The sequence below is a fragment of the Alkalilimnicola sp. S0819 genome (assembly GCF_009295635.1).
GTDB lineage: Bacteria > Pseudomonadota > Gammaproteobacteria > Nitrococcales > WHIW01 > S0819.
The window spans coordinates 1-56183 of record NZ_WHIW01000004.1; the positions used below are offsets into that span (position 1 = coordinate 1).

General features: G+C 67.1%; 54 protein-coding genes and 1 tRNA gene (1 of these 55 running past the window's edge). 8 read left to right on the forward strand and 47 right to left on the reverse strand.

All coding sequences use genetic code 11. The features are described from left to right. Positions 1-106: 106 nt before the first annotated feature. A complete protein-coding gene (locus tag GBG68_RS04320; RefSeq protein WP_152145529.1) occupies positions 107-1072 on the reverse strand; it encodes an IS5 family transposase in 966 nt (321 codons plus the stop codon). Between the two features lie 149 nt (positions 1073-1221). Here GBG68_RS04320 and GBG68_RS04325 point away from each other — a divergent pair, with 149 nt between their 5' ends. The 3 genes from GBG68_RS04325 (at position 1222) to GBG68_RS04335 (ending at position 3173) form a co-directional block, all read left to right on the forward strand. After that, a complete protein-coding gene (locus GBG68_RS04325; RefSeq protein ID WP_152145531.1) occupies positions 1222-2001 on the forward strand; it encodes a sterol desaturase family protein in 780 nt (259 codons plus the stop codon). Positions 2002-2429: 428 nt separating this feature from the next. Continuing rightward, entirely contained in the window at positions 2430-2858 is a 429-nt protein-coding gene (locus GBG68_RS04330) for a carboxymuconolactone decarboxylase family protein (RefSeq protein ID WP_152145533.1), read from the forward strand. Between the two features lie 120 nt (positions 2859-2978). Then, positions 2979-3173 (forward strand): hypothetical protein, encoded by a 195-nt coding sequence (locus tag GBG68_RS04335; protein ID WP_152145535.1) that lies wholly within the window; start codon positions 2979-2981, stop codon positions 3171-3173. Between the two features lie 17 nt (positions 3174-3190). Here GBG68_RS04335 and GBG68_RS04340 read toward each other — a convergent pair whose 3' ends face one another. Beyond that, complete coding sequence (locus GBG68_RS04340; RefSeq protein ID WP_226801668.1) at positions 3191-4240, reverse strand: helix-turn-helix domain-containing protein; 1050 nt, start codon at positions 4238-4240, stop codon at positions 3191-3193. A gap of 250 nt (positions 4241-4490) precedes the next feature. Between GBG68_RS04340 and GBG68_RS04345 the strand changes: the two genes are divergently transcribed. After that, positions 4491-4670, forward strand: coding sequence for a hypothetical protein (locus GBG68_RS04345; protein ID WP_152145539.1), 180 nt, complete (start codon positions 4491-4493; stop codon positions 4668-4670). 93 nt (positions 4671-4763) lie between these two features. Further along, positions 4764-5255, forward strand: a complete 492-nt coding sequence (locus GBG68_RS04350) for a toxin-activating lysine-acyltransferase (protein ID WP_152145541.1) — start codon at positions 4764-4766, stop codon at positions 5253-5255. A gap of 447 nt (positions 5256-5702) precedes the next feature. Here GBG68_RS04350 and GBG68_RS14100 read toward each other — a convergent pair whose 3' ends face one another. From GBG68_RS14100 to GBG68_RS04365, 4 genes are all read right to left on the reverse strand, one after another. Next, the gene (locus tag GBG68_RS14100; protein ID WP_193222217.1) at positions 5703-5852 is read right to left on the reverse strand and encodes a hypothetical protein; all 150 of its coding nucleotides are present in this window, start codon (positions 5850-5852) and stop codon (positions 5703-5705) included. Between the two features lie 35 nt (positions 5853-5887). Continuing rightward, positions 5888-7255, reverse strand: a complete 1368-nt coding sequence (gene dbpA, locus GBG68_RS04355) for an ATP-dependent RNA helicase DbpA (RefSeq protein ID WP_152145543.1) — start codon at positions 7253-7255, stop codon at positions 5888-5890. Between the two features lie 196 nt (positions 7256-7451). Then, positions 7452-9221 carry an ABC transporter transmembrane domain-containing protein gene (locus GBG68_RS04360; protein WP_152145545.1) on the reverse strand — a complete coding sequence of 590 codons (1770 nt, stop codon included), beginning with the start codon at positions 9219-9221 and terminating at the stop codon, positions 7452-7454. 177 nt (positions 9222-9398) lie between these two features. After that, positions 9399-9474 (reverse strand) — tRNA-Glu (locus GBG68_RS04365). A gap of 136 nt (positions 9475-9610) precedes the next feature. On the opposite strand from GBG68_RS04365, the gene GBG68_RS04370 reads away from it, so the two are divergent. From GBG68_RS04370 to GBG68_RS04380, 3 genes are read left to right on the forward strand one after another with little or no spacing between them, the layout of a single operon-like run. Then, complete coding sequence (locus tag GBG68_RS04370; protein WP_152145547.1) at positions 9611-11464, forward strand: AAA family ATPase; 1854 nt, start codon at positions 9611-9613, stop codon at positions 11462-11464. 10 nt (positions 11465-11474) lie between these two features. Further along, positions 11475-12608, forward strand: coding sequence for a flagellar hook-length control protein FliK (locus GBG68_RS04375; protein WP_152145549.1), 1134 nt, complete (start codon positions 11475-11477; stop codon positions 12606-12608). Further along, positions 12595-12897 (forward strand): EscU/YscU/HrcU family type III secretion system export apparatus switch protein, encoded by a 303-nt coding sequence (locus GBG68_RS04380; RefSeq protein WP_152145551.1) that lies wholly within the window; start codon positions 12595-12597, stop codon positions 12895-12897. The genes GBG68_RS04375 and GBG68_RS04380 overlap by 14 nt, the downstream gene beginning before the upstream one ends. A 3-nt stretch (positions 12898-12900) precedes the next feature. On the opposite strand, the gene GBG68_RS04385 is transcribed toward GBG68_RS04380, so the two are convergent. The 41 genes from GBG68_RS04385 to flgK all read right to left on the reverse strand — a co-directional run. Continuing rightward, complete coding sequence (locus GBG68_RS04385; protein ID WP_152145553.1) at positions 12901-13293, reverse strand: DUF2802 domain-containing protein; 393 nt, start codon at positions 13291-13293, stop codon at positions 12901-12903. Continuing rightward, positions 13290-13475 carry a hypothetical protein gene (locus tag GBG68_RS04390; protein WP_152145555.1) on the reverse strand — a complete coding sequence of 62 codons (186 nt, stop codon included), beginning with the start codon at positions 13473-13475 and terminating at the stop codon, positions 13290-13292. The genes GBG68_RS04385 and GBG68_RS04390 overlap by 4 nt, the downstream gene beginning before the upstream one ends. A 24-nt stretch (positions 13476-13499) precedes the next feature. Continuing rightward, the gene (locus tag GBG68_RS04395; protein WP_152145558.1) at positions 13500-13976 is read right to left on the reverse strand and encodes a chemotaxis protein CheW; all 477 of its coding nucleotides are present in this window, start codon (positions 13974-13976) and stop codon (positions 13500-13502) included. Between the two features lie 119 nt (positions 13977-14095). Further along, the gene (locus tag GBG68_RS04400; RefSeq protein ID WP_152145560.1) at positions 14096-14878 is read right to left on the reverse strand and encodes a chemotaxis protein CheW; all 783 of its coding nucleotides are present in this window, start codon (positions 14876-14878) and stop codon (positions 14096-14098) included. Further along, a complete protein-coding gene (locus tag GBG68_RS04405) occupies positions 14875-15669 on the reverse strand; it encodes a ParA family protein (protein ID WP_152145562.1) in 795 nt (264 codons plus the stop codon). The genes GBG68_RS04400 and GBG68_RS04405 overlap by 4 nt, the downstream gene beginning before the upstream one ends. Before the next feature lie 5 nt (positions 15670-15674). Then, positions 15675-16787 (reverse strand): protein-glutamate methylesterase/protein-glutamine glutaminase, encoded by a 1113-nt coding sequence (locus tag GBG68_RS04410; RefSeq protein WP_152145564.1) that lies wholly within the window; start codon positions 16785-16787, stop codon positions 15675-15677. 30 nt (positions 16788-16817) lie between these two features. Then, positions 16818-18944, reverse strand: a complete 2127-nt coding sequence (locus GBG68_RS04415; protein WP_152145566.1) for a chemotaxis protein CheA — start codon at positions 18942-18944, stop codon at positions 16818-16820. 10 nt (positions 18945-18954) lie between these two features. Beyond that, positions 18955-19725, reverse strand: a complete 771-nt coding sequence (locus GBG68_RS04420; protein ID WP_152145568.1) for a protein phosphatase CheZ — start codon at positions 19723-19725, stop codon at positions 18955-18957. 3 nt (positions 19726-19728) lie between these two features. Continuing rightward, complete coding sequence (cheY, locus tag GBG68_RS04425) at positions 19729-20115, reverse strand: chemotaxis response regulator CheY (protein ID WP_152145943.1); 387 nt, start codon at positions 20113-20115, stop codon at positions 19729-19731. A 25-nt stretch (positions 20116-20140) separates the two neighbouring features. Next, positions 20141-20857, reverse strand: coding sequence for an RNA polymerase sigma factor FliA (locus GBG68_RS04430; RefSeq protein WP_152145570.1), 717 nt, complete (start codon positions 20855-20857; stop codon positions 20141-20143). Next, the gene (locus GBG68_RS04435) at positions 20857-21693 is read right to left on the reverse strand and encodes a MinD/ParA family protein (protein WP_152145572.1); all 837 of its coding nucleotides are present in this window, start codon (positions 21691-21693) and stop codon (positions 20857-20859) included. The genes GBG68_RS04430 and GBG68_RS04435 overlap by 1 nt, the downstream gene beginning before the upstream one ends. Positions 21694-21730: 37 nt before the next feature. Next, on the reverse strand, positions 21731-23092 hold the full coding sequence (gene flhF / locus GBG68_RS04440) for a flagellar biosynthesis protein FlhF (RefSeq protein ID WP_152145574.1): 1362 nt from the start codon (positions 23090-23092) through the stop codon (positions 21731-21733). 24 nt (positions 23093-23116) lie between these two features. Continuing rightward, positions 23117-25234 (reverse strand): flagellar biosynthesis protein FlhA, encoded by a 2118-nt coding sequence (flhA, locus tag GBG68_RS04445; RefSeq protein ID WP_226801639.1) that lies wholly within the window; start codon positions 25232-25234, stop codon positions 23117-23119. Continuing rightward, complete coding sequence (flhB, locus tag GBG68_RS04450) at positions 25231-26394, reverse strand: flagellar biosynthesis protein FlhB (protein ID WP_152145576.1); 1164 nt, start codon at positions 26392-26394, stop codon at positions 25231-25233. Before flhB ends, flhA begins: the two co-directional genes overlap by 4 nt. Positions 26395-27084: 690 nt before the next feature. After that, entirely contained in the window at positions 27085-28461 is a 1377-nt protein-coding gene (locus GBG68_RS04455) for an efflux transporter outer membrane subunit (RefSeq protein ID WP_152145578.1), read from the reverse strand. Then, entirely contained in the window at positions 28461-31613 is a 3153-nt protein-coding gene (locus GBG68_RS04460) for an efflux RND transporter permease subunit (protein WP_152145581.1), read from the reverse strand. The genes GBG68_RS04455 and GBG68_RS04460 overlap by 1 nt, the downstream gene beginning before the upstream one ends. Before the next feature lie 3 nt (positions 31614-31616). After that, complete coding sequence (locus GBG68_RS04465; RefSeq protein WP_152145583.1) at positions 31617-32804, reverse strand: efflux RND transporter periplasmic adaptor subunit; 1188 nt, start codon at positions 32802-32804, stop codon at positions 31617-31619. Between the two features lie 243 nt (positions 32805-33047). After that, positions 33048-33824: a flagellar biosynthetic protein FliR gene (gene fliR / locus GBG68_RS04470; protein WP_152145585.1), complete on the reverse strand. Its 777-nt coding sequence runs from the start codon at positions 33822-33824 to the stop codon at positions 33048-33050. A gap of 4 nt (positions 33825-33828) precedes the next feature. Further along, the gene (gene fliQ / locus GBG68_RS04475) at positions 33829-34101 is read right to left on the reverse strand and encodes a flagellar biosynthesis protein FliQ (protein WP_152145587.1); all 273 of its coding nucleotides are present in this window, start codon (positions 34099-34101) and stop codon (positions 33829-33831) included. Between the two features lie 10 nt (positions 34102-34111). Beyond that, positions 34112-34849 carry a flagellar type III secretion system pore protein FliP gene (fliP, locus tag GBG68_RS04480; RefSeq protein WP_152145588.1) on the reverse strand — a complete coding sequence of 246 codons (738 nt, stop codon included), beginning with the start codon at positions 34847-34849 and terminating at the stop codon, positions 34112-34114. Next, complete coding sequence (gene fliO, locus GBG68_RS04485; RefSeq protein WP_226801641.1) at positions 34846-35334, reverse strand: flagellar biosynthetic protein FliO; 489 nt, start codon at positions 35332-35334, stop codon at positions 34846-34848. The genes fliP and fliO overlap by 4 nt, the downstream gene beginning before the upstream one ends. 13 nt (positions 35335-35347) lie before the next feature. Continuing rightward, on the reverse strand, positions 35348-35824 hold the full coding sequence (fliN, locus tag GBG68_RS04490) for a flagellar motor switch protein FliN (RefSeq protein WP_152145590.1): 477 nt from the start codon (positions 35822-35824) through the stop codon (positions 35348-35350). After that, a complete protein-coding gene (fliM, locus tag GBG68_RS04495; RefSeq protein ID WP_152145592.1) occupies positions 35821-36831 on the reverse strand; it encodes a flagellar motor switch protein FliM in 1011 nt (336 codons plus the stop codon). The genes fliN and fliM overlap by 4 nt, the downstream gene beginning before the upstream one ends. 2 nt (positions 36832-36833) lie before the next feature. Further along, on the reverse strand, positions 36834-37373 hold the full coding sequence (gene fliL, locus GBG68_RS04500; protein WP_152145594.1) for a flagellar basal body-associated protein FliL: 540 nt from the start codon (positions 37371-37373) through the stop codon (positions 36834-36836). A 112-nt stretch (positions 37374-37485) separates the two neighbouring features. Continuing rightward, a complete protein-coding gene (locus GBG68_RS04505; RefSeq protein ID WP_152145596.1) occupies positions 37486-38451 on the reverse strand; it encodes a flagellar hook-length control protein FliK in 966 nt (321 codons plus the stop codon). A gap of 69 nt (positions 38452-38520) precedes the next feature. After that, positions 38521-38967 (reverse strand): flagellar export protein FliJ, encoded by a 447-nt coding sequence (gene fliJ, locus GBG68_RS04510; RefSeq protein ID WP_152145598.1) that lies wholly within the window; start codon positions 38965-38967, stop codon positions 38521-38523. 73 nt (positions 38968-39040) lie between these two features. Next, the gene (gene fliI / locus GBG68_RS04515) at positions 39041-40378 is read right to left on the reverse strand and encodes a flagellar protein export ATPase FliI (RefSeq protein WP_152145600.1); all 1338 of its coding nucleotides are present in this window, start codon (positions 40376-40378) and stop codon (positions 39041-39043) included. Beyond that, the gene (locus GBG68_RS04520) at positions 40375-41064 is read right to left on the reverse strand and encodes a flagellar assembly protein FliH (RefSeq protein WP_193222219.1); all 690 of its coding nucleotides are present in this window, start codon (positions 41062-41064) and stop codon (positions 40375-40377) included. Before GBG68_RS04520 ends, fliI begins: the two co-directional genes overlap by 4 nt. A gap of 21 nt (positions 41065-41085) precedes the next feature. After that, positions 41086-42105 carry a flagellar motor switch protein FliG gene (fliG, locus tag GBG68_RS04525; protein WP_152145604.1) on the reverse strand — a complete coding sequence of 340 codons (1020 nt, stop codon included), beginning with the start codon at positions 42103-42105 and terminating at the stop codon, positions 41086-41088. Then, the gene (gene fliF / locus GBG68_RS04530; RefSeq protein ID WP_152145606.1) at positions 42105-43784 is read right to left on the reverse strand and encodes a flagellar basal-body MS-ring/collar protein FliF; all 1680 of its coding nucleotides are present in this window, start codon (positions 43782-43784) and stop codon (positions 42105-42107) included. Before fliF ends, fliG begins: the two co-directional genes overlap by 1 nt. Positions 43785-43800: 16 nt before the next feature. After that, positions 43801-44115 carry a flagellar hook-basal body complex protein FliE gene (gene fliE, locus GBG68_RS04535; protein ID WP_152145608.1) on the reverse strand — a complete coding sequence of 105 codons (315 nt, stop codon included), beginning with the start codon at positions 44113-44115 and terminating at the stop codon, positions 43801-43803. A 95-nt stretch (positions 44116-44210) separates the two neighbouring features. Further along, complete coding sequence (locus GBG68_RS04540; RefSeq protein ID WP_152145610.1) at positions 44211-45857, reverse strand: sigma-54 dependent transcriptional regulator; 1647 nt, start codon at positions 45855-45857, stop codon at positions 44211-44213. A 262-nt stretch (positions 45858-46119) separates the two neighbouring features. Next, the gene (locus GBG68_RS04545; protein WP_152145612.1) at positions 46120-46440 is read right to left on the reverse strand and encodes a flagellar protein FliT; all 321 of its coding nucleotides are present in this window, start codon (positions 46438-46440) and stop codon (positions 46120-46122) included. A 10-nt stretch (positions 46441-46450) separates the two neighbouring features. Then, a complete protein-coding gene (fliS, locus tag GBG68_RS04550; protein ID WP_152145946.1) occupies positions 46451-46876 on the reverse strand; it encodes a flagellar export chaperone FliS in 426 nt (141 codons plus the stop codon). A 487-nt stretch (positions 46877-47363) separates the two neighbouring features. Beyond that, the gene (fliD, locus tag GBG68_RS04555; RefSeq protein WP_193222220.1) at positions 47364-49436 is read right to left on the reverse strand and encodes a flagellar filament capping protein FliD; all 2073 of its coding nucleotides are present in this window, start codon (positions 49434-49436) and stop codon (positions 47364-47366) included. A gap of 53 nt (positions 49437-49489) precedes the next feature. Next, positions 49490-49879: a flagellar protein FlaG gene (locus GBG68_RS04560; RefSeq protein ID WP_152145616.1), complete on the reverse strand. Its 390-nt coding sequence runs from the start codon at positions 49877-49879 to the stop codon at positions 49490-49492. A 66-nt stretch (positions 49880-49945) separates the two neighbouring features. Further along, entirely contained in the window at positions 49946-52105 is a 2160-nt protein-coding gene (locus tag GBG68_RS04565) for a flagellin (protein WP_152145618.1), read from the reverse strand. Between the two features lie 469 nt (positions 52106-52574). Continuing rightward, positions 52575-52898, reverse strand: coding sequence for a HigA family addiction module antitoxin (locus GBG68_RS04570; protein WP_226801671.1), 324 nt, complete (start codon positions 52896-52898; stop codon positions 52575-52577). Positions 52899-52954: 56 nt separating this feature from the next. Continuing rightward, positions 52955-53236: a type II toxin-antitoxin system RelE/ParE family toxin gene (locus GBG68_RS04575; RefSeq protein WP_152145622.1), complete on the reverse strand. Its 282-nt coding sequence runs from the start codon at positions 53234-53236 to the stop codon at positions 52955-52957. A gap of 143 nt (positions 53237-53379) precedes the next feature. After that, complete coding sequence (gene flgL / locus GBG68_RS04580) at positions 53380-54849, reverse strand: flagellar hook-associated protein FlgL (protein ID WP_152145624.1); 1470 nt, start codon at positions 54847-54849, stop codon at positions 53380-53382. A 5-nt stretch (positions 54850-54854) separates the two neighbouring features. Next, positions 54855-56183, reverse strand: partial view of a flagellar hook-associated protein FlgK gene (gene flgK, locus GBG68_RS04585; RefSeq protein WP_152145626.1) — the 3' portion only. The gene runs 780 nt beyond the window's last position; only the last 1329 of its 2109 coding nucleotides appear in the window; the start codon falls outside the window, past its right edge; it ends in the stop codon at positions 54855-54857.

The window sequence follows — 56183 nt, forward strand, 5'->3', positions numbered from 1 at the left end:
CTCAAAACATGACCGCTCGGGCCGTTTTTGGCCCTGAATACGGTGTTTTTACGCCATTTCGGCCCCGATCCGCCCCTTTTGGGCGGATTCCGGGCGCAACAGCCCGTCAGCCGGGCATCAATTGGCGCTTCACGCGCACCAGATTGGCCAGCCCGAACAGGGTGTAGAGCTGCGCCTCGTTCTTGGCGAGCCCCCGGTAGCGCACCTTGCGGTGACCAAACAGGTTCTTGACCACATGAAACGGATGTTCCACCACCGCACGGATACCAGCCTTCACTCGCTCCATGGCCTGGAGGGTGCGGCCCATGGCGGTATTCGGCAGCCCTTTGCGCTGCTTGCGCTTCATGGCAATACGCCAGTTCACCTCTCGCCCCTGGTGCTCCTTGCGCTTGCCCGCGCCCTGGTAACCGGAGTCGCCGAATACGTCCGACTCCTCGCCATGCAGCAAGTGATGCGTCTGAGTGACATCAGCCACGTTGGCGGCTGTACCCACCAACGAATGCACCAGCCCCGAATGCGCATCGGCGCCGATGTGCGCCTTCATTCCGAAGTAGTACTGGTTGCCCTTCTTGGTCTGGTGCATGTCCGGATCGCGCGCTCTTTCCCGGTTCTTGGTCGAGGGCGGCGCGGCGAGGATCGTGGCATCGACGATGGTGCCCTCGCGCAGCATCATCCCCTGCGATGCCAGGTGGGCGTTGATGGTCTCGAAGATCCGGCGCGTCAGACCGTGGCGCTCCAGCAGACGGCGGAACTTGAGCAAGGTGGTGGCATCCGGTGCCGACTCCCGCGACAAGTCGATGCCCACGAAGCGGCGAATCGCCTGGCTGTCGTAGATCGCATCCTCGATCCCCTCGTCCGAGAACCCAAAGCATTGCTGGGCCACATACATCCGCAGCATCCGCCCAAGCCCGATGGGTTGCCGGCCGCGCCGACCCTCCTTGGGGTAGAAGGGCTCGAGCTCCGCCTCCAGCACCGACCATGGGGTGATCAGTTCGATCTCCCGCAGAAACCGGTCACGGCGCGTGACCTTCTTCTTGGCATCGTATTCAAGATCAGAGAAGCTCGACTGCATCGGCGGCGTACTCACTCTCAACCGGGGATGGGCGCCATTGTCTCAAGCCGCTGCCAGCGACGGAACGGCTGCAGGCGAATAAATCAGCGCTTCCCTAACAAGGCGCTCCTTCGGACGTTCAGCTTGATCGCTAGACACCGAGAAGAAAAATGGCATACCTAGTAACGATATTCCTTATTGGCGCGGCGTTTCTGCTCGCAGAACGATTGCAACCTGGTCGGGCGCTGCCGAAGGTCCGAGCTTGGTACCTGCGAGTCATCCTTCTGAACGCATGCCAACTTGGCGTGGTGATCCTTGCTGCTTACACCTGGAATCGCTGGTTCCTGAACTGGTCAGTATTTGAAACAGCCGACGCTCTTCCGCCGGTCGCCGAGGGCTTCGTTGCCTGGTTCGTCGGCACCTTTGTTTTCTATTGGTGGCACCGGCTTCGCCACGCCAGCGATTTTTGCTGGCGCGTGTTCCATCAGATTCATCACAGCGCATCACGCATCGAAACGTTAACCTCTTTCTACAAGCACCCGCTGGAAATAGCCGTCAACTCAGTTCTGACAGCGGCGATCTTGTATGTACTGATGGGCGCCTCCCTCGAGGCCGCCGCTTGGTACAACATATTCGCGGCGGCGGGCGAGATGTTCTATCACAGCAACCTGAAGACCCCTCGCTGGTTCGGCTATTTCATTCAAAGACCGGAGCACCACTCCATCCACCACCAACTGGACGTGCACGATTTCAACTACGGCGACATAACATGGTGGGACAGAATGTTTGGTACGTTCCGTGACACTGACGAGTTCACGCCGGCTTGTGGGTTCCCGAGAGGAAACGAGCGCTTCCTTGGCTCCATGCTAATGTTCCGTGACGAATATGACCGACGAGATGAGCAAACAACCAAAGATCCATGCGTAGCGCTGGGCAAAACGGAAACATGAGTCCAACAAAAAGTGTATGGACTCCTCCCGCAAGTAGGCAGCGCTGAGCTTTTTTCGTCTCAGGCTCAAAGAGTGCTTGCGGTCGTACATTCGGCCTGTTCGCGGGTCCTTATCGCCCTGGCCTTCATGAAATCCGCGCCTGCAGCGCCCATCGCTGAAACGGCCTTTGTGGCCACCATTATTTCCGGCTTCTCTGCAGGCGGGGGAGCTTACGCTCACGCCTGTCGCCACTGCGTTGCTTGACGTCCTCTCCACCCTTCAGGGCAGAGGCGCGGCCCTCACCGCCACCTGATCCCATTCAAACTCGCGTCTCAGCACTTGCGGGGCGCGCCTCGAATGGACCAGTTTCAACAACTGTTGCCGGCTGGCCTTTGCGCCGAATCCCCATCACAATCGGCCCACATATTAACGTCACCAAGGAGGCTGTCTTGGCCAGCGATCGTTACCAACAAGGTATGGTGAAGCTCAAAGAGCTGACCACTCCGGACGCCGACAATCCCACCGGGCACATGGAAGTGGGCGAAACTTTCAAGGACATCGCCCCGGATTTATCCCGGATGGTGGTGGAGTTCGCCTTCGGCGACATCTACTCCCGCCCCGGGCTGGAAAACAAGCAAAAAGTGTTGGTCACGATTTCCGCGCTGGTCGCCCAGGGCACCCCGCAGATCGGCATGCACGTGGTTACCGGTCTGAAAGTCGGCCTTACTCCCGATGAAATCGCCGGCTGTATCGTCCACCTGATCCCCTACGTCGGTTTTCCCCGCGCCTTGAACGCGCTGAAAGCGGCACAAGACGTTTTTGCCGAACAAGGCGTGGCCATCAGTGAGGAGATGGCTAAAAAGCTGAAGGATCGGTAACTGCTTCGTCCGGAATGACAAGCATGGGGTCTGGAAGCAGCATACCGCCAACTCTCGACCTCGCAGGTGCGGTCGGCGGAACGGGACAGGCGTTGAGGCGGTTGGCTCTTGGTAGATGGGATGCCGCGCCTCAAGCCGATCCACAAGGGACTGAAAATGCCGTCGGTCGACTTCGACCAGCAGATCACCCCGGGCACCTTGAACCGCCACGTCTTTCAAGGTGCCCGGGGTGGTTCAGAGCTTGTCGATCAGCTCGTCGTCGATCGTGGTTTTCCTGCGTCCGTATTACATGACGCAACCAGGCAACAAGTTTGACGAAGAGCACCCAACGATCAAATCGAAAGCTCTCTAATCCAGCGCTCGTAGTTGTGCAAACTTTCGTCTTTCACCCCGCACACATGCATTGTCATTCTCGTCACGCGCGCCTCCTTCGGCGTGCAGCCATATTGCCGCTTGAACGCCCGGTTATAGGCGGTGTCCGACGCGAACCCCCAACGATAGGCAATCTCGCTAATATACTTTGCGCCATTGCCGGGATCGAGCAGATCCAGAAGCGAGCGACGCAGCCGCCGTTGCCGAATATAACCGGCAATACCGTGCTGATGCTCGAACAGCCGGTATAGCCGCGACCGTGACAGGTTGAATGCCGATGCCACCTGGGCCACGTCCAGCGTCGGATCGGCAAGATGCATCTCGATATGGTCGCGCACCATCTTCAACACCGCAAGATCGACCGCCTTGTCGTCCGGATCGGGCCGGGCAGTGTGGGGCCCGAGGTTCAGCGTGCTTGAGATCAGGCCGATCAGCGGCCCCGACGCCGCCTCGCCCTCGGCCACGGTCATATCGAAGCGGCTGGCATCCAACGTCTTTATATAGCCATAGAGCAGACGCGCCAGGGGGGTGTCGCCGGGAATAACCCGGCGGTGATGGGCGTCGGGCTGCACGAGTTGGGGGGCCAGGATGTCGCGCGGAACGAAAGCTGTCACATGCCGGAAATCGTAGTCCACTGCGCTCAGAGGGGCGGCCGCGTCGATGATGTAGATGTCGCCGGGGCGGACGATGCGCGTATGGCCGCAGTCCTCCACTTCGCACCAGCCTTCCAGAAACACCTGCACCAGATAGTGATCAAGGCCGTCGCCAAGGATCTTTTGTGACGACCGCTCGAACGACTGAGTGACGGAATCGACGCGCCCAAGAAAGACCGTGCCAAGAAGGGCGGCATCGACTTTCGCGTAAAACCGGGTCGGCGTTGCACAGGGGTCGAGGGCCGGATCGAAGATCACGCCGATGCTGTCCCGCCAAGCATCGAACCTTGCCTCGGGCCTGTGCAAACGCGAGTCGAAACCGGCATTGGGAAGAGGTTGGTCAATGTGGTCAATCATATCGGACAACGGGTTTTCTCAGTGTGGGCGCTTGTCCGATGCTAATCGAAAGTTCACCCATGCCAACGGCTTATATGGTTTTCGGGCCGATCCTCGGACATCGGGGCAAGATTGCGGGACGAATGGTATGAGCGCCGATACACGGAAAGTCGAGCGCCTTTGCTAGTCTTGGTCTAGTCCAGGTCAAGGCGTCGATCTCTTTTCAAACCAGGGCGCCACCCTGGACCAACCCAATCCAAGGAGAAAGAATATGTCTGCAACGGAAGTATGGTCTACTACGGTATCTGTCGAGCCGAGCACTATTGCCCCGGACGCGATAGCCCCGAGTCAGACCGTGGCGCAAACGTTCGACGTGGCGGCTGTAACGGATCTGACCACCAAGGCGGTTGATCTGGCACAAACCGTATCGAGCTTACCGCTGATCGGCTGAAGACCGGAACCGACGGTTCACGCGGCGCACGGCAATTCCGCTTCCTGCCGTGCGCCGCGAAATGCTCACGCAGCGACCGGGAGACAATCGGCAATGATCGCGAACGCAATCGACCCGATGGCGGCGCTTGGCCAGATCCTCTGGCTCTGCGCGCAGACGACCAATTTTGGCAACTCGCCGGTCCGGCCACTGCTCAACGGGGTCTGGTATTCGATTGAGGCTGGCCAGTTTCGCATTTACCGGTCGGCCGAGGGCCAGCCCTTGGCTTGCGTCACATGGGGTTGGCTGCACAAAGAGCATGAAGCGGACGTCATCGCTGCCTATAAGGCTATGGACCACGGCGTCGTTCCCCTGAAGGAGGAGTGGCTTGGCGGCGACCTTTTATGGCTCTCCACCTTTGTCGCTCCGTTCGGCCACGCCAAAGATGTGGCTCTGGATCTGCGGCACAACGTATTTCCCAATGTCCGTTCCGCTCGGGCGGTGCGGATCGACAAACACGGCAAACCCCGGTCCTTCGCCGTATTCCGCAACGGCAGGGCGAAAGCGGCCACATCGGGAGCAGTACCTGCTGTTGACCGGATTTGAATCGACCGGCGAGAAACGAACGCGAAGACACCAATAACCTGCTCACCGCGTCCGCCGGCCAACTAGATTAAACGCGTACCGACAAGACGCTCCACGCGCCGGATCGAGGGCAGAACGCGTTGCCGCATTCTGGCGAAATCGGCGCGCCGAGTACGGCCGATATCCCGAAGATCGCGATAGGCAGCGCGACGGGCACCGAAGAGAAAGAGCAGCGCCGCCCGGATCGGGTGCGCTTGGGACACGGTCATTTCGCGACATTTTGTTTGCGTGAGCATGAATCTGTCTCATGGGAGGAGGCTGCCTGGGCGCCATCCGGCCAGTTGCACCGGAAGCGTTCCCGCTCCCGGCGCGTGGTATCGCCCAGCCTGCCTGCTGAAACGGACTATCGCTCGTCACCTCCGGGCCGCGCGGCGCGAGCCACGCCAGAACCGGGGGCGAGTCCTACACTTACTCGGGCGGGTTGTCCGGCGCCTCGGCCGGCCCTTCATCACTCGCGGCCTGCTTTCGCTCAAGCTTCTTCTGAGCCTTGAGCGCCTGCTTCTTCTTCTTTTCGAGTTCCTTCTTGCGCTTTTCGAACTGGAAGTTGGGTTTTGCCATCGTTTAGGTGTTTCCTCATGGTGATGAATACGGATTCAGTGCAATAACTCGACCCGAAAGCGCCGTCCTTTGATCCGGCCCTCTCGCAACCGAACCAGTGCCCGGCCCGCGCAATCGGCGTGCAGGGCAACGAAGCTGAGCTTGTCGGTGATTTCGATGCGGCCGACCTGCTCGGCACGCAAGCCGGCCTCGCCGGTGAGCGCCCCCAGGATGTCGCCGGGGCGGATCTTGTCCTTGCGCCCGCCCCCGATGCTCAGGGTCTTGAGCGCCGGCTCGGCGGTTTCCGCCCCCGCTTCGGTCACTTCAGGGCGCCGATACGGGATGGGCGTTCCGGTGTACTGTTCGATCTCCTTGATCCGCTCGGCGTCCCCCGGGCCGTGCAGGGTTACCGCCAGGCCCTGGGCGCCTGCCCGTCCGGTGCGGCCGATGCGGTGGACGTAGACTTCGGGGCTGCCCGGCAGCTCGTAGTTGACCACGGCGGCCAGGCCGGCGATGTCCAGGCCGCGCGCGGCCACGTCGGTGGCCACCAGGACGCGGGTGCTGCCGTTGCGGAACTTGGTCAGCGCCAGGTCCCGCTCCCGCTGCTCCAGCCCGCCGTGCAGGCGGTCGGCCGGGAGCCCGGCGCGCCGTAACTGCTCGGCGACCGTGTCCACGGTCAGCTTCCTGTTGCAGAAGACGATCGCCGATTCATGGGCGCCGGCGCGCAGCAAGCTGATGAGGCTAGACAGACGATCGGCCTCCGCCACTTCCTGACGCCACTGGGCGATCGCCGGCGGCGCGTCGCTCACCGCTACCCGCTGCGGCGCGCGTTGATAGTGCGCGCTCAGCTCGAGTACGGCCTCGTCGAAGGTGGCGGAGAAGAGCGCGGTCTGCCGCAGGGGGGGCGTCTGCGCCAGGATGCGGGCGATGTCCTCGCGAAAACCCATGTCCAGCATGCGGTCGGCCTCGTCGAGCACCAGTGTGCGCACCCCGTCCAGCATCAGCCTGCCGCGCTCCAGATGATCAAGCAGCCGCCCGGGGGTGGCAACCACCACCTGTACGCCCCGCTCAAGCGCCTGTGCCTGCGGCCTGGGCGGCTGGCCACCGCAGACGATCAACACCTGCAGGTTCGGCTGGTAGCGGCCGAGCTTGCGGATCTCACCGGCTACCTGGGCGCACAGATCCCGGGTCGGACACAACACCAGAGCCTGCAGCTCCCGGCGCCCCGCGTCCACGCGGGTGAGCAGCGGGATGGCGAAGGCGGCCGTCTTGCCGCTGCCGGTCCTGGATTGGGCGATGAGGTCCTGCCCCGCCAGCAGCGGCGGCAGGCTCAGCCGCTGGATCGGGGTGGGTGAGGCGTAGCCGGTCTCGGCGAGCACGCTCAGCAGGGCATCGGGCAGACCCAGGTCGCCGAAGTCCGTCATCGGCGCGGCAGTCTTTGAAGGAGTAGGCACGGGCGGGAACGTCGCTGGCTATGGAGGAGTGCGGAGTGTAGCAGCTCGGGCACCCCGGGAAGCCACGAGTTCCACGGTAACTGATGCCATGGCTCCTCCAAGCCGCGCTTAGTTCGTTCGCTCGGCCGCTCGCAGCGGGTCGCACCTACCCGCCACCTGGGCTGGCTCATCGTCCCGGGCTGCCGGCTGGAGGGTGGCGCGGAAGATCGGCTCCGAACTGCAGCCGCGCCAGCTCTCCATAGAGCCCACCCCGGGCCAGCAACTCTGTGTGTGTCCCCTGGCCGACGATCCGCCCGTCCTGCAACACCACGATCCGGTCCGCCCGCAGCACCGTGGCCAGACGATGGGCGATCACCAGGGTGGTGCGCTGGGCCATCAGCCGCTCCAGCGCCTGCTGGATCAGCTGCTCGCTTTGCGAATCCAGCGCGCTGGTGGCCTCGTCCAACAGCAGCACCGGGGCGCGGCTGAGCAAGGCGCGGGCGATGGCGATGCGTTGCTTCTGCCCGCCGGACAGGCGCACGCCCCGCTCGCCCAGGAAGCTGTCGTAGCCTTCCGGCAAGGCGGCAATGAAGGCGTGGGCCTCGGCGGCGCGGGCGGCGGCCTCCACCTCCTCGTCGCTGGCCTCCAGGCGGCCGTAGCGGATGTTGTCGCGGGCACTGGCGCCGAAGATCACCGGGTCCTGGGGCACCAGCGCCAGCTGCTCGCGCAGGGTCTTCAGGGGCAGATCGCGCAGGTCCACACCATCCAGGCTCACGCGGCCCCGCTGCGGGTCGTAGAAGCGCAGCAACAGCTGCAGCACCGTGCTCTTGCCGGCACCGGACGGCCCCACCAGGGCGATGGTCTCGCCGGGAGCGATGCGCAGCTTGAAATCCGCCAGGGCGGGGGTTTCCGGGCGGGACGGATAGGCAAAGCCGACGCCGTCGAAGGCGATCTCGCCGCGCCCGGCCAGGGGCGGAGATTCCGCGGGCTCGGCGAGCCGGCTGCGGGTCGCCAGCAGCTCGCCGAGCCGCTCCGCGGCCCCGGCCGCGCGTTGCACATCGCCCCACACCTCCGAGAGGGAACCCACGGAGCCGGCGGCGATGACCGCGTAGAGCACGAATTGCCCCAGCTCACCGCCGCTCATCTGGCCGTCGATGACCGCCCGCGCCCCCAGCCACAGCACCACCGCGATGGCGGCGAACACCAGCAGGATGACGATGGCCGTGAGCAGGGCGCGAGCCCGGGTGCGGCGCACCGCCGCCGCCAGGGCCGCCAGCACGGCGCCCCTGAAGCGCCCCTGCTCGTAGGGTTCGCGGGCATGGGCCTGGACGGTATGGATGGCGTTGATGGACTCCCCGGCCAGGGCATTGGTGTCGGCGATCCGGTCCTGACTGCGACGCGAGAGCCTTCGCACCTGGCGGCCGAACACCACGATGGGCAACACCACCAGCGGGATCACCAGGGCGATCATGCCCGCCAGGCGCGGGCTGGTGAGGCCCAGCAGGGCCGAGGCGCCGGCCAGCATCAGCGCACTGCGCAGCGCCACCGAGGCACTGGAGGCCAGCACGGTCTGCACCAGCTCCGTGTCGGTGGTCAGCCGCGAGAGCAGCTCCCCGGTGCGGGTGGTCTCGAAGAAATAGGCATCGAGCCCGAGCAGGCGCCGGTAGACGGCCTGACGGATATCGGCCACTACCCGTTCGCCGAATACCGTCACGGCGTAAAACCGTGCCGCGGTGGCCAGCGCCAGCACCACGGCCACGGCGAACAGCCCGAGGAAGTATCGGTCGATGCTGGCGGCGTTCTCCGCGGCGAAGCCCGAATCGATCACCATCCGGAACGCCACCGGCAGCGCCAGGGTGGCCGCCGCGGCGGTCAACAGAGCCAGCACCGCCACCACCAGCAAGCGGCGGTGCGGGCGGATGAAGGGCAACAGAGGTCGCAGGGCGGACGCGGTCATGGCAAGGATAAGGCCCCCGGGGCGTTGGCGGCCGGCTAGCCCCGGCCGAAGACGTTGCGCGACAGATACGTAATGGCCTGCAAAAGCGCCCCTTGGCGCCAGAGGGGGTCGTTGGGCATGTCATTGGCCTACAACGACAAAGGCCCCGAGCGTTTCCGCTCGGGGCCTTGTCTTGATTGGCGTCCCCAGGGGGAGTCGAACCCCCGTCGCCGCCGTGAAAGGGCGGTGTCCTGGGCCTCTAGACGATGGGGACATGTGCCTGTACGTCGTCGTACAGCACGGCGCGCATCTTATGATCGGCGCCCTGCCCTGTCAAGCGTCGTTTGGCATTTTTCCGCGCAAGCCGGTGATACACTCCAATCAGTCGTCACCATCAAACCAAGAAGCCCATGCGCCGACACAAGCCTGAAGCCCCCCTGACCGACGTCGAATTGCAGGCCCTGAAGCTTGCGCGCGATCCGTTCCTCACCGAGCACGAGGAACTGATGGCCGAAGACCCCACCCTGCTCACCCAGCGCCATACCCTGCTCAACCTGCTACGCCACGGCGAGCACCTGGTGCTGCTCCACGGCGAGGCCGGCACGGGCAAGAGCCACTTCCTGCGCAGCCTCCCCGCCTGGCAGGGCGAGACTCTGCGCTGCGTGAGGCTGGTGGCCCGCTCCTCCACCACTCTGGAGGAAATCCTCGCCGAGACGCTGCTGACCCTGGAGCTCGCCTCGGCCGAGGATACGCTGGACACTCAACAGGCCGCCCAGCGCCTGGGGGCCATGAGCCAGGAAGGGCTACGGCCCGCCCTGCTGGTGGACGACGCGGAGCAACTCGACGATACGACCCTGGATGAGCTGCTGCGCCTGTGGCGCGGCGAGGCGGAACCGATCTTCGGGCTGCTGCTCGCCTGCGGCGACGCGGAATTCGCCGACGCCCTGCCCGACCGGCTGGACGATCCGAGCCTGGTGCACCGCCAGGGCTTCTACCCCTGGACCGCGGAACAGAGCCGGAGCTTCCTGCTCCAGGCGCTCGCCGGTGCCGGCGGGGAACAGATCCTCTCGGAGGGCGAGCTTGAACGCGCCGCGGAGAGCGCCGATGGCCGACCCGCGCGGCTGATCGGTGCCGGACGCACGCTGCTGCGCCAGAAAGCCACACGCGCCGCCAAGGGCAACAAGGCCAAGGCCGGCACGGCGTCCGTGGCCGGAAGCGGGGCCGCACGCCAGGCGGGCACTTCCCCCCGTCGCCGCTGGGCGCTGCCCGCCCTGCTCGCGGGGGCGGCCGCGCTGAGCGCCCTGGCCTTCACGGTGCTGATGCCCCGCGGCGAGGATGACGCCCCGGGCCAGGTGGAAACCCTGACGCTGCCCCCTCGCGCCGCCCAGGCCTCCGCCGGCGACGAGAACACCCCCTACGGCCTGAAACTGCCCCAGCGCTACGATTACGACCGCAAGAGCGGCCGGCCCGCCGCCAGCGCCCCCATCAGCCGCGGCGCCCGCAACGACGGCGGCCAGGCGGACAGCACGACCGACACGACCGACACGACCGACACGACCGACACGACCGACACGACCGACACGACCGACACGACCGCCACCGCAGCAGCCGCGCAAGCCGAAGCGGCCGAGGCGTCCGGCCCGGGCACTGTGTCCACCACCGCGCCGGCCAGCACCACGCCTTCCGCCGATCCATCCGCCGGCACGCCAACCCACGCCGAAGTGCCGGGCACGAGCCACGTGAGCGCCACGGCCGGAGACGCCGCGGCCAGTGCCGCTCAGACGGTGCTCCGAGAGTCGCGAAGCGCGCCGGACACGGATACCGACCTCACGCCCGAAACCCGCGATGCCCGGGCGGCTGCCGCCGATACCGGCCAAGAGGCCGACACGGATAAGCTGCGCCCGCGATCCGGCGACTCCCCTGAAACCGCCCGGCAAGCCGCCGGCTGGTCCGTCGCCAACGCCCTGCGCCACGGGGCCGACTGGCTGCAACGCCAGCCCGGCGAGCATTACACCATTCAACTGCTGGGCGCTGCGCAGGCCGAAACCGCCGAGCGCTTCATCCGTCGCCACGGCCTGGAGCAACGCAGTGCGCTGCTGAGAACCGAGCGCAACGGCGCGCCCTGGTACGTGGTGCTCAGCGGCCAGTACTCCAGCGCCCAGTGGGCGCGGGCGGGCATCCAGCGGCTGGACCCGGCGCTGCGCGAAGCAGGCCCCTGGATACGCCAGCTGCGGGCCCTGCGTGTGAAAACCCCGCAAGGCTGAGGCCGCGCCCATGCGCCTGGACCTCAACACCCCGCTGCAACTGGAACTGCCCGCCGCCCGCGCCGGCTCGCCGCCGGCAAAGCTGGAAAACGGTCAGACCCTGCAGGCGCGGGTGGAACAGCAGGGCGAGCGCTTGCTGCTGCGGGTGGCCGGGCGCCAGCTCCCCGCACCCGCGAACAGCGGCCTGAAAGCCGGCCAACTGGTGCAACTGCGGGTGGAACAGCAGGCCGAGCGCACTCTGCTTACCCTGGTGGAGCAGGCCGGCACCCGCAACAGCCGCGAGCTGCTGCAACAGGCCCTGCGCCAGCTCCTGCCCCAGCAAGGCAGCCGCACGCCTCTCAACACCCCCGCCCAGGCCCTCGCCGCGGCCCAAGCCGAAACCACGCAGCTGCCCGCCCCCCTGCAACAGGCCCTGAACGCGCTGCTCAGCGCCCTGCCCCGGGCCTCGGACCTGCAAAACCCGCAGGGCCTGCGACAGGCCCTGCAGCACTCGGGGCTCTTTACCGAAAGCAGCCTCGCCCGCCCCCGGCCGGGGCAGAGCCTGGGCCAGGACCTGAAGGCCACCGCCCTGCGCCTGATGCTGCAACTACAGCCCGGCAAGGGCGGCGGCGGTACACCCGGCGGCGCCGCCGCACCCACCGCGGATCTTGCCCTGTCGCTGCTCACGCAGACCGAGCACCTGTTGAGCCGGCTGCAGCAGCTGCAGGTACACAACGCCGGCGCCGAGACCGGGCGGCTGGACCTGGCGGTGGAACTGCCCCTGCGCCACGACCAGGGCCTGGACCTGCTGCAGCTGCGCCTGCGCCAGGAGGACGAGGCGCCGGCGGGGGACGCGGACGGCGGGCGCGAGGCGGACACCGAGGACGGCGCCCGGCCCATCAGCATCCAGGTGGCTTTCCGCTTCGAGGGGCTGGGCCCGGTGCAGGCGCGGCTGCGCCTGCGCGGCGAGCACGTCAGCGCGAGCTGGTGGGCCGAGCGGGCGGAAACCGCCGCCCTGTTCCAGACCCATCAGGCGCGGCTGCGCACCCAACTCGAAGGCCTGGGTCTGACCGTGGACGCCCTGGGCCTGCAAAGCACCCGCCCGCCCGGGCCGCTGGACGATCTGCACCGTGATGCCCGGGGGCTGCTGCATGAAAAAGCGTGAACCGCGCCTGATCGAGGAACGCAAGCTCGCCGTGGCCCTGCGCTACGACGGTGAGGGCGCGCCCCGGGTCACCGCCAAGGGCGCGGGAGAGCTGGGCGAGCGGATCATCAAAGTGGCGGAGGAGCACGGGGTGCCGCTGCGGGCCAATCGGGAACTGGTGGGCTTGCTGGCGCAACTGGAGCTGGATCAGCAGATCCCGGAGGTGCTCTACCGGGTGGTGGCGGAGATCATCGCCTATGCGTACTGGGTAAAGAGCCGGGAGCCGACGGCCACTACCGGCGAGGACTGAGACTCAGTCCTGCAGTTCCTTGTGCAAGAGCACCACCAGGTCCGCTTCCACCTGGCTGAGTCCGCAGGTCTCCATGATCTCGGCGGCACTGGTGCCCCGACGGGCCATACGGATAGCCTGGTTGAAGGCCGCCCCCCCGCCGCCACCCTCGGTGGCCAGTTGTTCCATGCGCTCACGCAAACGCGCCATGTCGCTTTCCACCCGCGCCAGGTGCTCGCCCTGGCCGCGCGCCCCGGCGGACAGGCCCTGGAAGGTCTCCCCTACCTGGTTCACCCGCTGCTCGGCGCGCTGCAGCCGCGCGCCCAGCGCCGCGATGCGCCGCCCCTGCCACAGGCACAGCATCAGGGCCGCCACGGCGATGAGCAGGGCGATCAGGGTGAGGGGCTCGAACATCATGCGTAATCATCCACCAGTGGCGGCTCGTCGTCCCGCCGATCGGCTTGATCGTCAGTCAGGCCGCTGTCTTGTTTCTTCGGTGCCGGCGGCGCTCGCTCGCGCCCGCCCTCCCGCCGGCTGTCCGGATCGGGCGGCAACCGCCCCGGGGGCAGGGCAGGCCGTATGGGGTCCAGTTCGGCCATGGCCGCGGTGCGTGAGTGGGCCGGTCACATCTGCGCGACTTCGGCCCACTCCTCCTTGGTCAACAGCTTGTTCACGTCCACCAGGATCAACAAGCCTTCCTGTCGGCTGACCACACCGTAAATATACCGCGCCGATTCCTCGTTACCGACATTGGGGGCGGTGTCCACCTCGGTCTCGCTGACCTCCACCACTTCAGTGACGCTGTCCACCAGGATGCCGGCGATCTGGTCATTGGCCTCGATTACCACCACCCGGCTGCTGGCCTCGGCGTCCTGGTGGCTCAGGCCGAAGCGCATGCGGGTGTCGATGACCGTGACCACATTGCCGCGCAGGTTGAGAATGCCCATGACGAAGGGCGGTGCGCCGGGCACCGGGGCGATCTCGGCCATGGGCAGCACTTCCTGCACCTGCATGACGTTGATGCCATAGGTTTCGTTGTCCAGGTTGAAGGTCACCCACTGGGTGACACGCCCCTGGTCCTGCTGCTGTTCCTCGGCCATGTTGGCCTCCCTGTTGGAGTATACGCTTGTATAGGTTATCGGTCGGGAGCGGTGGTTTCTTTAGGGTTTCGGGCCCGCGGCGCCCGCGTGAAGCCGGCGGGCGAGAACCCGGGGCCGCCTCAATTGCCTCGCCCCAGCATATCCGCGAAGGCCTCCGTGTCCATGAGAGCGCACAGATGCCCCAGCACCGTCCCCGCCAGCCAGGCGCGCTTGCCGCGCTGTTGGCGCCATTTCACCTCGTCCGGCCCGAGCCGCACCACCTGGCCGATACTGGTGCAGGCCAGCCCCCAGCGGCCGTCGCCGACGATCAGGATGTGCTTGTCTTCCACGCCTTCGCGTTTGTCCGCGGGCAGCACCAGCTCGGCGGTATCCACCACCCGCACGTTGCGCTCGCGGTAGCGGAACAGGCCGTGGCACCACTCAGGCTGATTGGGCATGGCGCGGATCTCCTCGGACCAGGGCACCACGCTGTGCAGCTTCACCAGCGGCACCGCCAGGCGCAGGCCGCCCACCTGGAAGAGCAGCGCCTGGAAGTCCGGCTCGGCCCACGTCGGATGCGGGCGCTCCTCCACAGCCTCGGGCGCCGTCTCCGGCTCGATGGCCGCCGCGGGCGGCGCTGGCGGTTCCTCCACCGCCGGGGGCGCCTCGGCCTGCAGTGGCGTCAGCGGCTCCGCCGCAGGCACCTCCACGTCCGAGGCGGGCCGCAGGACGGTTTCCCGTCCCACTTCTCGCAGCACCGGTGGCGCGGGCGGGGCCTCCGGCGGTTTCTCGGGGGCAGTGGTGCTCGGCGCCGGTTCATCCGCGTAGTCTTCGGGAATCTCGCGCAGCAGACCGTCCAGATAGCTGAGGACCGCCTCGCGCTGGTCCACCAGCAGTTCCTTGCGCTCGGGCCGGTTGCTCATGGCGCCACCTGATGTTCGTCTTCGCCCGCCTGCTCGGGCAGCAATTCATGCAGCAGCCGCCGGTAGGCCTGGCTGCCCCGGCTCCAAGGGTGGGAGACGGTCAGCGGCCGGCCGCTGCGGCTGGCCTCCCGAAACTGGGTGTCCACCGGGATCGTGTCGTTCCACAGGTGCTCGGGGTAACGCTCGCGCAGCTCCCGCAGGGCCTCCACCGAGGCGCGGGTGCGGCGGTCGAACAGGGTGGGCACGATCCGATAGGGCAGCTCGCTGTGGCGCGAGCGCTGGATCATCGACAGTGTGGTGAGCATGCGCTCCAGGCCCTTGAGTGCCAGAAACTCGGTCTGGGTGGGAATCAACAACTCCTGGCAGGCGGCGAGCGCGTTGACCATCAGCACGCCCAGCATCGGCGGGCAGTCCAGGAAGGCGTATTCGTAGCGGTCCGAGAGGCTGCCCAGGGCCTTGCGCAGAATCAGCCCCTTGCCGCTGCGCGTGCCCAGCTGCCGGTCCAGGGTGGCCAGCGCGGTGGAAGCCGGCAACAGGGAAAGCCCCGGAACGCCGGTATCGCGCAGCAGCATCTGGGCCACTTCCCCTGCGCCGTCGGCGGCGAACAGGTCGTAGATGCTGGGCTCCACGGTCTCGGGGTCGAAGCCGAAGTAGCTGGTGAGCGAGCCGTGGGGGTCCAGGTCCACCAGCAGCACGCGATGTCGCCGCTGGGCCAGCAGCCCGGCCAGGCTCACGGCGGTGGTGGTCTTGCCCACACCGCCTTTCTGGTTTGCGACGGTCCAGACTTTCATGGCGTTCAACCGATCTTGGCCAGTTCGCCGCCGACCTCGGCAAGCGGCAGCACCCGGTCACTCAGGCCGGCCTTGGCCACGGCGCCCGGCATGCCGTAGATCACGCTGCTGGCCTCGTCCTGGGACCACACCCGGGAGCCGGTCTGTTTGAGCAGCCGCGCACCCTCGCAGCCATCGGCGCCCATACCCGTGAGCACCACGCCCAGCACCCGACCCGGGCAGGCCTTGGCCGCCTCGGCGAAGGCGATGTCCACGCTGGGCTTGTAGAACTGCTCGGGACCGGCTTCGAACAGGCGCACATTGAGCTTGTCGCCAAAACCTTTCAGGCCCATCTGCAGGCCACCCGGGGCGAGCAGCGCGGTGCCCGGCCGCAGGGCGTCGCCGTCAGCGGCCTCGCGCACCTTGATGGCGCACAGATCGTTGAGCCGCTCGGCGAAGGCCTTGGTGAAGCTGGCCGGCATGTGCTGGATCAGCAGAATCGGCAGGGGGTAGGTGGCGGGCAGCTTGCTGAGCACCTGCTGCAGGGCCACCGGGCCGCCGGTGGAGGCGCCGATGACCAGCAGCCGCACCTGACCGGGGCGGATGCGAGACGCCGCGGAAGTCGCGAGCGGGCTGGGTGCGAAGGCCGCCGGGGCCGGCCGGCGCGCCACGGGGGCGGGCTCCGGGATACCCGGGCGTGGGCCGCGCGCCGAGAGCGGCGCCGGGCGCGATCGCGGAATCCCCCCCGCGCCCAGCCCCTTGACCCGGTCCTGCAGCAGGCGCTTGACCTGTTCGGTGTCGGCGGAAATATCGGCAAAGCGCTTGGGCAGGAAATCCGCCGCGCCCGCATCCAGCGCGTCCAGGGTGGACTGGGCCCCGTCGTAGGTGAGCGAGGAGAACATCAGAATCGCCGTGGGCCGAACGCGCATGATCTCGCGCACCGCGCTGATGCCGTCCATCTCCGGCATCTCGATGTCCATGGTGATCACATCCGGGCGCAGCGCCTGAGCCTGCCGCACGGCCTCGCGGCCGTTGGCCGCCTCCCCCACCACCTCGAGGGCGGGGTCGGCCTGCAACATGTCGCGGATGCGCCGGCGGAAAAAGCCGGAATCATCCACCACCAGGACCCGTATGCTCACCGCTTGTTAACCTCCAGTACTGGCCCGCGCTTACATGCGCGTGCCGTAGGCCTTGATGAGGCTGGGAATGTCCACGATCAGGGCAATCCGGCCATCGCCGGTGATGGTGGAGCCGGCCAGGCCCGGCAGACCGTGCAGCATGGCGCCCAGCGGTTTGATCACCACCTCTTCCAGGCCGATGACCTCGTCCACCACGAAGCCCACCGCCTGGTTGCCCATGACCACGGTGACCACCTGGCGCTCATCGCCCAATTCCTGCTCGTCGTGCTCGCGCACCACCGGGTCGCCCTGGTGGCCCAGCCAGCGCTCCAGGAAGAACAGCGGCATGGCCTTGCGGCGCACCATCACCACCAGGCGCCCGTCCACCACGTTGGTGCGGTTCTCCTGCAGTTCGAAGATCTCCCGCACCACCGACATGGGCAGGGCGAACTTGCGGTCCTGCACCTTGACCATGAGGGTGGGCAGGATGGCGAGCGTCAGCGGCACCTTGATGCGGAAAGTGGTGCCCCGGCCCAGCTCCGAATCGATGTCGATGGTGCCGTTGAGCTGCGAGATGCGCGTCTTCACCACGTCCATGCCCACACCGCGCCCGGAGATGTCGGAGATCTCGGCCTTGGTGGAGAAACCGGGCAGGAAGATCAGGTTGTAGCAGTCGTGCTCGTCCAGGCGGTTGGCGGATTCCTGATCCATCAGGCCCTTCTCCACCACCTTGCGCCGGAGCATTTCCGCATCCATGCCCTTGCCGTCGTCGCTGATGATCAACAGGATGTGATCACCCTCCTGCTCGGCGGAGAGCAGCACCTTGCCGACCCGGGACTTGCCGGTCATCTCGCGGTCCGCGGGCTCCTCGATGCCGTGGTCCACGGAGTTGCGCACCAGATGGATGAGCGGGTCGGCCAGGGCCTCGACCAGGTTCTTGTCCAGGTCGGTGTCCTCGCCGCGCATCTCCAGGTCGATGTGCTTGCCCATGTTGCGGGCCAGATCGCGGATCAGGCGCGGGAAGCGGCCGAAGACCTTCTTGATCGGTTGCATGCGGGTCTTCATGACCGCGCTCTGCAGGTCGGCGGTGACCAGTTCCAGGTCCCCCACCGCGGCGCCCAGGTGCTCGTCGGCGAGTTGGCCGCGCAGGGTCGACAGGCGGTTGCGCACCAGCACCAGCTCGCCCACCAGGTTCATGATGTCGTCGAGCTTGGCGGTATCCACCCGCACGGTGGTGTCGCCCTTGGGGCCGGCCTTGCGCTGCTCGGCTTCGGCGGGCGCCGCGTCGGGCTTCGCCGGCGACTGCGCCTTGGCCACGGGCGCCGTCGATCCGGCCGCCGGCGGCTGGGACGGCGCCTGGTCGGCGGCCTGGCCCGCGCTCTTGCCCTGGCTACCGGCGGCCGGCGCCTTGGGCTCGGGGGCCTTGCCCTTGCCGTGCAGGTCATCGAGCAGGGCTTCGAATTCGTCGTCGGTGATTTCGTCCGAAGAGCCGCTCGCCGCGGGCTTTTCCGGCGTTTTCGGCGGCGCCGCCGCGCCCTTGGGGCCGCCCGGGCCGTGCAATTCGTCCAGCAGCGCCTCGAACTCTTCTTCGCTGATCTCGTCGGCCGAGCCCTTGGCCGCCGGCTTGTCGGCGGGCGGAGGCGGCTCGACGGGCTTGGCCGCCCCGGCCTTTTCCGCTTCCAGCGCGTCCAGCAGCGCCTCGAATTCCTGGTCGCTGATATCATCGCCGCCGCCCTGGGCGGGGGGCGTATCCGCAGGCAGCGCCTCGGCGGCGGGCGGCGCCTCGGCGTCGGGCACGTTCAGCCGATCCAGCATCGCCAGCAGTTCCGGCGAGGCCGGCTGCGGGTCGCCGCCGTTCTCGATGGTGCCGAATTGCTCGATGACCACATCCAGCGCCTTGAGCACCGTGTCCATCAGGTCGGCGGTAACGGCCTTCTCACCGCTGCGCAGCAGATTGAACAGGTCCTCGGTGCGATGGCACACCTCCACCAGCGGGTCCAGCGCGAGAAAACCCGCGCCGCCCTTGATGGTGTGAAACCCGCGGAAGACGGCGTTCAGCAAATCCTTGTCCTGGGGCCGCTGTTCCAGCTCGACGAGCTGCTCCCCCAGGGCGTCGAGGATTTCCCGGGATTCGACCAGAAAGTCCTGAACAATATCGTCTTCGATGTCGATGGCCATGCGCGAACCTCTAGAAGCCTAGACTGGACAACAGATCGTCCACCTCGTCCTGACCCTGGACGACGCCCACATCGTCCTTGCCGGGAATGGCGGGACCCTCCGCCTTGATTCTGTCTTCTTGGGTATCGGCAGCTTTCGGCTTTTCACTAGCCCCTGCCCTCTCCGGCTTGCCCGCAAGCGCGACCAGTTGCACCAGCTTGCTTTCCATTTCCTGCACCAGGTTGATCACCCGGCGGATGATCTGGCCGGTGAGATCCTGGTAATCCTGGGCCATCAGGGCCTCGGTGAGGCTGCTGTTGAGCGCGCCGCTCTTGGCGTCGACAAAGCCCAGATACTCTTCCAGCTCCCGGCTGAGCTCCCGGAACTCGTCCACCGAGAGCTCTCGGCGGCGAAAGCGACTCCACTGCTCGTTGAGCTCCCGGGACTTGCCGGAGATCTCGTCCACCAGCGGCATGCTCTCCTCGATGGCGGTGAGCGTGCGGTGCGCCGCCTGATCGGTCATGGTGATGACGTGGTTGAGCCGGTCGCGGGCGTCGGGGATCTCGCTGGAGACCATGCTGGAAAGCCGGGTGTCCTCACGAAAGGACTTGATGGACTCGTGCAGCTCGCGAGTGAGCATGCCGAGTTCCTTGTAGAGCTCGGTCTCGCGCAGCTGCGTGAGCTCATCGACGATGCCTTCGGCGTCCTTCATCTCGCCTGCCTCCAGGGCAGCGATGAGACCGCGGGCAAGTTCCAGGTATTCCCGGTTGGGGAAGACCTCCAGGGGCTTCTTGTCGGCCATGACTCAGCCCTCCAGGCGTTCGAAGATCTTGTCGATCTTCTCTTTCAGGGTGGCCGCGGTGAAGGGCTTGACGATGTAGCCGTTCACCCCCGCCTGGGCCGCTTCGATGATCTGCTCGCGCTTGGCCTCGGCCGTGACCATCAGAATGGGCAGGCTTTGCAGATCCGGGTCGGCGCGGACTTCCTTCAACAACTGGATACCGGTCATGCCCGGCATGTTCCAGTCGGTGACCAGAAAATCGAAACCGCCCTTTTTCAGGATGGGCAAGGCCGTATTGCCGTCATCCGCTTCGGCGGTGTTGGTAAAGCCCAGATCCCGCAGCAGGTTCTTGATGATCCGACGCATCGTGGAAAAGTCATCCACAATGAGGATCTTCATGTTCTTGTCCAATGGCACCGTCTATCCCCTCTTTGACTTACCTGACCCAATCGGCCAGATGCTTGCGCAACTTGAGCATGATGCGTCCGTGTATCTGGCTGACGCGGGATTCGCTCACCCCGAGCACCGCGCCGATCTCCTTGAGGTTCAACTCCTCATCGTAATACAGAGCCATCACCAGCTGCTCGCGTTCGGGCAGCTCGGCGATGGCCTCGGTCAGATCCTGGCTGAAGCCGGCTTCCTGCAGCTGCGCGAGCGGCCCCAGGCCCTCGTCGCCGCGCTCTCGGCCCGCGTCCGAATCTTCGTCGTCTATGCTGAACACCCGGGCGTTGGCCACGTCCTGGAGGATGCGATGGTATTCCTCCAGGCCGATGCCCATGGCTTCGGCCACCTCGGCATCCCGCGGCTCGCGCCCCAGCAGATTCTCCAGCTCGTGGATGGCTTCCGCCACACCGCGGCCCTTGCGATGCACCGAGCGCGGCGTCCAGTCCAGACGACGGATCTCGTCGAGCATGGCGCCGCGGATGCGTATACCGGCATAGGTCTGGAAGCTCGCCCCCTGGCTGGCATCGTAGTGCCGCGCCGCCTCCAGCAGGCCGATCATGCCCGCCTGGATCAAGTCCTCCAGCTGCACGCTGGGGGGCAAGCGATTCATCAGGTGGTGGGCGATGCGCTTGACCAGGGGCGCATGGCGCACCACCACGTCGTTATCGCCCTGCTGCTCCACCTCGTTGTACATGGCGTGCCCGATCATCAGACTACCTCCCCCATGTCGGCGCTGTACTGGATCAGGCGCTCCACGAAGAATTCCAGATGCCCCTCGGCGGCCGTGGGCAGGGGCCATTTGTCCACCCGCCGGGCCAGCTCCACGAAGGCGCGCCCGGCGGGGCTGCCGGGGAAGGTGGCGCTGACGGCTTTCTGACGCTGCACCGCGCGGCGCAGGGCATCGTCCTCGGGCACGGCACCGGCGTAATCCAGCGTCAGGTCCAGGAAGCGGTTGGTGGCCGCGGCCAGCTTGGCGTGCAGCGCCTGGCCTTCCGCCGGGCTGCGCACCCGGTTGGCCACCACGTGGAAGCGCTCCACCCCATGGTCCTTGCTCAACACCTTGCACAGGGCATAGGCGTCGGTGATGGACGAGGGCTCGTCGCAGACCACCACCATCACGTCCCGGGCCGCCCGGGCAAAGCTCACCACGCCGTCGGAGATGCCCGCGGCGGTGTCCACGATCAGGTAGTCCAGGTCGTGATTGAGTTCGCTGAAGGAGCGGATCAGCCCCACATGCTCGGCCGGGTCCAGCTCGGCCATGCGCTGGGTGCCGGAGGAGGCGGGCACGATCCAGATGCCCTCCGGGCCCTGCAGCAGCACCTCTTCCAGGGTGGCGCTGCCGTCTATCACATGGGAGAGGTTGTGCTTGGCCGAAAGCCCCAGCTGCACGTCCACATTGGCCAGCCCCAGGTCGGCGTCGAACAGCATCACCTTTCGGCCCAGACGCGACAGGGACACGGCCAGGTTGACGGAGACGTTGGTCTTGCCCACGCCGCCCTTGCCGCTGGTCACCGCGATGACCTTGACTGGTTTCGGATTTGCCATGCGTCTCAATCCCGCCGCCTGATCCATGCCGCCGCCCTCAGCCCACATGGCCCGCACCGCTGAGAGTGAAGGCCAGCGTCTCTTCGTCGGATTCCTCGCGATAGCGCTGGACCAGTTCCTGTAATTGTTCGATCAGTCTATCACTGCGTGCCGGCTGCAGGTCCTCCGGCACACGCTGGCCGGTGCCGAGATAGGCCAGCGGCAGCTGATAGCGCAACACCGCGGTGACGACGCCGCCAAGGCTGGTGGCCTCGTCCAGCTTGGTGACGATGCAGCCCACGGGCTTGACCTTGCGAAAGGCCCGCACGGTCTCGGACAAGGCCGCCAGCTGGCTGTTGGCCGAGACCACCAGATACGGGCGCAGGGCCAGCTTGCGATCGGCCAGGGCCTGGAGCTGCTCGTTCAGGCGCATGTCGCGCTGGCTCATGCCGGCGGTGTCCACCAGCACCAGGCGCTTGCCCTTCAATTCGCCGAGCACCCGCTCCAGCTCCTGGGAGTTGGCGGCGGTGTGCACCGGCACGCCGAGGATGCGGGCGAAGTTGCGCAGCTGGTCCTGGGCGCCGATGCGGAAGTTGTCGGTGCTCACCAGGGCCACCGCATTGCGGCCATGGCGCAGGGCGTAGCGGGCGGCGAGCTTGGCCACGGTGGTGGTCTTGCCCACCCCGGTGGGGCCTACCACGGCGACCATGCCGCCCTGCTCCAGGATATCGTCGCCGGTGACCGGCAGATGCTTGGCGATGATGGCCATGGCCTGGGTCCAGGCCCGCGCCGGGTCATCGTACTCGCCCAGCCGGTCGGCCAGCTTGCGGCAGACATCCGAGCCCAGCCCCAGCTCGTTGAGGCGTTTCAACATTTCCGCGCGCACCGGCTGGCGCTGGCCCTGCTTGCCCCATTCCATGAGGGTCATCTGGCTCTCGAACAGGGAGCGCAGGGTCTTCAGCTCATCGCGCATGGCCTGCATGGCCGGATCCTGGCTCCACTCGATGCGGGTAGCCGCCGGACGCGGGCGCTCGGCGGCGGGCTCGGGCGTGGGCGCCGGTTCCGGGGCCGACTCGGGCTCGGCGGCGGCGAAGGACAAGCCCTCGTCCAGATCGTCGTCTACGCGGATGTCGAGTTTCCGGCGCAGGGGACGGGATTCCGGCGCCTGGGCGGCGCTGCGCGCCAGAGTTTCGGCGAAGCTGCGCGGGCTGGGCGTGGCCGGCGCGCTGGGCGGCGTCTGGCGCTCCTGGCGAGCCAGGGCCTCTTCCACGGCGCGCTCGTCGTAGTCGATGGCCGAGATCACTTCCACGCCGCCATCCACCTTGCGGCTGGAGAGGATGGCCGCCTGGGGGCCGTGCTCCTCGCGCACCTTGCGTATCGCCTGACGCATATCCTGGGCAAAGATGCGTTTTATTTTCATAACCTTACCCTTGTTCCCCTGCTGTTATCGCGCCGTCCCGACCTGGGGCTGCTGGCCCACGCTGGAGACGATTCGAACCTGTTTGTCGTCGGGCACCTCGTTGTACGAGAGCACGTGCAGATTGCCGATGCTGTGCCGGGTCAGCCGGTACAGCCAGCTGCGCAGTTGCGGCGAGGTCAGCAGAATCGCCGGCTGGCCGGCCATTTCCTGACGCTGGGCGTTCTCGGCGAGAGACCGCTGCAGCCGCTCCGCAAGCCCCGGCTCGAAGCCGGCGGCGCCATCGCTGGTGCCTTGTACGGTATCAAGCAATATCTGTTCCAACTGCGGATCCAGGGTCATCACCGGCACCTCGCCGACCATGCCGGCGATGCTCTGCACGATCATCCTTCCGAGCGCCTCGCGCACCGCCATGGTGAGCTGGGCGGGGTCGCGGGTGCGGGTGCCCTGCTCCGCCAGGGTCTCGACGATGCTGCGCATATCGCGAATGGGCACACGTTCCTCGAGCAGGTTCTGCAGCACCTTCACCACCACCGACAAGGGCAGCGTATCCGGCACCACCTCGGCTACCAGCTTGGGCTGGCTCTGGGCCAGCTGGTCCAGCAGCTTCTGCGCTTCCTCGTGGCCCAGCAGCTGATGGGCGTGGGTCTGAATGACCTGGCTCAAGTGGGTCGCCACCACGGTGCTGGCGTCCACCACCGTGTAGCCCAGGGTCTGGGCCTGGTCGCGCTGACCCGCGTCTATCCATACCGCCTCCAGGCCGAAGGCCGGGTCCTTGGTGGGGATGCCCTGCACCTGGCCCGAGACGGACCCCGGGTTGATGGCCATTTCCTTGTTGGGGTAGATCTCGGCCTCGGCCACCGGCACGCCCAGCACACTCAGCCGGTACTGGCTGGGGCCGAGATCCAGGTTGTCGCGGATGTGCACCGGCTGCACCAGAAAACCCAGATCCTGGGAGAGCTTCTTGCGCACGCCCTTGATGCGGGTGAGCAACTGGCCGCCCTGGTTGCGATCCACCAGCGGGATCAGGCCGTAGCCCACCTCCAGGCCGATCACGTCCACCGGCGGCACATCGTCCCAGCTCAGCTCTCGCTGCTCGGCGGGGGGCGCGTCGCCGGCCCGGGGCAGCTCGTCCACCGGCATTTCCAGCGCCTCGTCCTCGGCCTTGCTGCGTTTCGTGGCGACCCAGGCGCCGCTCGCGCACAGCGCGGCCAGCAGCAGGAAGGGCATGTTGGGCATGCCCGGAATGATGCCCAGGAAACCCACCACCCCGGCGGTGACCCAGAGCACCTTGGGGTTGCTGAGGATCTGCGCGCTCACCGCGCCGGACATGTCCTGGGCGGCGGATACCCGCGTGACGATGATGGCGGTGCCGGTGGAGAGCATCAGCGAGGGGATCTGCGCCACCAGACCGTCACCGATGGTCAGCAGGGTGTAGTACTCGAAGGCGGTGCCGGCGGCCATGCCATGCTGCAGCATGCCAATGGCGAAGCCGCCGATGATGTTGATGAACAGGATCAGCACGCCGGCGATGGCGTCCCCGCGGACGAACTTGCTCGCGCCGTCCATGGAGCCGTAGAAGTCGGCCTCCTGGGAGACCTCGGCGCGGCGCTCCCGGGCCTGGTCCTGGGTGATCAGGCCGGCGTTGAGATCCGCGTCGATGGCCATCTGCTTGCCGGGCAGGGCATCCAGGGTGAAGCGGGCGGACACCTCGGAGATGCGCCCGGCGCCCTTGGTGACCACCACGAAGTTGATGATCATCAGGATGCCGAAGACCACGAAGCCCACCGCGTAGTTGCCGCCGATGACGAAGTTGCCGAAGGCCTCGATGACCTGGCCGGCGGCATCGGTGCCGGTGTGCCCTTCCAGCAGCACCACCCGGGTGGAGGCCACGTTCAGCGCCAGGCGCAGCAGGGTGGCGATCAGCAGCACCGTGGGGAAGACGGCGAACTCCAGCGGCCGGGCCACGTACACCGTGACCAGCAGCACCAGCATGGAGAGCACGATGTTGAAGGTGAACAGCATGTCCAGGGCCAGCGCATGCAGCGGGATCACCAGCATCATCAACAGCGCCACCACCAGCAGCGGCGTGCCCAGGCCACGACTGCCGATCTGGCGTACGACGTTCATCACGGCGGTGCTCATGGATCCGCGCTCCCCTGGTCACGCTGGGCGTATTGCTGGAATTCTTCGGGTATGTCCGGGTTCGGCCGCGTGGGCCGCTCGCCCTGGGCGCGGACGGCGCCGCGCAGCTGGTAGATGTAGGCCAGCACCTGGGCGACGGCCAGATACAGCCCGGCGGGGATTTCCTGCTCGAGCTTGGTGGTCCGGTACAGCGCACGCGCCAGCGGCGGCGCCTCGAACAACGGCACCCGGTGCTCGCCGGCGATCTCGCGGATGCGCTTGGCGATCTCGTCCACGCCCTTGGCCACCACCACCGGCGCGCCACCCCCGGCCTGGTCGTATTTCAGCGCCACGGCGAAGTGGGTGGGGTTGGTGACCACCACATCGGCCTCGGGCACCTTCTCCATCATCCGGCCCTGGGCGATCTGCTGCTGCAGCTGGCGGATCTTGCCCTTGACCTCGGGCTTGCCCTCGGTGTCCTTGAACTCGTCCTTGAGTTCCTGCTTTGTCATGCGCAGCTTCTTGGTGTGGGAGTAGATCTGCCAGGGCACGTCCACCGCCGCCACCAGGATCAGCGCCGCCGCCAGGGCGAAGAAGCTGCCGAACAGCAGCTTGGCGGCGAGCGCGACGCCCTCCATCAGCCCGACGGTGCCCAACAGGGCGATATTGTCGCGCAGGCTCCACAGCAACATCGTGCCCACGCCCCCCACCACCAGCACCTTGGCCAGCGCCTTGACCAGATTCATCAGGCCCTGGGGGCCGAAGATGCGCTTGAGCCCCTTCAAGGGGTTCAGCTTCTCCAGCTTCGGCTGCAGGCCCTTGCCGCTGAACACCCACCCGCCCAGCAGCACCGGGGAGAGCAGCGCCACCAACAGCATTACCAGGGCGAAGGGCGCGATCAGCCACAGGCCTTGCGCGACGATGGCGCGCAACTGCTTGAACGGGCCGTCCGGGTCGAAGATCACGGCGCGATCCACCCGCAGGCCCTCGCCGATCAGGTCCATCAAGGAGGCGCCCATATAGGGGCCGAACACCAGCAAGGCGCTCGCGGCGGCGAGCGTCAGCAAAGTGACGTTCAACTCCTGGGATCGGGGGACCTGACCCTTGTCCTTCGCGTCTTGGCGACGTTTGGGCGTTGGGTCTTCGGTCTTCTCCTGTCCGTCCTGGTTCTCTTCGGCCATGGGTGCCTGCCGCTTTATTGACGGGGTTTATGGGCTTTGGGTAGGGATATGCAGGGATCGTGCCTAGTGGGGCGTTTCGGGCAAGAAAGCTTTGGAGGGCTTGGGTGGGAGATTCTGCGACCTGTGGTCATGTCGGGGTTTGGTACGGCTTTCGGCGGCCCACGATTCGGTCCCGGGCTGCGCCCGGGACTACCCTGCGCTTCTCGCCGGAAAGGGGCGAGCAGCCAAACTCGCTACGCCGTCGGCTCCGCTCAGACAAGGCTGCTCGCTGATCCCTTTCCGGCTGCGATGCTCGGCTTCATCGACGGCCGCCGAAAGCCGTACCAAACCCCGGCACCAAACCTCGGACGCGGCCCGCGGGCTGGGAAAGAGCGCGTAGCCGCGATACAACGATGCGGAATCGAGGATCTCCCCGCTACCGTGCGCTGAAAGAAACCAGGTGGATTCAAGATCCCGGATTCGGGACGCTGGCTACACGCTCGGGGAGCCGTGTCCGGGTGGGGCTGCACGGGTTTGTCGGCGCAGCCGAGCACCAGAGGCGTGAGCGGAGCCGAAGGCGTAGCGAGTTCGTGGAGCGCCGCTCACGCTGAGGAGCACAGGGCAATCTGGACGCAGTCCAGACCAAGCCGTGAAACCCGTGCAGCCCCACCCGGACATGGCGGCAACCACCAGGCCCCAAAGCGCACTCTCTCAGTCCCCGCCCCCAAGCGCCGCGAACAATTCCACCCGGTTAAGCAGCCGCAATTGCCGCAACTGCGCCATCCCCTGTTCCGCGCCGAACAGCTCGCGCTGGGCGTCCAGCACTTCCAGGTAGTTGGCGATGCCGCCTTCGTAGCGGCGCTCGGCCAGCGACAGGCGCCGCTGCTGGGCTTTCAGCAGGGCCTGCTGGGCGGCGATCTCGCCATCCAGGCTCGCCAGGGCGTCCAGCGCGTCGGCGACTTCACGGAAAGCCTGCTGGATGCGCTGCTCGTATTCCACCACGGCGATTTCCCGGCGCAGCTCGGCAAGCTCCAGGTTTCGCCGGTTACGACCCCAGTCGAAGATCGGCAGGGTGATGCGCGGCGCGAAGCTCCAGGCCCCGGTGCCGGACTGGAACAGCGCCGAGAGCTCCGCCGAGGCGCTGCCGCCGAAGGCGGTGAGCGTGACGCGCGGGAAGAAGGCCGCGCGGGCGGCGCCGATGTTGGCATTGGCCGCCATCAGCCGCTGCTCGGCGGCGAGGATGTCCGGGCGGCGCTGCAACAGCACCGAAGAGAGGCCCACGGGAACGCCTTCACCCATGCCCTGCCCGCCAAGGCGCTCGGCTTCGGGCAGTTCCGGCGCCGCGTAACCGGTGAGCAGTCCCAGCGCGTTACGCGCCTGGGCATGGCGGCGCCGCAGCGCGCCCAAGGCCACGCGCGCGGATTCCACCAGGGAGCGCGCCTGGGCGCGCTCCAGCGCCGACGCGGCGCCCGCCTGGTAACGCCGCTCCACCAGCTCGAAGGCATCTCGCCGGGTTGTGAGGCTTCGCTCCGCGAGGGCGATCTGCTCGGCCAACAGGCGCTCGGCCAGGTGCGCCCGGGCCACGGCGGCGATCAGCCCCTGACGCGCGGCGCGCTGGGCCTGCTCGGTGGCCAGGTACTCCGCCAGCGCGGCATCGCCGAGGCTGCGCACCCTGCCGAAGAAGTCCAACTCCCAGGCCGACAGGCCCAGGCCCGCTTCATAGCGGCTGGCGGTGTGCGCCTCGCCGCCGCTCGCCAGCGCCGCCGGCGTGCGGCTGCGGCTCAGGCCCGCCTCCGCGTTGAGCGCCGGCCACAATTGGCTGCGCTGCACGCCGTACAAGGCGCGGGCCTGCGCCACGTTCAATTCGGCGCGACGCAGTTCCCGGTTGTGCGCCAGCGCCGCGTCGATCAGTGCCCGCAGCCGCGCATCGCCGAAGAAATCCCGCCAGTCCGGCAAGGCCTCGGCGCTCGCCGGCTGATCGGGCCAGCCGGCGGGCACCGGCGCCTCCGGGCGGCGGTAGTCGGGGCTCAGAGCACAGGCGGAGAGCAGCCCGCCCAGCAGCAGCGCGGAGATGGTTCGCCAGGTCATCACAGGCCGTCCTCCTGGGGGTTCACATGGCTGTGTTCCCGGTCGAATTCTCGCTGGCGGCGGCTGCCGCGGAACAGTCCGCGCACCACCACGTAGAACACCGGCACCAGGAAGACCGCCAGCACGGTGGCGGAAATGATGCCGCCGAACACCGCGGTGCCGATGGCCCGCTGGCTGGCGGAACCGGCGCCGGTGGACAGCACCAAGGGCACCACCCCCATGCCGAAGGCCAGCGAGGTCATGAGGATGGGCCGGAAACGCAGGCGCACCGCCTGCAGGGTGGCGTCCGCCAGGCTGCGCCCCTGGGCCTGCAGGTCCTTGGCGAACTCGATGATCAGGATGGCGTTCTTCGACGACAGGCCGATGATGGCGATCAACCCCACCTTGAAGTACACGTCGTTGGGCAGATCACGCAGGAAGGTGGCCAGCAGCGCCCCCAGTATGCCCAGCGGCACCACCAGCATCACCGCCGCGGGCACCGACCAGCTCTCGTACAGCGCCGCCAGGCACAAGAACACCGCCAGCAGGGAGAGCGCGAACAGGGCCGGGGCCTGGGCGCCGGAGCGCTTCTCCTCCAGCGACTGGCCGGTCCACTCGTAACCGAAGCCCGCGGGCAGCTGCTCCATGAGCCGCTCCATCTCCAGCATGGCTTCGCCGGTGCTGCGCCCTTCCGCCGCGCTGCCGGAAATCTTCAGAGTCGGATACCCGTTGTACCGCGCCAGCTGCATCGGGCCCACCTGCCAATTCACCTCGGTGAAGGCGCCCAGCGGCAGCATTTCCCCGGCGGCGTTGCGCACATGCAGCGCCTGCAGATCCTCGGGCTGCATGCGCCCGGCCGGGTCTGCCTGGACCACCACCTGTTGCTGCCGGCCCAGGTTGGGGAAGTCGTTGACGTAGCTGGAACCGAGCGCGGTACCCAGCACCATGGCGATCTGCTCGAAGGACACACCCAGCGCCGCGGCCACCTCCCGGTCCACGTCCAGGCGCAGCTGCGGCGCATCGGCCAGGCCCTCTGGGCGCACGCCGGAGAGCACCGGGCTTTGGGCCGCCAGGCCCAGCAACTGGCCGCGCGCGGCGAGCAGCGCCTCATGGCCGTGGCCCGCCCTGTCCTGCAGGCGGAAGCTGAAACCGCTGGCGTTACCCAGGCCGCGAATCGGCGGCGGGTTGACGGCAAAGGCGATGGCGTCGCGAATCTGCGAGAACCGGGCGTTGGCCTGGGAGACCACCGCGCCCACCGCCTCGTCCGGGCCGCGCTCGTCCCAGGGCTTGAGCGTCACGTAGCCGAGCCCGGCATTGTCGCCGCGGCCGGAGAAGCTGAAGCCGCGGATCATCAACACGTTCTCCACCGCCGGGTGGCTGCGGTAGAACGCCTCTACCTCTTTGAGCACCGCCTCGGTGCGGATGGCGCTGGCGCCGGCGGGCAGTTGGATATTGGTGATCAGATAGCCCTGGTCCTCCGCCGGGACGAAGGATTCCGGCAGGCGGGAAAACAACAGGCCCGCGGCCACCAGGATCAGCAGATAGACCACCATGAAGCGCCCGCTGCGGCGCAGCATATAGGCGATGCTGCCCTGATAGCGCCGGGTCAGCCGGGAGAAGCCGCGATTGAACCAGCCGAAGAAGCCGCTCTTGGCGTACTGATGCCCGGCCTGCACCGGTTTGAGCAGGGTCGCGCACAGGGCCGGGGTGAGGCTCAGCGCCATCAGCGCCGAGAACAGCATGGAGGCCACCAGGGTGAGCGAAAACTGGCGGTAGATCACCCCCACCGAACCGGCGAAGAAAGCCATGGGGATGAACACGGAGGTGAGCACCAGGGTGATGCCGACGATGGCGCCGGTGACCTGGCGCATGGCCTTGAGGGTCGCCTCCCGGGGCGATAGCCCCTCTTCGCTCATGATCCGCTCGACGTTCTCCACCACCACGATGGCGTCATCCACCAGGATGCCGATGGCCAGCACCAGCCCGAACATGGTCAGCACATTGATGGAGAAGCCCATCGCCAGCATGGTGGCGATGGACCCGAGCAGGGCCACCGGCACCACCAGGGTGGGTATCAAGGTGGCGCGCAGGTTCTGCAGGAACAGATACATCACCAGGAACACCAGGATCACCGCCTCCACCAGCGTCTCCACCACGCCCAAGATGGAGATGCCCACGAAGCGGGAGGTGTCGTTGGGCACGTCGTAGCGCACCCCTTCCGGGAAGTAGCGCGACAACTCGTCCAGCTTGTCCCGCACCGCCTGGGCGGTCTCCAGGGCGTTGCCGGTGTTCGAGAGCTGCACGCCGATGGCGGCGTTGGGGCTGCCATTCAGCCAGGTGCCGTATTGGTAGTTCTGGCCGCCCAGCTCAATGCGCGCCACGTCCCGCAGACGCACCACCGAGCCGTCGGCCTCGGCGCGCAGCAGGATATTGCCGAAGGCCTCGGGGGTGGAGAGCTGCCCGCTGACCACCACGGGCATGACGATGCTCTGGGCGTCGCCGCTGGGCTGAGAGCCCAGCGTGCCCGCCGCCACCTGAGTGTTCTGGCCACGTATGGCCTGCAGCACATCGGCCGGCGTGAGCCGGTAGTTCACCAGTTGATCCGGTTGCAGCCACACCCGCATGGCCCGCTCGGTGCCGAACAGCTGTGCCTGGCCCACGCCGGGGATGCGCTTGATCTCCTCCAGCACGTTGCGGGAAATGTAATCGCCCAGCTCCACCCGGCTGTGGCGGCCGTCGGTGGAAGAGAGCGTAACGAACATCAGGAAGTTGCTGCGGGACTTGGACACCCGCACGCCCAGGCGGGTCACCGGCGCGGGCAGGCGGGACTCCACCCGCTTGATGCGGTTCTGAATGTCCACCTGGGCCAGATCCGGGTCGGTGCCGGTGACGAAGGTGGCGTTGATCTGGGCCATGCCATTGGCCTGGCTTTCCGATCCCACATAGAGCAGGCCGTCGGCGCCGTTGAGCTCCTGCTCGATCAGGCTGACCACGCTCTTGTCCAGGGTCTCGGCATCGGCGCCGGGATAGGTGACGCGGATGTTGATAGTAGGCGGGGCGATGTCCGGGTACTGGGACACGGGCAGCTGGCCGATGGCGAGCAACCCGGCCACCATGATGAACAGGGCAATGACCCAGGCGAAAACGGGCCGGTCGGTGAAAAAGCGTGCCATGCCTCAGCCTTGCCCGGTCGCGGGCGGCGTGGCGGAGGCCGCGGGCGCCTTCCAGGGGACGGTGCGCACTTCGGCCTTGGGCCGGACCTTCTGCAGCCCTTCAACGATGATCACATCACCCGCCGTCAGGCCGGATTCGATCAACCAGCGATTGTTCCGGGCGTGTGACACGCTCACCGGATGCTGTCGGGCGCGGTTGTCGGCGTCCACCCGCCAGACATAGGCCTCGCCGCCGCTGTCGCGCAGCACCGCCTGCTGGGGCACGGTGATCGCCTGCTCGCGCACCGCCTGCTCCAGGCGGGCGCGCACGAACATGCCCGGCAGCAGGAAGCCGTCCGGGTTGGGGAATTCCGCCCGCAGGGTCACCGCACCGGTGCCCTCGTCCACGGTCAGATCGGTGAAGATCAGTTTGCCCGGTCGCTCGTAGACCCGTCCGTCTTCGAGCACCAGGGAGACCCGCGCCTCGCCCTCGCCCAGGGTCTTCAGACGGCCTTCAGTCAATGCCCGGCGCAGGCGCAGCACTTCGGCGCCCGGCTGCACCAGGTTGGCGTAGATGGGGTCGGTCTGCTGGATGCGCGCCAGCGGCGTGGCCTCGCCCTGCCCCACCAGAGCGCCCTCGGTGACCAGCGCCCGACCGATGCGCCCGGCTATGGGCGCGGTCACGGTGGCGTAGTCCAGATTCAGCTCGGCGCCGCGCAGCGCTGCCCGGGCCGCGGCCACCTCCGCGGCCGCCTGGTCCCGGGCGGCCAGGGCATTGTCGAATTCCTGGCGGCTCACCGCCTCGCCGTCCGCCAGCGGGCGCAGCCGCTCCACGGTGGTATCGGCCTGGGCGAGGATGGCCTCGGCCCGGGCAAGGCTCGCGCGGGCCGAGGCCAGAGCCGCCTCCAGGGGCGCGGGATCGATCCGGAACAGTACTTGCCCGGCGTCCACCAGGGCCCCTTCACGGAACACCCGCTGCTCGACGATCCCGGCGGCGCGAGCGCGCACCTGGGCGATGCGGGAGGCCTCCAGTCGGCCGGGCAGCACTTCGCTCAAGGTCAGGGGGGCGGCTTCCACCGTGAAGACGGCGACCTCGGGCGGCGGCGGCGCGGCGGCGGCCTGGTCGGCGTTCTCGGCGCTGTCACAGGCAGCCAGGGAAACCAGCAGCAGAACCGGCAATAAAGAGCGGCGGAGGCGGACGGGCAAGGGCATGAACATCCTCGAGAAGTCTTCGCCGCTGCTCGTCCTGGAGACCGGGCGTATCGTTATGGGTATGTTTCAGGTGGGAAGCACTTTAGAGCGCCCATCGCCGCCCGCGCAAGCCCGGCGGGCGAAACGCCAGCGGTTCCGTTCATTGAAGATCCCCGGATTCCCGCCTTCGGCTTCATCCGGGCGCCGCGGTCGGCGCCCGGCCACGCGTTGCCGCGATGTAGCGAAGCGGAACCGAGAGCCTCCCTAAGCGCCCAGCATCTGTCGCGCCGCATCGAAAGCGGAGCGCCACAGCGCATACATGCGCCCGGGCAGCGAGGGCAGCACCAGATACAGCAGAGAGAGGAAACCCAGCATCAGGGTGAGCGGGAAGCCCACCGAGAAGATGTTCATCTGCGGCGCGGCGCGGGTCATTACCCCCATGGCCAGGTTCACCAGCAACAGCAACACCAGGGCGGGCAGCGCGATCAGCACGGCCCCGGTGAACATCACACTGCCCCAGCTCACCAGGGTGAAGAAGTCGTCCCGGGCGAAGCCCACCGCCGATATGGGCAGCAGCTGGAAGCTTTCGGCCATCAGTTCGATGAACATCAGATGCCCGCCCACCGCGAGAAACAGCAGGGTGACCAGGATCAGCATGAACTGGGAGACCACGGGCACACTCATGCCCCCCTGGGGGTCGGCCATGGTGGCGAAGCCCAGACCCATGCTCATGGCCACCGCCTCACCGCCGATAGTGGCCGCCTGCAGCGGCAAGCTGATGAGAAAACCCAGCGCGATGCCGATCAGCGCCTGCTGCACGGCGATCATCAGCGCTTCCATCGACAAGGGGTCCACCTGGGGCACCGATGCCACCGCGGGCATCAGCACCACGGTGAGCGCCAGCCCCAGCAGCACCCGCACCCGCACGGGGATGGCGTTCTGAGTGAACAGGGGGGCGGTGAGCATCATCCCGCCCACCCGAATCCAGGGCCAGACGAACAGCCCCAGCCAGCCCATGATCTCGGCGACGCTGAACTGCATGGGCCTAGTGGTGGATGAACTCGGGCACCCCGGTGATCAGGCTGCGGGCGAAATCCAGCAGCACGCTCAGCATCCAGGGCGAGGCGATGAACAGCACCGCCGCCATAACCCCGAGCTTGGGCACAAAGCTCAGGGTCTGCTCGTTGATCTGGGTGGCGGCCTGGAACATGCCGATGAGCAGGCCCGCGGCCAGGGCCGAGAGCAGGATCGGGGCGGCCAGCAGCACAGCTACGGTGAGCGCCCGGGTGCCCAGCTCAACGGCGAATTCGGGGGTCATGGCGAACTCCTCAGCTAAAGAAACTGGCGGCGAGCGTGCCCATCACCAGCGACCAGCCGTCCACCACCACGAACAGCATGATCTTGAAGGGCAGCGAGACGATCATGGGCGAGAGCATCATCATGCCCATGGACATGAGGGTGCTGGCCACCACCAGGTCGATGACGAGAAAGGGAAGAAACAGGATGAAGCCGATCTGGAAGGCGGTCTTCAGCTCCGAGGTAAGAAAGGCCGGCACCAGCACGGAGAAGGGCACGTCCTCCGGCGCCTCCACCTCATCGTGGTTGGCGATGCGCAGGAACAGGCCGATGTCGTCCTCGCGCGTCTGGGCGATCATGAAATCGCGGATCGGCCCGCTGGCCTCGCGCACCGCGTCCTCGGCGCTGAGCTCCTCGGCCATGTAGGGCTGCAGGGCGTTGTCGTAGACCCGCTCGAACACCGGCATCATCACGAACAGGGTGAGGAAGAAAGCCAAGCCCAGCAGCACCTGATTGGGCGGCGTGGTGGCGGTGCCGATGGCGGTGCGCAGAATGGACAGGACGATGATGATGCGGGTAAACGAGGTCATCATCAGCAGGGCCGCCGGCAGCAGGGTCAGCACCGTCATCAGGGCCAGCACCTGCAGGCTCAGGCTCCAGGTCTGGGCGCCGTCCTCGCCGGTCTGCACCTGCACCGCCTCCAGGCCGGTCTGGCCCCAGGCGGTGAAAGGAATCAGCAGCAGTGACAGTGCGAACAGCAGTCGGATCATGGACGCTTCTCGTGTTGCTGCATCACGCGATGCAGCCGTTGCGCAAACGGGCTCATGGCCTTCTCGGCCGCCTTGGGCTCCAGGCCCTCCAGCGGCTGATCCAGCACATGCAAGGTCCGTACCTGCCCGGGCGCAACGCCCACGAGAAGTTGCTGTTCACCGACTTTCAAAAGCACGACGCGCTCGCGCTGACCCACCTGCACACTGGCCAGCGCCCGCAGCTGGCCGCCCCCCGGCGCCGCGAACCGCCCGGAGCGCTTGAGCAGCCAGGACAGCGCGAGGATCGCCAGCACCACCAGCACCAGGCCACCGGTGAGGCGCAGCAGCGCGCCGCTGTCCACCCCGGCGCCGGGCGCCTGCTGGGCGGCGGCCAGGGTGGGCAGCGTCAAAAGACCGAGAGCGGCGGCGGAAAACCGACGCCCCAGACGAGGTACCGCGTCCGCGCGATTCACCGCCCGGTTTATCCGCCGCTGCTGTTTCATCATCGAAGAAACCCGCCTAGGTCAGCTTCTTGACCCGCTCTGCGGGCGTGACCACGTCGGTGAGGCGAATGCCGAAGCGCTCGTTCACCACCACCACTTCGCCGTGGGCGATGAGAGTACCGTTGACCAGCACGTCCAGGGGCTCGCCGGCGAGCCGGTCCAGCTCCACCACCGAGCCCTGGTTGAGCTGCAGCAGGTTGCGGATGTTGATCCGGGTGCGGCCGATCTCCATGGACAGGGTCACCGGAATATCCAGGATCACGTCCAGATTGGCTTCCTCGTCGCCCAGGCTGCCGGCATCATCGGTGAGCTCATCGAACTGCGCCGCGGCAACCCGCGGTTTCGCCTTGCCGGCCGGCCCGGCCTGGGCCGCGGGTTCATTCGGGGCCGGATCCACCTGGCCTTCGCCGGCTCCGCTGCCGGCTTCCTCAGCCTCGCCCATGGCCGCGGCCCATTCGTCCGCCAGCTTGTCCTGATCCGTCTCGTCGCTCATCGGCGATACCTCACGCTCGCGTAGGGATCCAAATCCACGTTCTTGATCTGCTCGACGATCTTCACCGCCGCCTGCCCTTCCGACACGCCGTACTTGCCGCGCATCACCGGCACGCCCTCGACCATCACGGTGACCAACTCGGGCATGTCCAGCGGGATCACGTCACCCGGGCGCATACGACGCAGATCGCGCAGACTGATCTCCGCCTCGGCCAGCTTGCCGGTGAGTTCCACTTCCGCGCCCTTCATCTCCTCGCGCAGTGAGCGGCTCCAGCGCTCATCCACATCGTTGCGATCGGACTGCACCCCGGCGGAGAGCAGCTCGCGGATGGGCTCGATCATGTTATAGGGCAGTGTGACGTGCAGATCGCCGCCGCCGCCGTCCAGCTCCACGTGGAAGCGGCTGAGCACCACCACCTCGGTGGGGCTGACGATATTCGCGAACTGGGGGTTCACCTCGGAGTTGATGTACTCGAACTCCACCGGCAGCACCGGTGTCCAGGCCGCCACCAGATCGCCGAAGGCCTGGTCCAGCACCATGCGAATCACCCGCAGCTCGGTGGGGGTGAATTCGCGCCCCTCCACCTTGGTGTAGAAGCGCCCGTCACCGCCGAAGAAATTGTCGACGATGACGAAGACCAGCTTCGGGTCCACCACCACCAGGCCGGTGCCCCGCAGCGGGTTGACCTTGACCAGGTTGAGGCTGGTGGGCACGTACAGGGTGTGCACGTACTCGCCGAACTTCATCATCTCGACGCCGCTCACCGAGACTTCCGGGGTACGACGGAGCATGTTGAACAGGCCGGAGCGGAACAAGCGCGCGAAGCGCTCGTTGATCATCTCCAGGGTGGGCATGCGCCCACGGACGATGCGCTCGTGGCTGGCGAAGTCGAAGGAGCGAACCTCGCCGTCCGGCCCCTCGTCGCCGTCGGTCTCGACATCGCCGCCGTCTATGCCGTGCAGCAGCGCGTCGATTTCATCCTGACTGAGTATGTCCTGGGTGGCCATGGCTACTGCATCACGAAACCGGTGAAATACACGGCTTCGACACGATCCTCCACCTGTTTCTCTTCCAGCACCCGGTTGGCCTCGGCCACCGCCTGCGCGCGCAGTGCCTCCTTGCCCTCGCGGGTGCGCACATCCTCATAGGTCTGGGAGCTGAGCAGCATGAGCATGGCGTCGCGAATCACCGGCATGTGCTCCAGCACATTGTTCATGGCCTCGGAGCCGCGCACCATCAGCTGCATGTTCACCTGCAGATAACCCAGCCGGCCGTTGCGCTCGAAGTTGACCACCAGCGCCGGCTCCAGGGGCATGTACTGGGGCTCGAGCAAGGGCTCGGTGGCCACTTCCTCCTCGATCTCCTCACCCTCGCCCTCGGCCAGCTCCTGCTCCCCGCCCAAGCCGCCGACCACTCCGGTCATGTACAGCGCCAGGGTCACGCCTGAACCCAGTAACAGGACCACCAGCAGGATGAGCACGATCATCAGCCGGGTCAGGCCCTGCTGCCGAGCCGGCAAAGCGATGGATTTCATACCCCGGTAGGCCAAGATGCTGCTCCTCGTTTGTTGTTCTGCTTCCCCCGCGGCGCCAAGGCTACCGGCTCGCGGTGGTGGGCATTTGTCCGCAGTATACGGATTGGCGCGTCCCGCACCAGCGGCCTCAGGCGTATTGATCCACCAGCCCGCGCCCTTGGCGCAAACGGATGCTCTGCTCCACGCCACCGTCCTCCTCGCCTTCGGCGTCGGCAAAGGCAGTACCGCGTGCGCCACCGCCGGCGGTACGCTCCTCTGTCTCGCGGCCCTGCTGGTCCTGGGAGACGTTCACATCCACGCCGTTCAGCCCCTGGTCGGCGAGCATGTCCCGCAGCCGCGGCATGTCCGCCTGCAGTGCCTCGCGAGTCTGGGCATGTTGCGCGACGATGGCCACCTGGGTCTGGTCATCCTGCACGGAAATGGAAATTTCCAACGGGCCCAGGTGGGCCGGGTTCAACTGGATGCGCGCTTGCTGGAGGCCCTGGTTGGCCATCCAGCTCACCCGTTCGCCCACCGCCTGGCCGAAGCCGGGCTGCTGTACCGGGTGCTCCAGTCGCAGCTGGGGCATGGCTTCGGCGGCCTTGTTCAGCGCCGCCTGGAAGTTCTGCTGGGCCTGGTTCACCGCGTTCAGCGCGGATTCCCCCTGGGGCTGGGCGGCGTTCTGCCCGTCCCGGCTCCAGAGCATTTCCTGCCGGGCGCGAGCGGCCAGGGCTTCCTCACCACCGCCCTTGCCGCCCTGGCGAGCTGCCAGCATCAGGCCGAGCAGTTGTTCCGGGTCCGGCTCCTGGTCCTGGCCAGCGTCGGCGGCCGCCATCAGATTCAGGCCGGCCTGGGGGGCGGTGGCATCCTGCCCCGACAGCAGCGTTTGCAACGCCGCCAGCAGATCCTTCGTTTCGGCGGGCGCGCCCTCGCCCTGTTCCGCCAGTGCCTGCTGCAGGGCCTGAAGCTCGGCTGCGCTCAGCTCCGACCCGCCCTGCTCCAGCAGGGCTGTCAGGAAGCCGCCCGCCTCGCCCTTGAGCGCCCCGTTCAGAGCGCCCTTGAGCGCCGAGCCGGCGCCTTCCGTATTCATCTGCAAGAAACTGGAGAGCATCATCTTGGCTGCCTCACTCAGTAGTGATCATTCTGTCGACCGGCATCCATGCAAGGCGGATGCCAACGCCCCTCATTCCTCGCCCAGGCCGCGGCCGGGCCGACGCACCATTTCCTCGATGGTCTGCTGTTCACGCTTGTCGGCGCTGCGCCGCTCATTGTGGCGATGGGTTTCCACCACGCGGTTCAGCGCCTTGGCCCGGCCCCAGGCCTCGGCCCAACGCCCGTGGTACTGGGGGAGCTGGCTCTCGACCCGCTCCACGGCGCTTTCCTGCTGGCGTATGGCGCCGTCGATGCGGGCAATGAACGCGTGGTAGTCGCGCAGACGGTGGGCGTCGATGCCCAGTTCCGCGTTGCTGCGCAGTTGCGCACGGTATTCATTGCGAAAGATCTGCAGCTGCTCCAGGCGGTTGCGCTGCTCGTCCACCCGGCGACGCTGCTCGGCCAGGGCGCGGGCGGCGTCGTCGGCTTTCTTGTCCGCCAGCTCCGCGACGGGCTGCATGCGTTTGGCGCGGCTCATGGGGCGACTCCGCGGCGCGCAATCCGAGTGGTGACGAAGGCGGGAACCCGGGACGCCCGGGTGCGGCGGCTGCTCATAACAACTGCTCCAGACTCTGCACACTCTGCTCGAAAGGCACTTTCTCGTTCACATCCTGCTGCAGGAACTGATTCAGGCGCGGGTAGTACTCGATGGCTTCGTCCACCCGCGGGTCGCTGCCCCGCTGATAGGCACCGACATTGATCAGGTCCTGGTTCTGGCGATAGGCGCCGTAGAGGCGCTTGAAGCGCTGGATGGCCTGGCGCTGCTGCTCATTGGTGATGCGCAGCAGCGCGCGGCTCACCGAACGCTCTATGTCGATGGCCGGGTAATGGCCGGCATCGGCCAGCTCCCGGGAGAGCACCAGATGGCCGTCGAGGATGCCGCGGGCGGCGTCCGCCACCGGGTCGTTCTGGTCATCGCCCTCGGTGAGCACGGTGTAGAAGGCGGTGATGGAGCCGCCGCCGGCCGGGCCGTTGCCGGCCCGCTCCACCAGCTTGGGCAGGCGAGCGAACACCGAGGGCGGATAACCCTTGGTGGTGGGCGGCTCGCCGATGGCAAGCCCAATCTCGCGCTGGGCCTGGGCGTAGCGGGTGAGCGAATCCATCAGCAGCAGCACCTGCTTGCCCTGGTCGCGAAAATGCTCGGCGATGCTGGTGGCCAGCGCGGCACCATGCAGACGCATCAGTGGAGATTCGTCGGCCGGCGCGGCCACGACCACGGCGCGGCGGCGGCCTTCCTCGCCGAGGATCTCCTCGATGAATTCCTTCACCTCGCGGCCCCGCTCGCCGATCAGCCCCACCACCACCACATCGGCATTGGTATAGCGGGTCATCATGCCGAGCAGCACGGACTTGCCCACACCGGTGCCGGCGAAAAGCCCCATGCGCTGCCCCCGCCCCACGGTGAGCAGCGCGTTGATGGCACACACGCCCACATCCAGCGGCTCGCGAATGGGCGCGCGGTCCAAGGGGTTCAGTCGCCGGCCCACCAGCGGCACTTCCGCATCGGCCTCGGGTTCCGGCAGGCCGTCCAGGGGCTTGCCGGCGCCGTCCAGCACTCGCCCCAGCAGGGCATCGCCCACCCGGGCCAGCGCCCCGCCGCCCTCGGGCACCACCCGGGCATTGGGGGTGAGGCCGTGCAGATCACCCGTGGGCATCAGGTACAGGCGCTCGCCGGCGAAACCCACCACTTCGGCTTCCAGCCCCTGGCCATCCAAGCCCTCCACCCGGCAGCGCGACCCGATGGGCGCCTGGCAGCCTTCGGCCTCCAGGGTCAGACCCACCATGCGGCGCAATACCCCTTCCACCTGCAGCTTCGGCAGCGAAAGGCTCTCGCGGCGGTGGGCCAGTCGCGCGGCCCAGTGCGCGGCCCGGGGACGCTCCACGCTCATGCGGGCTCCTCCGGGTTGTCGTTGTCCTGTTCTCGGGCGCCGCCCAGCAGCTCCTGGGCGAGTACCGCCAGGCGATGCTCCAGAGTGGCATCCACCCGAGAGACCTCGGTGCTCACCTTGCAGCCGCCGCGGCTGATCAGCGGATCTTCCAGCAGGTCCCACTTGCTGCCTTCCAGCTCGCCCAGGCTCTCGCGCACGAAGCTCGCATCGTCCGGGTGGAGATGGATCTGCACCCGACGCTCGCTCATGGGCAGCAGGCCCACGGCTTCGCGGATCACCGCCAGAATCTCGCCGGGCTGGGTGTGGATCTCGCGGCGGATGATCTGCTTGCTCAGGCTCAGGCACAGCTGCAGCAGTTGCGTCTCCACCTCTTCGTCCAGCTCGGCGAGCGGGTCGGCCAGGGTATTGACGATCTGGCCGATGCGCGCGGCGAAGGCCTTCGATTCCTGCTCACCCTGCTTGCGGCCCTCGGCAAGGCCCTGCTCGCGCCCCTCCCGGCGGGCATCTTCCAGGCCCTTGGCGTGCCCTTCCCGGTAGGCTTCTTCGTAGACGCTGCGGTGCAGCTCCTCCAGTGCCTCGACGGTGGTGTTCTGGCGCACTTTCGCCGCATGCTCGCCCAGCTCCTGGGGCCGCCAGCGATCGAAGCGTTCGGTGGCATCGTCTTCGGCGCGTATGATCTTTTCCATGCTCATCCCCCGCGGCGCGCCTTAGACGAAGGATTCGCCACTGCCGCCGAGCATGAGCTGGCCGTCGTCGGCGAGCCGCTTGGCGATGGTGAGAATCTCCCGCTGCGCGGCCTCCACTTCGGACAAGCGCACCGGGCCCTTGGCCTCCAGATCGTCGGCCAGCATTTCGGCGGCGCGCTTGGACATATTGCTCAGAATCTTCGCCTTGAGCTCCTCGTCGGCGCCCTTGAGCGCCAGCACCAGCACGTCGCTGGTGACCTCGCGCAGCAGCTGCTGCATGCCCCGATCGTCCACCTCGATGAGATCGTCGAAGACGAACATCAGCTCCTGGATACGCTCGGCGAGCTCCGCGTCCAGCTCCTGCACCTGCTCCAGGATGCCGGTTTCCTTGGCGGTATCCAGGTTGTTGAGGATGTTGGCCGCGGCCTGCAGCCCGCCCAGCGAGCTGGATTTCAAGCGCTGCTTGCCGGAGAACTGGCGTTCCATGATCTCATCGAGCTCCTGCAGGGCGGCGGGCTGTATGCCCTCCAGGGTGGCCACGCGCATCAGCACGTCGTGGCGCATCCGCTCGGGCAGCTCCGCAATCACCTCGGAGGCCTGGTCGTCCTCCAGGTAGGCGAGAATGATCGCCATGATCTGCGGATGCTCCAGGCGGATCATCTCGGCGATGGTCTTGCCGTCCAGCCACTTGAGCTGCTCCAGCCCGCGGGTGCTGCCACCCATCATGATGCGGTCGATGACGCTGGAGGCCTTGTCCTCGCCCAGGGCCTTCACCAGCACCTTGCGCACGTAATCGCTGTTGCCCACGCCGAGACCCGTGTACTGGGAGACACTGGTGACGAACTCGGTGAGCACGTCGTCCACCTGGTCACGGCTGACGTTGGTGAGCCTGGTCATGGACTGACCGATCTTCTGCACTTCCCGCGGGCCAAGATGCTGCAGTACCTTGGCCGCCTCATCTTCGCCCAGGCTCATCAGGAACACCGCGGCCCGGTCGGCGCCGGCCAGTGCGGCGGGCGGATTGGCTTTTTTCTCGCTCATCACTCGGACAACCAGTTCTTGACCACATTGGCCGCCAGCGCGGGCTCCTGGCCCACCACATCACGGGCCGCCTGAATGACGTCCTCGTGCTCCTGCTTCTTGCTCTGGTCTTCCAGCGCCAGCCGCTCGCGCTCCTGCTTGAGCAGGGCCTGTGTGTCCACGCCCCCGGGGTCGCTCGTCGGGGTGGCCGGCTGCCGCTCGACCCGCCGGCCCTTGCCGTCACGCCCCAGCAGGCCGTACACCAACGGACGCACTACCGCCAGTATAAGCACCAGGCCGAGTACCGCCGCCAGCAGCATCTTGCCCAGCGTCCACACCCAGGGCTGCTCCAGCAGCGGGGTTTCCAGCGGCGCCGACTCCTCGGCGACAACTTCCTTGAAGGGCGCGTCGATCACACTGACCCGATCGCCCCGTTCTTCGTCGAAGCCCACCGCGTCCCGCACCAGGGTGCTGAACTGCTCCAGCTGCGCCTGGGGAAAGGGCTCGGGCACCTGCTCGCCCTCGTCGTTGACAACCAGGGGCTGGTCCAGCAGTACCGCCACGGACAGGCGCTGTACACCGCCCAGTGACTCGCGCACATGGCGCACGGTCTTGCTGATCTCGAAATTACGGGTAGCCGAGACGCTGCTGCTGGTCTCCTGGCCGGCCTGGGTGGTCTGCCGGTCCGCTCCCAGCACGCCGGCCTGGGGCGGCTGGTTGGCGAGCGCGCCGGGCACGCCGCCCTCCTCGCCTTCGCGGTTGCGCTGCTCGTTCACCTGCTCGCTGCGCAACACCGGGTTCTCCGGGTCGTAGAGTTCCTGGGTGCTCTCCCGCTGGGAGAAGTCCAGCTGGGCGTTGACCTGGGCACGCACCCGGCCGGCGCCGACGATAGGCTCCAGCAGGGCGACGATGCGCCGGGCATAGCGCTGCTCCAGTTGTTCCTTGTAATCCAGCTGCTTGTCGCTGCCCGCGCCCAGCCCCTGAGCTTCTTCGGTGAGCAACACGCCGTGCTGGTCCACCACGGTCACGTTCTTCCGCGGCATGTCGGCCACGGAGCTGGCCACCAGATGCACAATGGAGGACACCTGGCCGTCGGTGAGGCTGCGCCCGCCGTGCAGGTCCACCACCACCGAGGCGCGGGGCTCGCGACGATCGCGCACGAACACGGACTGCTCCGGCACCGCCAGATGCACCCGCGCGCTACGCACGCTCTGCAACTGACTCACGGAGCGGGCGAGTTCGGTCTCCAGGGCGCGGAAGAAGCGAGCGTTCTGAATGAACTGGCTGGTGCCGAAGCCCTGGTCCTGCTGCAGCAGCTCGAAGCCCAGGCCCCCGCTCGCGGGCAGGCCTTCGCCGGCCAGCCGCAGGCGGGTGGCGTGCACCTGGCCGGCCGGCACCATGATCATGCCGCTGGCCTCATCCAGCTTGTAGCTCACGCCGGCGGCCTGCAGCGCATCCATGACCGTGCCGGCCTCGGACTGCTCCAGCTGGCCGAACAACGGCCGGTACTCCGGCTCCTGGGCCCACATGAACAAGCCGATACCGGCCGCGATGGCCAGCGCCAGCCCCAGCAGCAGGCCCAACTGACGCAGGGCCTGCTCGCCGATGTACTTGTTCAGCGGATTCTGCGCCGCCATACCCGCGCCGCCACCGCCCGCGGCGTTGCTGGTCGTCAGTGCCTGGGATGCTGCCTCGGCCATGCCCTGTCCTCGTCAATTAGACCTGCATGTTGGAAACCGTGCGATAGGCTTCCAGCAAATGGTTGCGAACCTGTTTGACGGCCTCGAAGGCCACCTTCGACTTCTGACTGGCGATCATCACGTCGGTGAGCGCGATGTTCTCGCCGCGCACGAAGGCCGCCTGCTTGTCGCCGGAATCCTGCTGCAGCGCATTCACCGTGCCCAGGGCCTGCTTCATGGCGTCACCGAAATCGCTCTCAGCCGTGCGCTCGGCGGCTTTGGTCTGGCTGCCCGCCTGGGCGGCCAGCGCCCGCATCTCGGCCAGCGCCCGGTTGATCTGGAAATTGTTCATGGTGAAACCTCACGCAATGATCCTTGCGGAGGTGGAAGCAGGAATCGTGCCAGAACCCGGCGCCAAGGAACCGTCGGTGCCCTGGCGCGCCGCCCTCAGGCGGTCTCTTCCTGGCGTTGCAGGCCATATTTACGCAGCTTCTCCACCAGGGTGGTGCGGCGCAGGCTGAGCAGCTTGGCGGCCTGGGCCACCACACCACCGGCCTGGTCCAGGGCCTGGCGGATCAGGGTCACCTCCAGTTCGGCCAGGTACTGCTTGAGATCTATGCCCTCTTCGCGCCAATCGGGCTGCGGCAGGGCGGGCCCCCGCGCCGGGGCTGGATCAGGCGCCGCGGCGGGCTGCGCCGAGTGGCCCTGGGGCGCCGACGAGTCCGGCCGGCGGGGCGCTGGCCGGGCTTGCGCTTCTGCCCTGGGTGCCGGGTCGGGCTCGGCCTCCAGTTCCTCCACCGACACGCGGCCGAAGAGGATATCCGCCGGGCTCAGGCCATCGTCCTCCGCCGTGGCTCCGCCGGCGGGCGGCGAGGCTGGCGCCGGCGCCTCGGCGAGGGGCTCCTCGGCGAAGCTCAGCGCCGGCTCCGGCGACAGCTCGGCCTGCTCCAGCAGCTTGCTCGGCAGGTCATCCAGCTGCACCTCACCGTAGGGGCAGAGAATCGCCAGACGCTCCACCACGTTGCCCAATTCGCGCACATTTCCGGGCCAATGGTATTGACTCATCACCGACATGGCGGGCGCGCTGATGCGCAGCGAACCCCGGCCTTCATCCTCGATGCGGCGGATCAACTCTTCCACCAGCACGGGGATGTCACTGGCGCGCTGGCGCAGGGCCGGCAGATCCACGGGGAAGACGTTCAGGCGATAGAACAGGTCCTCGCGGAACTCGCCGCGGGCGATGTTCGATTCCAGATCCCGGTGGGTGGCGGCGATGATGCGCACATCGGCTTCAATGGACTTGTTGCTGCCTACCCGCTCGAAGACTCGTTCCTGGATCACCCGCAACAGTTTGACCTGCATGTGCAGACTCATGTCGCCGATTTCGTCCAGGAACAGCGTGCCGCCCTGGGCGAGCTCGAAGCGGCCCTGGCGGGCACTGATCGCCCCGGTGAAGGCACCCTTCTCGTGGCCGAAGAGTTCGGATTCCAGCAGATCGGCGGGAATGGCGCCGCAGTTGATGGGCACGAAGGGGCGGTTGCGCCGGTGGGATTGGGCGTGGACGTTGCGGGCCACCACTTCCTTGCCGGTGCCGGATTCCCCGAGAATCAGCACGTTGGCATCGGTGGGGGCCACCTGCGCCACCAGTTTCTTGACCCGCTGCATGGGACGGCTCTCGCCCACCAGGCGCGGTGCGGACACCCGCACGTTCTGGCCGCGCTCCCGCGCCTGGGCATTGTGGCTGAGCGCCTGCTTGAGCGCCGAGGAGAACTGCGCCTGCTTGAGCGGCAGATCCAGCGAACCGAGCACGTTCGCCCCCAGGCTCACCGCCTGGCGCCTGAGACCGTCGCCACCGATGACGAAGGCGGGCATCTCGGGGGCCGCCTCCCAGAGCCGGCCCAGGGCCTGGCGCCAGGCGCCGGACTCACCCTCCGCGACCACCAGTGCCAGGGCGCAACGACCACCTTCGCGCAGCACCGCGTCCAGATCGTCGGCGGGCGCGCAGCGGCTCACCTCATGCTCCAGAAACCGCACCACTGCTTCCACCTCGGCGGCGCGCCGCGGATTCTCATCGATCACCAGCACCTTGACCACGGACCACCCCTGAAAAACTTGTTGCTTATTGTCCGTTCCGTGGAACTCCCACCACTGACGCCAAACGGCGACAGGGCGGCTTGTCAAAAAAGTGACAGACCCGGCTCAAGGAGTCAACGATCTTTTGGCGGAAATAGAACGGGTTAACAAAACTCGGGGTGGGGAAAGCGCTGCCGCAGCGGCTCATGACCGCGAATCCCCCGGGAGAAGACGAAGGGCATTCGCGGCCATGAGCCGCCCTTCCTGGGGAAGCGGGTGCGTTTCAGCGGGAGAAGCGCTTGTAGACCGTCGCGGCCTGCTGGCCTTTCTGGGCTTGGGTGACAGCGCGGGCGGCCTGTTCGCGGCTGGCCTCGGTGAGCTGTATCAGTTCCTGGTCCAGGGTGAGGACGTCGCGCACGCAGTCGGCCACCACGGGGGCGGCCTCGGGGGGGACGGGGGTGGCGAAAAGATCACGCGCCAGCGCCTGCCGGCGCGTTTCCTTGAGCGCCAGATCGGCCCACTCGCCGGCCCGGGCGTGGGCCAGCATGGACTGGGTCAGCTCGAGCAGCTCACGGGCAAGCCGCTCGCGATCCTGTGGGGCCATGGCGTGTCACTCAGGCGCTGGACTGTCCCGCCGACAGGGGTGCGCTCTTCACGCCCCGGGCCTCGACGGGAATCTCGTCCCAGCCGGACTTGATTTCGCGCAGCAGCGAAATGACCTCGTCCAGGGGCTGGGCTGCGTTGCGGGCATTGGCCTCGCTGAGCCTATCCTGAATGTATTCGTACAGATCGTCCAGGTTGCCGGCCAGCTCGCCACCGGACTGCTTGTCCAGCCCCAGGCGCAGACCGTCGATGATGCGGTAGGCCTTGTCGATGGCCGTGAAGCGCTGCTCCACATCGTTATGGGCAATGAAGCCCTTGGCCTGCGCCACACGGCTCAGCGCGCCCTCGAACAGCATCTGCACGAGCTGATGCGGATCGGCATACTCGGCGCTGGCCTTGCCCACCTGCTGATACTGGTTGATGCCCTTGCCGTACATGATGGTCACCCCGGTTGCCCTGGTTCTGGAGGATAGACGATGAAGCTCGTCGTGTATGTGGAGGTTGTCGGCGGGGGGCGAGGAAACTTTAGGTTCATCGGGGGTTGGCGGGAAACCCGACAGGCTTCCCGATTGTGGTGACGGCGGGGCCTGCGAGCTTGGGGCGGACCCTCTTGGGGCGGGTGCGGCCGACGGCGGCCCACGATTTGGCACCGGGCTGCGCCCGGCGCTCCCCTGCGCTTCTCGCCGGAAGGGGGCGAGCAGCAAACTCGCTACGCTCAAACAAGCTGCTCGCTGATCCCCTTCCGGCTGCGATGCTCGGCTGCATCGACGGCCGCCGCCGGCCGTACCCGCCCCAGGGCCTTCACGCTCCGGTGGACGCTCCACCAGCCATTGGGAGCCGGGCCTTGGAAAAGGCAATCGCGGCAGAGGCATTCGCGGCCAGGCGCCGCCTTTACAGAGGATGGGCCTCAGCGAGCGGGGGCGCTCATTTCTTGTTGCTGCGATTGACGCCCGGCAGGTTCTCCAGCTGCTGGCTGAGATACGAACTGGTCTCGTTCATCTGCGCGATCAGCATCTCCATGGCGATGAACTGCGTCCGGTAGCGCTCTTCCATGGCGTTCAGGCGCTCATCCAGGCGGGCGCGCTCCTCGTTCAGGCTCTCGATGCGGTCTTCTATGCCGGAGGTGCGCGCTTCCAGGCCACCCTCGGCGCTCAGCAGGCGGTCGATGCTGCGGGTCAGGCGGTCCCCCACCCCGCGGTAGAACTCCACGAAGCCCCGGGCGCCGGTGCCGCCGCCTTCCACTTCGATGCTCAGCCCGGAAGCCGCGCCGCGACCGGTGAGGGTGCGGCCGTTGCCCTCGGCCAGCAGGCCGCCGATGCGCCCGGCCACATCCAGGCCCGCCTCCCCCGCGCCCTTGCCGAGCCCCAGGGTCGCGGCGGCGGTGCTGCCCACGCTGGTGAGCTCCACGGTGGAGGCGCTGCCGTAGCTGCCGGACTGAATGACGAAGGCGTCGTTCTCGAACTTCACGCTCACGCTGCGGCCCTGGCTCTGCATTTCCGAGAGCGCGTTGATCTGGCTCTGCAGCAGGCTGGCCAGCTCCTCGCCGGTGTAGTCACCTTCGGGCAGCTCGATGCTGCCGCGGGCGCTGTCGTCCACCCGCACGGCCAACCGTTTGTTGTCGGCGTCGATGGTGATGCTGCCGGCATAACCGGCAATGGCCTCGCCGGTGAAGGCGCCGCGGGTGGCTTCCCGGGTGATGTCGATACCGTAGCGCCCGGGCTGGGTCTCGGCGCCGCCGGAGACATAGCGGATCAGGCTGTCCTCCACCTGACCGGTGGCGGCGAAAAGCCCCGCCACCTCATCGAAGTTCGTGCTCAGGGCCGCATCCAGCTTCTCGGCGTCCAGCACCAGGCTGCCGGCGAGCTGACCGTCTTCGTCGCGCGCCCGCGTGGTGATGCCCACATCGGCCAGGGTCTGGTAGGCGGAATCACCGCCCAGGCCCGTCAGCCGAAGCGCCTCGCGCAGCTGGCCGCGCACCTCGCGCAACACCGGCTGCCCCTGGAGCACGCCGGCCACGTCATCCGCGGGGTCGTACTTGCCCAGCTCCTGGAGGATGGCGTTGAGGCCGTTGTAGGACTCCACGAAATCGCCGATGGCCTGGCGCGCGCCGCTCTTGTCTTCCTGCACCTTCAGCTGCACCGGCGAGCCGGGCTCGGCCTTGTGCAGGTTCAGGGTGACACCGTCGATGGCGCCGGTGATGGTGTTGCTGTCGCGGGTGATGAGCAGGCCGTTGACCAGGGCGCGGGCGTCCTGGCCGGCCAGGTTCTGGGTCATATTGGCGGCGTCGGCATTGAAGGCGAGGCGCGAGAGACCTTGCGCGTCCTCGTTGCCGCCGGGGTTGCTGCCGGCGTCAAAGTCCGCATCGCCTACGGTGATGCGCATGCTGTTCTCGACGCCAGGATCGGTGGAACTCAACACCAGGCGATAACCGCTACCGTCGTTGACGATGCTCGCCTGCACGCCCTGGTCCGCCTCGTTGATGGCATCGCGCAGGCCGGCCACGGTGTTGTTGCTCTCGTCCACCGTGAGGGTGAAGCTGCGCGGCTCTTCGGCGGCGGTGAAGCCGTTGTAGGTGTCGGTGTCAGCGTCGTAGTCGGTGGTGCCGAACTCGAAGGTGAGCGTGCCAAGGCCCACGGTGTCGGTGATGGAATCGAAGCCCACGCTGGCGATGCTCTGCGCCTGGGCCAGTTGTTCCACTTCCACGGAGTAATTGCCGCCCCGGGCAATGCGGCTGGCACTGGCGGTGACCAGGTCCTCGTTGCTGGAGCTGACGCTGCGGCCCTGGAAGGTGCCCGCCGAGCGCAGCGCGGCGATGGACTTGTTGAAGGTGGAAAGCTCGCTTTTCAGCGTGCCGTAGGCGGACAGCTCGGCCTGGTACTGGGTTTCCTTCACATCCAGGCGGCGTTCCACGGGGGCGCGCTCGGCCTGCATGATCTGCTCCAGCATGCCGTTGATGTCCAGCCCCGAGGCCAGCCCGCCTATGGTAATCCCTGCCATCTTGCACCTCCGCATTCACACCGCCACCGGTCATCGCTGGCCCGGTATCGGGCTCAAGCCTTGTCGGTGACGAAAAGACTCTCTTCTCCGCCGGTCAGCCTTTCGGCCACCGTCATCACTTCTTCGGGTGGAATCTGCCGGATCACCTCATCGGTCTCCGGGTTGAGCACCGTCACCACCACCCGCCCGGTGCTCTCGCTCACCGCGAACTTCAGGTTCCGGCTGGCCTCTTGCAGGTATTCGTTGATGCGGGTAACCACCTTCTCCAGCGGCTCGGGCGGCGCCATTTTGGGGGCGTCCGCCGCCGGCGGATTGACGGGCTTCGCATCCTCCCGATTGCTGGCCGTTTCCGTAGCAATTTTCGGGCCACCAGAAACGCCAACAGGGCGCTCAGCCGTTCTGGCTGCCGCCCTCAAAGCATCGCTTTGCACTCTTTCAACCATATTCACATCCCCCTTCAAGGAGATGCGAGGCGGCCCCTGGGGGCCGCCTCGCCCAAGCCCGGGCTATTAGCCCAGGAGGCTGAGCACCTGCTGAGGCAGGCTGTTGGCCTGGGCCAGCATGGCGGTGCCGGCCTGCTGCAGGATCTGCGCCTTGGTCAGCTGCGCGGTCTCCGCGGCGAAGTCCGTGTCCAGGATCCGGCTACGGGCGGCCGAGACGTTCTCGGAGGTCACCTGCAGGTTGGAGATCGTGGACTCGAACCGGCTCTGGGCCGCACCCAGGTCGGCGCGGATGCCATCCACCTGGGCAAGCGCCCCGTCGACGATGTCGATGGCGGCGTTGGCCCCATCCACCGAGGAGATGTTGATCTGCCGCACCGTCTCCTTGGCGGAGGCCTGCAGCTGGTCAGCTTCCCCGGCGAACAGGCCGCCAGACAGCGCCGCCACATCGGAGCTGATGCTGAAGTAACCGCCGGTGGACTTGTACTCCACTTCGCCGCCCACCACCGTGGAGTCGGTAGCGCCAGCGGTGTTGTCGTCGGTCAGCCGCACTGCGCTGCCCGTGGAGCCGGCCACGTTGACGGTCACCGGCGTATCGCTGGTGGTCGCGGAGCTGTTGAAGTCCGCGAGCTTGATGTCGTCGCCGTTGCCCTGCTCCAGGGTAATGGAGGCACCATCGTTGCTCAGCCGGGCGATCACGCCGGTGGAACCGGACTGGTCGTTGATGGCGTCGGCCAGGTTGCTCAGGTCGTCGGTGGTGACGTTGGCGGAGATGTCTTCACCGTTGAGGTTGAAGGACACCACACCGTCGGCGGAGAGGCCGGAGATGGTCGCTTCGGTGTTGGCGGTGGCGGACACACCGGTCTCGCCGGCCACCTTGTTCACCGCCGCGGCGATATCCCGGGCCGAGGCATTCACCTCGACTTCCACGCTCTTCACCGCGGAGGGGCCGGTGATCTCCAGATTCTGGGCGGCCACGCGGTTGCCCGCCGTGGTGTCGGTGCTGCCGTCCATGTAGGTGGTGGCGGCAACGCCGGCGGAGGCGATATCGAACAGGCCCGTGGCGCCCGTGACATCGGAGCTGATCGAAGCGCCGGCATCCAGCTCCACGTTGACCGTGCTCATTTTCACCGCAAATTCGGTGGTGGCGACGGTCTGCCCTTCCACCGAGATGCCGGTGGCCGCGGCGGAACCGTTCTGGTCGTACTCCACTTCGATGTTGCGACCGGTGGCGCCGCCATTTTCCGTGACCGAGAGAACGCTGGTGTCCTCATCCCAGGCCAAGGTCACCTCGCCGTTGCCGTCGCCGGTGACGGTCACGTTGCCGCCAGCGTCCTTCGCGACGGTGACGACTTCGGTGGCACCGCCATCGCGGGTCACGTTGACCAACGCGGACGTGTTGTTCGCCAGCTCGCCGATCGTCACGCTGAGATCGATGTCGACACTGTTGGCCTCAGCCGTGGCGCTGGCCACACCGGTGACGCCCGCCAGAACCGTTGCCAGCTCGGCTGCGGACTGATCGGAGGTGATATCCAGCGAGTCGGTGCTGCCGTCGGCGGCAGTGACGGTAATCGCCTGATCGGCCAGGCCGGCGGCTTCCGCCGCCGCCAGGTTCGCACCCTGCGTCGCGGTGCGCGTCTGCGAGGCGGCGATCGCACCGGTAGAGCTGCTGGCGGCGGTGATGCCGAACTCTGCGTTGTTGGTGGTGCTCTTGTTCACGCCCAGGGTGTCGGTGGTGGCGCTGTTGACGTTCACCGAGATGGTCTGGTTGGCGTCGGCGCCCACCTGGAAGCTCTGCGCGGTGAAGGAGCCGTCCAGCAGCTTCAGGCCGTTGAAGTTGGTGGTGTTGGCGATGCGGTCCAGCTCGGAAACCAGCTGGTTCACTTCCGACTGCAGGCTCTGGCGGTCGCCGGCGGAGTTGGTGGAGTTGGCCGACTGGATGGACAGCTCACGGATACGCTGGAGGATGTTGCCGCTTTCCTGCAGCGCGCCCTCGGCGGTCTGCGCCAGGGAGATGCCGTCGTTGGCGTTGCGCGCCGCCTGGTTCAGGCCCTTGATCTGGGCGGTGAAGCGGTTGCTGATGGCCAGCCCCGCCGCGTCATCCTTGGCGGAGTTGATCCGCACACCGGAGGACAGACGCTGCAGCGAGGTCTGAAGATCGCCCTGGGACTTGTTGAGGTTCCGCTGGGCGGTGAGCGAAGCAATGTTGGTATTGATGACCTGAGGCATGATTGCTCTCCTGACGTTGATTGGCGCTCATCTCTGCACCTTTGCGAAACCCTGCCGGTTTGGTCCGGGATTTCGCCCCTTGCACTCAGGTTAACGGCACCTGTGTGAGAAACTTTACACCTGGATTTTGTGAACTGGTTCACGTTTTGGAGATGTGGCTTGGGGCGGGCCTGGAGGTGGGATGGGATCGCGGCCAGGAGCCGCTCCTACAGTGCGCTCGCCTGGGTGTAGGAGCGGCTCATGGCCGCGAATCTTTAGGTTTTTCACGCTTTGGCTGGTCATCCGCGCAGCCCGGATGGAGCCGAAGGCGGGGATCCGGGATCTTGCTGCCACCAGTCATTGTTCAGGTCATCGTCGTCGACGGTAAGAGATCCTCGATTCCGCTTCGCTGCATCGCGGCTAAGCGGAGCCTGGCCTCTCACCCCCTTCCGGCGCGACGCGCGGGAGGGGACGCGGCCCTGAGCCGCCCCTACAGGGGCGCGCCCTGCCGGGATCTTGGCGCCACTTCGTTGCGAATCCGTTCCAGGCTCTGCTGGCGTGCAAGCCGCAACTCGTAATCCTTCTGCAGATTCAACCAGGTCTCGGCCTCGCCGCCGAAGTAGCACGCAAGGCGCAAGGCGGTGTCGGCGCTGATGGCACGCTGTTCGTTGACGATGGTGCTTATGCGGTTGGGCGGGACTTGCAGTGCACGGGCCAGGGCATTGGCGCTCAGACCCAGCGGAAGCATGTATTCCTCTCGCAGGATCTCGCCCGGATGTATGGGTGCGAGCAAGGCCGCTCCAGGGCTGGTCAGGTCCGAGAAATCCTGTCTCTCCAATTCTTCACGTTTAATGCTCATCTGCGTCTACCTCAGTGGTAATCCACTATCTCCACATCCCATGCATGACCGTCTTCGAAACGGAAGCACAGTCGCCATTGGCGGTTGATGCGAATGCTCCACTGCCCCTGCCGGTCAGCATGCAGGCTTTCCAGTCTGTTGCCGGGCGGGATCAACAGGTCTTCCACCACACGGGCCTGATCCAGCAGGAGAAGCTTGCGCCGGGCGGCCTTGCGCAGATCCGGCGGGAAACGCCTGACGGCTTCGTCCCGGAACAAGGCAGCGGTTTCGCGGTTGCGGAAGGAACGGATCATCGAGGGCGAAGACCGTTATGCGTTACGTACCGCATACGATACTTTGATTGCCACGAGAAACACAAGGTCGCGCCGAAACTGTAGGAGCGGCTTTTAGCCGCAATGTATTTCTCGGGGAAGGGAATCGCGGCTAAAAGCCGCTCCTACAGGTAATTGAACAGGGTCAGCCCCTGGATCTTCACGTAACTCTGCTGTGCGGCCTGCAGGCCGGTGAGCTGCAGGGTCATCTGGCTGACCGCCTCGGCGATGTCCAGATCCCGGGTTTCCGAGCGGCTGCGCTCCAGTTCCAGCACCGCCGCGCCGTTGGCGTCCCGCTCGCGCTCCAGGGCGCTCAGGCGACTGCCGTTCTCGGCGCGCACCTGCAGCAGGCGCTCCATGACCTGGTCCAGCTCGTTCAGGCCGCGGTTGCTGAGATTCTGAAAGGCCGCCTCGTTGCTGCCGGTGCCGCCGAATTCGAAGGCCTTCGCCAGGTCCTCCACCACCTTGAACAGGGATTTATCGTTGCTGGGCTCGATGGTGAAGCGATCACCGGGCGCGGGCTCACCCTCCAGGGTAAGGCTCAGCCCGTTCACCTCGATGCGCGCCCCCGCCTCATAAAGCGCGGGCGGGTCGGGCTGGAAGGCGCCGCCGTCGCGGCTGACGCTGTAGGTGGTATTGCCCTGCGCGTCCTCGCCCATCTGCACGGTGTAGCGGGAATCCCCCTCCACCCGCGCCTCGCCCAGGATGCCGGTGCCCGTGTTGCGCGCGGCGGGGGTGCTGATGGTGAAGCTGTCGGTGTCGATGGCATCGCGCACATCGAAGCTGTAGCCGTTGACCTCGATGGGGGTGCCGCTCACATAGGGCTGGGGGGCGCTGGTGTTGCCGCCGTAGGTGACGGTGTATTCCAGGGTGCCGGCGTTGTCCACCACATCGATCTGGTAGTCCCCCTCCCGGGAGGCGGCGTACTGCGGGTCGGTAACCGCCACACCGGCCACACGCGCCGTGGAGGCGGCGGCCAGGGTGGCGCTGGACGCGAAGCGCCCGGCATCGGCGGTGACGGTGTGGCCGTCGCCGGCGGCGATGCTCATGAACACTTCCTCGCCGCTGTGGTTGGAGGCCACCTGGCGCGACGGGCCCACCTGGATCATGCGCTGCTCGGCATCACCCTGGTAGCGCACGCCCTCGCCTACCCGCACGAAGGGGCGGTCCTTGCTGGCGGTGCCGGCGAACAGATACTCGCCGTTGCCATCGGAGCTGTTGGCCAATTCCACCAGGTGCCCCAGCAGCTCCCGGGTTTCCGAGGCGGCGAAGCCCCGGGTGGTGCCGTCCTGGCTGCCGTTCTTGGCCTGCACGGTAAGCTCCCGCAGCCGCTGCAGGGCATCGTTGACCGATTCCAGGGTCGCCTCTTCCATGCGCAGGCGGTGCTCGCCACGCTCCGCATTGGTGCTGTAGCGCTGGATGGTCTCGATCGACTTGGTCAGGTCCAGCGAGCGGGCCGCACCGGCCGGGTCGTCGGAGGGCGCGAGGATGCGCCGCCCGGTGGGCAGCTGCTCCTGGGTGCGCGCGAGCTTCGCCTGCTGCTGCAGGATGGTGAAGATGCTCTGCTGCTGGTACTGATTGGTGGAAACGCGCATGGCTGTTACCTCTGCACCGCCTGCAACAGGCTCTGGAAGGTGCTGTTGGCGACGGTGATGGTCTGGGCGGCGGCCTGGAAGTATTGCTGGAAGCGCATCAGATTGGCGGCCTCCTCTTCCAGATTGACGCCGGCATAGCTTTCACGCCGTTCGATGGCCTGGTTGAGCATGAGCTCCTGGGCATCACGCCCGGTCTGGGCCTTGAGGGTCTTGGTGCCCACTTCGCCCACCATGGCGCTGTAGTCCTGCTGCAAAGTGGCGGTGCCGTTGTCCATGAAGGCGCGCTCCTGGATCGCGCCCAGGGCGAGAATATTGCTGTTGTCGCCCGGCCCCGGGGGCTTGAGCGCGAAGCCGTCACCGGTCAGCGGCTGACCGCTCAGCTCGAAGCTGAGCCCGCCGGTGTCCGCCAGGGTGGGACCGGCCGGCGCCGGGTTGGCCGGCATGGGCTGGTAGCTGGTGTCGTCCACGGTGAGCGGCGCGCTGCCATCGTATTGGATGTAACCGTCCAGGCCCGCGCCGGACACCGCGTAGCCGGCCACCGGGGCGGCGGGCAGGGTGCCGCCGGGCCAGTCGGCGCCGTTGCCGTAGACATCGCGCAGGTCGGCGTAATACGAAAGCTCCACGGCCTCGTCCAGGGGCGTGGTGAGAGTCGGCATCTGGATAGCGGTGAGCGCGCCGGTGCCCTGGTTGTTGCCGTCTTCGGTGTTGGCGTTCTGCAGCGCCTGGCTGGGCACGGCGGCGGCCACGGCCAGTTCCGAAGCGCGGCTGATGTTCATGCCCATGCTGGCCGCGGCGGTGGCGGTGGGGCGGATCAGCCAGGAATCACCGTCCACCGCATCGCCGGTGGCGGTGCCCACATCGATCATGGCGCGGGTATCGATCGTCAGGCCCTGAAAGCTCACCAGCCCCGTGTCATTGGGCACGGCCGCGCTGGTGGAGTCATAGGCGGCGAAGGTCTCGCTCGCGCCGCTGCGCAGATTGCTCAATGTCCAGCTGGCCGCCCCCGCATCGAAGCGCAGCTGGTAGTCGTCGCCGGTGAGGCCGGCGGCGCTGAGCGCCACATCGGGGGCGGTGGTGCCGCCGTTGGGGGTGCCGCCGCCGCGGGCCAGCACCAGGGGCGAGACGGGCTCGAAGAAGTCGTCGCCGAAGGTGGGCACGCCGTCGGCGAAATGCACGCCTTGCCGGTGCTGGGCATTGACCGCCTCGCTCAGCCCCACCGCCAGCCGGCCGAGGTCGTTGCGCGCGGGGTCGAGCACCTGCTCGCGAAATTCCAGGATGCCGCCCAGGCTGCCGCCGGTGATCAGGTCGGTCACCTCCCGCGCGCCCTGAGCGCT

What these genes read in the sequence shown, in the direction of transcription:
- GBG68_RS04335 (WP_152145535.1), top strand. Translation starts at nt 2,979, where the DNA reads ATGCCGCGCCTCAAGCCGATCCACAAGGGACTGAAAATGCCGTCGGTC.
- flhF (WP_152145574.1), bottom strand. Translation starts at nt 23,092, where the DNA reads ATGAAAATAAAACGCATCTTTGCCCAGGATATGCGTCAGGCGATACGC.
- flhA (WP_226801639.1), bottom strand. Translation starts at nt 25,234, where the DNA reads ATGAGCACCGCCGTGATGAACGTCGTACGCCAGATCGGCAGTCGTGGC.
- fliM (WP_152145592.1), bottom strand. Translation starts at nt 36,831, where the DNA reads ATGGCCACCCAGGACATACTCAGTCAGGATGAAATCGACGCGCTGCTG.
- fliF (WP_152145606.1), bottom strand. Translation starts at nt 43,784, where the DNA reads ATGGCCGAGGCAGCATCCCAGGCACTGACGACCAGCAACGCCGCGGGC.
- GBG68_RS04390 (WP_152145555.1), bottom strand. Translation starts at nt 13,475, where the DNA reads ATGGCCGAACTGGACCCCATACGGCCTGCCCTGCCCCCGGGGCGGTTG.
- fliG (WP_152145604.1), bottom strand. Translation starts at nt 42,105, where the DNA reads ATGAGCGAGAAAAAAGCCAATCCGCCCGCCGCACTGGCCGGCGCCGAC.
- GBG68_RS04405 (WP_152145562.1), bottom strand. Translation starts at nt 15,669, where the DNA reads ATGAAAGTCTGGACCGTCGCAAACCAGAAAGGCGGTGTGGGCAAGACC.
- GBG68_RS04560 (WP_152145616.1), bottom strand. Translation starts at nt 49,879, where the DNA reads ATGGTTGAAAGAGTGCAAAGCGATGCTTTGAGGGCGGCAGCCAGAACG.
- GBG68_RS04375 (WP_152145549.1), top strand. Translation starts at nt 11,475, where the DNA reads ATGCGCCTGGACCTCAACACCCCGCTGCAACTGGAACTGCCCGCCGCC.
- GBG68_RS04565 (WP_152145618.1), bottom strand. Translation starts at nt 52,105, where the DNA reads ATGCCTCAGGTCATCAATACCAACATTGCTTCGCTCACCGCCCAGCGG.
- GBG68_RS04380 (WP_152145551.1), top strand. Translation starts at nt 12,595, where the DNA reads ATGAAAAAGCGTGAACCGCGCCTGATCGAGGAACGCAAGCTCGCCGTG.
- GBG68_RS04575 (WP_152145622.1), bottom strand. Translation starts at nt 53,236, where the DNA reads ATGATCCGTTCCTTCCGCAACCGCGAAACCGCTGCCTTGTTCCGGGAC.
- GBG68_RS04420 (WP_152145568.1), bottom strand. Translation starts at nt 19,725, where the DNA reads ATGGCCGACAAGAAGCCCCTGGAGGTCTTCCCCAACCGGGAATACCTG.
- GBG68_RS04465 (WP_152145583.1), bottom strand. Translation starts at nt 32,804, where the DNA reads ATGCCCTTGCCCGTCCGCCTCCGCCGCTCTTTATTGCCGGTTCTGCTG.
- GBG68_RS04415 (WP_152145566.1), bottom strand. Translation starts at nt 18,944, where the DNA reads ATGGCCATCGACATCGAAGACGATATTGTTCAGGACTTTCTGGTCGAA.
- GBG68_RS04505 (WP_152145596.1), bottom strand. Translation starts at nt 38,451, where the DNA reads ATGATGCTCTCCAGTTTCTTGCAGATGAATACGGAAGGCGCCGGCTCG.
- GBG68_RS04320 (WP_152145529.1), bottom strand. Translation starts at nt 1,072, where the DNA reads ATGCAGTCGAGCTTCTCTGATCTTGAATACGATGCCAAGAAGAAGGTC.
- GBG68_RS04545 (WP_152145612.1), bottom strand. Translation starts at nt 46,440, where the DNA reads ATGGCCCCACAGGATCGCGAGCGGCTTGCCCGTGAGCTGCTCGAGCTG.
- GBG68_RS14100 (WP_193222217.1), bottom strand. Translation starts at nt 5,852, where the DNA reads ATGGCAAAACCCAACTTCCAGTTCGAAAAGCGCAAGAAGGAACTCGAA.
- fliO (WP_226801641.1), bottom strand. Translation starts at nt 35,334, where the DNA reads ATGATGAAACAGCAGCGGCGGATAAACCGGGCGGTGAATCGCGCGGAC.
- GBG68_RS04350 (WP_152145541.1), top strand. Translation starts at nt 4,764, where the DNA reads ATGATCGCGAACGCAATCGACCCGATGGCGGCGCTTGGCCAGATCCTC.
- fliS (WP_152145946.1), bottom strand. Translation starts at nt 46,876, where the DNA reads ATGTACGGCAAGGGCATCAACCAGTATCAGCAGGTGGGCAAGGCCAGC.
- flgL (WP_152145624.1), bottom strand. Translation starts at nt 54,849, where the DNA reads ATGCGCGTTTCCACCAATCAGTACCAGCAGCAGAGCATCTTCACCATC.
- fliD (WP_193222220.1), bottom strand. Translation starts at nt 49,436, where the DNA reads ATGGCAGGGATTACCATAGGCGGGCTGGCCTCGGGGCTGGACATCAAC.
- dbpA (WP_152145543.1), bottom strand. Translation starts at nt 7,255, where the DNA reads ATGACGGACTTCGGCGACCTGGGTCTGCCCGATGCCCTGCTGAGCGTG.
- GBG68_RS04385 (WP_152145553.1), bottom strand. Translation starts at nt 13,293, where the DNA reads ATGATGTTCGAGCCCCTCACCCTGATCGCCCTGCTCATCGCCGTGGCG.
- fliE (WP_152145608.1), bottom strand. Translation starts at nt 44,115, where the DNA reads ATGAACAATTTCCAGATCAACCGGGCGCTGGCCGAGATGCGGGCGCTG.
- fliI (WP_152145600.1), bottom strand. Translation starts at nt 40,378, where the DNA reads ATGAGCGTGGAGCGTCCCCGGGCCGCGCACTGGGCCGCGCGACTGGCC.
- GBG68_RS04520 (WP_193222219.1), bottom strand. Translation starts at nt 41,064, where the DNA reads ATGGAAAAGATCATACGCGCCGAAGACGATGCCACCGAACGCTTCGAT.
- fliQ (WP_152145587.1), bottom strand. Translation starts at nt 34,101, where the DNA reads ATGACCCCCGAATTCGCCGTTGAGCTGGGCACCCGGGCGCTCACCGTA.
- fliR (WP_152145585.1), bottom strand. Translation starts at nt 33,824, where the DNA reads ATGCAGTTCAGCGTCGCCGAGATCATGGGCTGGCTGGGGCTGTTCGTC.
- GBG68_RS04400 (WP_152145560.1), bottom strand. Translation starts at nt 14,878, where the DNA reads ATGAGCAACCGGCCCGAGCGCAAGGAACTGCTGGTGGACCAGCGCGAG.
- fliP (WP_152145588.1), bottom strand. Translation starts at nt 34,849, where the DNA reads ATGATCCGACTGCTGTTCGCACTGTCACTGCTGCTGATTCCTTTCACC.
- fliN (WP_152145590.1), bottom strand. Translation starts at nt 35,824, where the DNA reads ATGAGCGACGAGACGGATCAGGACAAGCTGGCGGACGAATGGGCCGCG.
- GBG68_RS04430 (WP_152145570.1), bottom strand. Translation starts at nt 20,857, where the DNA reads ATGATCGGGCACGCCATGTACAACGAGGTGGAGCAGCAGGGCGATAAC.
- GBG68_RS04360 (WP_152145545.1), bottom strand. Translation starts at nt 9,221, where the DNA reads ATGACCGCGTCCGCCCTGCGACCTCTGTTGCCCTTCATCCGCCCGCAC.
- GBG68_RS04370 (WP_152145547.1), top strand. Translation starts at nt 9,611, where the DNA reads ATGCGCCGACACAAGCCTGAAGCCCCCCTGACCGACGTCGAATTGCAG.
- GBG68_RS04345 (WP_152145539.1), top strand. Translation starts at nt 4,491, where the DNA reads ATGTCTGCAACGGAAGTATGGTCTACTACGGTATCTGTCGAGCCGAGC.
- flhB (WP_152145576.1), bottom strand. Translation starts at nt 26,394, where the DNA reads ATGGCCGAAGAGAACCAGGACGGACAGGAGAAGACCGAAGACCCAACG.
- GBG68_RS04460 (WP_152145581.1), bottom strand. Translation starts at nt 31,613, where the DNA reads ATGGCACGCTTTTTCACCGACCGGCCCGTTTTCGCCTGGGTCATTGCC.
- GBG68_RS04340 (WP_226801668.1), bottom strand. Translation starts at nt 4,240, where the DNA reads ATGATTGACCACATTGACCAACCTCTTCCCAATGCCGGTTTCGACTCG.
- GBG68_RS04395 (WP_152145558.1), bottom strand. Translation starts at nt 13,976, where the DNA reads ATGGCCGAGGAACAGCAGCAGGACCAGGGGCGTGTCACCCAGTGGGTG.
- GBG68_RS04435 (WP_152145572.1), bottom strand. Translation starts at nt 21,693, where the DNA reads ATGGCAAATCCGAAACCAGTCAAGGTCATCGCGGTGACCAGCGGCAAG.
- GBG68_RS04325 (WP_152145531.1), top strand. Translation starts at nt 1,222, where the DNA reads ATGGCATACCTAGTAACGATATTCCTTATTGGCGCGGCGTTTCTGCTC.
- GBG68_RS04455 (WP_152145578.1), bottom strand. Translation starts at nt 28,461, where the DNA reads ATGACCTGGCGAACCATCTCCGCGCTGCTGCTGGGCGGGCTGCTCTCC.
- fliJ (WP_152145598.1), bottom strand. Translation starts at nt 38,967, where the DNA reads ATGAGCCGCGCCAAACGCATGCAGCCCGTCGCGGAGCTGGCGGACAAG.